We start from the raw sequence: 56,715 nt of genomic DNA, 5'->3' as shown, positions 1-56,715 counted from the left end.
CTGGGTCGCGCCTTCCATCAGCCGCGCAAAGTCGTAGGTGACGCGCTTGGACTGGATCGCCTGCTCCATGGAGCGGATGATGAGGCCCGCCGCTTCAGTCCAGCCCATGTGGCGCAGCATCATCTCGGCCGACAGGATCAGGGAGCCGGGATTGACGTAATCCTTGCCCGCGTACTTGGGCGAGGTACCGTGGGTGGCTTCGAACATGGCCACCGAATCGGACATGTTCGCGCCCGGCGCGATGCCGATGCCGCCGACCTGGGCCGCCAGAGCGTCCGAGATATAGTCGCCATTCAGGTTCAGCGTGGCGATCACGCTGTATTCGGCCGGACGCAGCAGGATCTGCTGCATGAAGGCGTCGGCGATCGAATCCTTGATGACGATGTCGCGGCCCGTCTTGGGATTCTTGAATTTGCACCATGGACCACCGTCGATCAATTCGGCACCGAATTCACTTTGCGCCAGCGCATAGCCCCAATCGCGGAAGCCGCCTTCCGTGTACTTCATGATATTGCCCTTGTGGACCAGGGTCACGGACGGCTTGTCGTGGTCGATCGCATACTGGATCGCCTTGCGCACCAGGCGCTCGCTGCCCTCGCGCGAGACAGGCTTGATGCCGATCGCGGAACTGTCCGGGAAGCGGATCTTGCGGCTGCCCATTTCTTGCGTCAGGAAGGCAATCACCTTCTTCGCTTCCGGCGTGCCGCCGGCCCATTCGATGCCGGCGTAGATGTCCTCGGAGTTCTCGCGGAAGATCACCATGTCGGTCTTGTGCGGCTCGCGCAGCGGCGACGGCACGCCCTGGAAATAGCGTACCGGACGCAGGCAGACGTACAGGTCGAGTTCCTGGCGCAGCGTGACGTTCAGCGAACGGATGCCGCCGCCGACCGGCGTCGTCAGCGGGCCCTTGATCGAGACGACGTGCTCGCGCACGGCGGCCAGCGTCTCCTCGGGCAGCGACACCCCTTCCCCGTACAGGCGGATCGACTTCTCGCCCGCATACACTTCCATCCAGGCGATCTTGCGCTTGCCTTCGTAGGCCTTGGCCACGGCCGCATCCACCACCTTGCGCATCACGGGCGTGATGTCGATGCCCGTCCCGTCGCCTTCGATGAACGGGATGATCGGCTGGTCCGGCACGTTCAGGGTGCCGTCGGCATTGAGGGTGATTTTCTGGCCGTCGCCAGGAACTTGGATATGTTGAGCCATCGTGGTCTCCGGTTGGACGCGAGTCGATCGCGGCAGCGCCGACCGGCGGGACCTGCGATCTCCATTACAATAGAGCCTGTGTTGCGTTCGCTCTGCTGTCAGCGAGTCTTATATAAGATACAAGACGCAATATTTGTCATTATGCACCAGTATACCGGAGCGCGCCAGGCATGCGCGCGGCCACACTGCCGGTGCGCCATTTTGCGCCAGAAGCTATCCCGATGCCCCTCATCCTGTTCAACAAACCCTTCCAGGTCCTGTGCCAGTTCTCGCGCGAGGACGGCCGCGCATCGCTGGCCGACTACCTGGCGATCCCGAACATCTATCCGGCCGGCCGGCTGGATGCCGACAGCGAAGGCCTGATGCTGCTGACCGACGACGGCCGCCTGCAGCACCAGATCGCGCACCCGAACCACAAGGAAGCGAAGACCTACCTGGTGCAGGTCGACGGCCATGCGGACGCTGCCGCGCTGGCGCGCCTGCAGGCGCCGCTCGACCTGGGCGACTTCGTCACCAAGCCCTGCCGGGCCGTGCGGATCGCCGAGCCGGACTGGCTGTGGCCGCGCAACCCGCCGATCCGCGTCCGCCAGGACAAGCCGACCGACTGGCTCGCCATCACGCTGGAAGAAGGCAAGAACCGCCAGGTCCGTCGCATGACGGCCGCCGTCGGCCTGCCGACGCTGCGCCTGGTCCGCGCGAGCATCGGCCCGTTCTCGCTCGCGACCCATCCCCTGATGCCGGGCGAATGGATGGAAGTCCCGACCGCCGAGCTGGGCAAGCGCCCCCGCTAACCCCGAAATTCGGGGTCAGAGCACTTTTCGAAGAACTATCTTTCGAAACAATCTGGCGCGCAATGAGGGGGAATGGCGCGGAAAAGTCCGGAAGACGGCCAGTTTGTTACAAGAAAACAAATGCGAATTAATGTGCTCTGACCCTGAATTTCGGCGGAAATGTGCTCTGACCCCGAATTGTCAACGCAACGAAAAAACCCGCCGGACTTGCGTCGGGCGGGTTTCATCCATCTGCCTGCGCGGACGTGCCGCGCCTGCCGTGCCGGTATCAGGCCGACAGGGCCTTCAGGGCAGCAGCCAGGCGGCTCTTGTGGCGAGCGGCCTTGTTCTTGTGGATGATTTTCTTGTCAGCGATGCTGTCGATGGTCGACACCGACTGCTGGAAGATGGTGGTCGCAGCGGCCTTGTCGCCAGCCTGGATGGCCTTGCGGACTGCCTTGATGGCGGTGCGCAGGGTCGAGCGCTGAGCCGAGTTGTGTGCGTTTTGCTTAACTGCTTGACGAGCGCGCTTGCGTGCTTGTGCGGTATTTGCCATGGAATTTCCTAATCTGGGTCAAGTTGCGTTTGCAAACAACAATTGTCAGTCAAACCGGCCCATTCCAGTGCCTGTCAAACGGTGTGTCTGCTAACAGATTTCAATACAGCCCTCGATTATAGCGAAGGTTTCATCGCAGGGCAATTCGAATGTCTTGTTTTCCCATCCATCCGTGAAAAAAGCCCGCCTGGCGATGCGGCACGGGTCGCCGGGCGCGACATCCGCGCCTCTTGCTCCGTGCGTAACGTTCTGTCATCAATTGCCCCGCTATAATCGCGGGCTATGAACCTACTCCGAACCCTGGCAGCCATCTCGAGCATGACGATGCTGTCCCGCCTCACCGGCCTGCTGCGCGACACGCTGTTCGCGCGCGCCTTCGGCGCCGACGCCTTTTCCGACGCCTTCAACATCGCGTTCCGCCTGCCCAACCTGCTGCGCCGCCTGTTCGGCGAAGGCGCGTTCTCGCAAGCCTTCGTGCCGATCCTGTCCGAGTACAAGACCCAGCACGGCCACGAGGCTTCCCGCACGCTGGTCGACCACGTCACCAACACGCTGGTCTGGGCGACGCTGATCACGAGCCTGGTCGGCATCGTCGCCGCGCCGCTGATCCTGATGGCCATCGCGGGCGGCCTGGACGGGAAGGCCTTCGACGCGTCCGTGTTCATGACGCGCATGATGTTCCCCTACATCGTCTGCATGTCCTTCGTGGCGCTGGCCGGCGGCGTGCTCAATACCTGGCGCGAATTCAAGATCCCGGCCTTCACGCCCGTGCTGTGGAACCTGTCGTCGATCTTCTTCTCGCTGTTCCTCGTGCAGTACTTCGACGTCCCGATCTATTCGATGGCGGTGGCGGTGATGGTGGGCGGCCTGCTGCAGGTGGGCATCCAGATCCCCGCGTTGAAGCGCATCGGCATGCTGCCGCGCCTGTCCCCGAATCCCTTCGCCGGCATGAAGGACCCGGGCGTGCGCCGCATCCTCAAGAAGATGGGGCCCGCCGTGTTCGCCGTCTCCGCGGCCCAGGTGAGCCTCCTGATCAATACGGGCATCGCTTCGCGCCTGGGCGCCGGCAGCGTGTCCGTGCTGCAGTACGCGGACCGCCTGATGGAATTCCCGACCGGGATGCTGGGCGTGGCGCTGGGCACGATCCTGCTGCCCAGCCTGTCCAAGGCAAACGCCGAGGGCGACACGGCCGAATACTCCGCCCTGCTCGACTGGGGCCTGCGCCTGACCTTCCTGCTCGCGCTGCCGGCCGCCGTCGGCCTGGCGGCGCTGGCCGAGCCCCTGATCGCCGCCCTGTTCAACTACGGCGAATTCAAGGCCAGCGCCGTCGCCGCCGCCTCGGCCCCGCTGATGGCGTATGCGGTGGGCCTGCTGGGCATCATCCTCGTCAAGATCCTCGCGCCCGCCTTCTATGCGCGCCAGGACATCCGCACCCCCGTGCGCATCGCCGTCGGCGTACTCGTCGCCACGCAGCTGATGAATATCGTGTTCGTGCCGCTGCTCGGCGTGGCCGGCCTGGCGCTGTCGATCGGCATGGGCGCCTGCATCAATGCGAGCTTCCTGTTCGCGGGACTGCGCCGGCGCCGCATCTACGTGCCGCACGCGGGCTGGCTCCGTTTCTTCCTGAAGGTCGTCGTGGGCGTCGCGCTGATGGGCGCCGTGGCCTGGTTCCTGCAGGCGCAGTTCGACTGGGCCGGCCTGCGCAGCCAGCCGCTGCTGCGCCTGGGCGTGCTGCTGGCGATCATCGCCGCCAGCGCGGCCGTGTATTTCGCCGTACTGTTCGCGCTGGGCTTCCGCCCGCGCGACTTCATGCGCCGCGCCAAATAAGGCGTCCCGTCCGCGCGGCGGGCGTCGAGCGGTGGCCGGCCTAGCGCCGGCCGGTCGCGCGGATGTCCTTGCCGTCCTTTTCTTCGGACTCGTTCGCGCCTTCCCTGCCATCCTCCCTGCCGTCTTCCTTGCTGCCGTCCTTCGCGTCGGCCGGCGCCGGCACCGCGGCATTGTCCTTGCCCTCGGCGGGCGCCCCTTCGTCCACCGGTGCGGCCGGCTCAGGCGCTGCCGGCTGGGCCGGCGCAGGCTGCGGCGCCGGGAACAGCGAACCCTGCCCGGGCGCGGCCTGGCCCGCCGCCGGCGCCGGCGCCGGGAACAGCGAGGGCTGCCCGGGCTGCTGGCCCGCTTGCTGACCTGGCTGCTGCCCCTGCTGCCCCGGCTGCGCGATGGTCTGCCCCAGCGCGGCGAACTTCCACTCCGACAGGTGTTCCTTGCCCTCCAGGTTGGCGAAGCGCGCATCGAAGTTCGCCTGCTTCAGGGGCTGCGCCTGCGACAGGCTGTAGACGGCCAGCACGCCCGTCTCGTTGCCCGGATTGGCCCAGACGATGCCCCACTCGGCCTTGCCCGTGACCGGATCGACGAACATCTTGCGCAGGTGGCGGCGCACGCCGGGAAAGCGCGGGTCCTTCAGTAAGTCCTTCAGCGACGGCGGCTGCGTGGGCTGGCCGCGCGGCGTGGCGTCGGCATAGCTCTTGAGGGCGGCGCTGAAGGCCGCTCCCGTTTCCAGCAATTCCTGTTCGGCGGCGGCGCGGCGCAGCAGCGCCTCGACCTTCAGCGTGGCGGCCCCCACCAGGCCGATGATCGCCAGCGTGACGATCAGGCCCAGGTAGGTGAAGCCGGCCTCGCGGACCACGCGCTTCTTACCACTCCGCATACGGCTTGCCGTTGCGCCCCTTGCCCGGGGCGCCGCTGTGCAGGTCCTGCACGGCGCCGCGCGTCGTGTCCTCGGGCGGCACGATGGTCCAGGCGCTGTCGCTGTCGGCCACGGGGTCGAACGGCAGCGTGGGCAGATATTTTTTCTCGACCAGCTGTTCCAGCGAATCCGGATAGCGTCCCGTGTCGGCGTAGAACTGGTCGATGACGGCGCGGGTATTGCGCAGGTTGTCGGCCAGGATGGTTTCCTTCGCCCCGTCGACGCTGGGGAAGAAGCGCGGCACGGCGAGCGTCAGCAGCAGCGCCACGATGCCCAGCACCACCAGCAGTTCGATCAGCGTGAAGCCACGCGGCCCGTGTGTCGTTCTCATGGGGTCACCATCTGGCGTAGGGAATGCCGTTCAGGCCGACCTTGCCCGACGTCGAGTACACGTCGTAGACGTCGTCGCCTTCGCGCGGCTCGGCCGCCTCGCTGGCGTAGCTGCGCTTGCCCCAGGTCTGGGCCTCGCTCAGCGCGGGATCGTCGTTGAACGGGTCGCGCGGCAGGCGGCGCATGAAGTACATCTTGGTCTTCTTCGGGCTGCGCAGGTCGACCGCCCCTTCCACCAGCAGCTCCAAACGCGGCGGATAGCCGCTGGCGCCCGCCACCTTGGCGATGCGGCCCTCGTCGCCGGCCTTCTTGTAGGCGTCGATGCCGGCGCGGATCTCGCGCAGCGCCGTGCGCAGCTCCTGCTCGTGGCGGCGCTGCGCCACGACCTGCGTCACCGGCACCACCAGCGTGCCCAGCAGCGCCAGGATCGCCAGCGTGACCAGCAGCTCGATCAGGGTGAAGCCGCGGCGCCGCATGGTCATTGCTGCGCCGGCGTGCCCGCGCTGGGAATCGTCGCGCGCACCGGCGCGCTGGGCGCGACCTCGCGCGGCGCCGACACGTCGCGTTCCGGCAGCGGGATCGTCTCGACGGAGGGCGTGGCCGGCAGCGACGTGGCCGGCACGGACGGCGGCGCCTCGGGCAGCGTGCCGCCGGCGCTGACGCTGGTGGCCGGCACCATGCCGCCCTGGTTGCCCTGGGCACCCTGGGCGGCCGGCGCATTCCATCCGGGCGGCCCGCCACGGCCGCCGGCCAGGTCCTGTACCGGCGCGCCGGCCGGCGCGGCCTGGGACTGCACGGCCTGGCCCGGGGTGGCAGGGCCGGCCGGGCTGCGGGCCCCAGGCAGCTGGGCGGCGGCGCGCGGTGCCGGGTCCGGACGGCGGCGGAAGTTGGCCTCGGTACCGGCGCTGAATTCGGCGTTCGCCGCGGGCGGGCGCTGCAGCGTGCGGATCAGGTGCGGCGTGATCGACAGCACCACCTCCGTCTTGTTGCGCTCGTCGCGGCTGCTGCCGAACAAGCGCCCCAGCACGGGCACGTCGCCCACGCCCGGCAGCTTGGTGCCGCTGCTGCGGTCCTCGTTCTTGATCAGGCCCGCCAGCACCTGGTTCTCGCCATCCTTCAGCTGCAGCATGGTCGTGGCCGAGCGCGTGCCGATGCGGTAGGCGGTGGTGCCGCTCTTGGTCTCGATCTGGTCGATCAGGTTGCTGACCTCCAGCGAGATGCGGATGCCGACCTCGTTGTTCAGGTAGATCGTGGGCTCCACGTTCAGCGTCAGGCCCACGTCGACGTAGTTAACGGACTCCGATGCGAAGCCGCCCACGCCCGACGAGATGGTGGTGGTGATGGTCGGCAGCTTGTCGCCGATGACGACCTTGGCCTTTTCCTTGTTGCGCACGCGGATGCGCGGATTCGCCAGCGTCTGCGAATCGCCGTCCGTCTTGGCCGCCGTCGCCGTGGCGGAGATGCCCGTGACGCCGATATTGCTGCTGTTGAACAGGCGCAGCTGGTCGATCGTGAGGGCGCCGCCGGTGCTGTTCAGCAGCGGCGCGAAACCGAGGCTGGTGGGCCAGTCGATGCCCAGGTCGAGCAGGCGGTTGCGCTGCACCTCGAGCACTTCGACGTCGAGCATCACCTCGGCCTCGGGCACGTCCTGCAGCGCGATCAGCTGGGACGCCAGCTTCACCGCTTCCGGCGTGTCGCGCAGGATCACGAGGTTGAGCTTTTCGTCGACGACGACGTCGCGCGACTTCAGGATCGTCTTGAGCGTGTTGGCGATGGTCTTCGCCTCCGCATTGGCCAGGTAGAAGGTCTTGACCGTCATCTCCTGGTATTCCTTCTGCTTGGCCGCCACGTTCGGGTAGATCAGGATCGTGTTGCCGTCCATGACCTGGCGCTCCAGCTGGTTGCTCATCAGGAGGTAGAACACGGCCGCTTCCACCGTGCTGTTCTTCAGGAACACGGAGGCGCGCTGGTCCGTCTTGACGTCCTTGTCGAACAGGAAGTTCAAGCCCGAGTGGCGCGCGATCACCTCGAAGATCTGCTTGATCGGGGCGTCGCGGAATTCCAGGCTGATCGGCTTGCGGAAGGCGGCCGCCAGCGCGGCGTCGGCGCTCGGCTGGGCCGCGGCGACGGCGTCGATCTCGGCCAGCAGCACGCGCGCCGGCTCGGACGACGGCCGCTCGGCCAGCACGGCCCCCACCTTCTGGCGCGCCGGCTCCAGGTCCTTGCGCGCCAGCGCGGCGCGCGCCTCGTCCAGCAGCAGCGCGTGGCGGCGGTCGGCCTCGACCTGGCGCAGGCCCGCGCGGGCGCGGTCGTTGACGGGGTCGACGGCCAGCACGCGGCGGTAGTCCTGCTGCGCCAGCTCCGCCTTGCCCTCGGCCAGCGAGCGGTCGGCCTGGGTCAGCAGGCGGTTGACGGCGCCGTCGCGCGCGCGCAGCCAGGCCGCCTTGTAGACGACGTTCTGGGGGTCGGCGGCCAGCGCTTCCTGGTACTTGGCGAGGCCCGCTTCGATGCGGTCCTGGGCGACCAGTTCGTTGCCTTCGCGGTAGGCCTGCTGGGCCGCGCAGCCGGCCAGCAGCAGCGACAACAGCGCCGGGGCCAGCAGGCGGAACGGGGTCGGGCGGCGCTTGCCGGCCGGATCACGAGCGATCAATCGAATACTCCAATATTGAGCTGCTGAACCTGGTTCAGCGGCAGGTAGGTCAGGGTCATGACGGGCGGCGCGATCGCCTCCACGCGCCAGGTGCCGTCGATGACATCCTTGTCGCGCACGACGTAGGTACGCTCGCCGCGCGCCAGGTAGACTTCCCAGATGCCGTCGCCGACCGACTTGCCGATGAAGGAGAACGGCAGCGCCGGCGCGACCGGCGGCGGTGGGGCCGCGGGCGGCGGCGGCGGGGGTGGCGGCGGCGTCCAGTCCTGGCGCCCGAACGGGCCGGCGCCATTGTCGCCCACGCCGAAGCGCGCGTCGCTGTCGCCGATCAGGGTCTCGCGCGGGACCAGCGCCAGGATCGGCTGGGCCGCGCTGGCGCCATTCGCATTGTTCGCATTGTTCACATTATTCGCGCCATCCGCGCCAGCCCGTGCCTGCGCCGGTGCCGCGGGCGTTGCAGCCGGAACCGGCGCGGAGACTGGCGTGGCGGGCGCCGCCGGACGGGCGGGACGCTCAACGGCCTCGGCCACCTCGCCGTCCGGACTGCGGTCGCCGAAGGCCACCAGCAGCACGGCGCCGACCAGGGCCGCGCCCAGCGCGACGTGGCGCACGCGCGGGCTCACGGCGCCGCTCCCGCAGTGGCCGGGCCGGCCGCGCCGGCAGTGGCGGCGTCGCCGTCGCGCAGGTACAGCGTCAGGCGCAGGCGTGCTTCCACGGCCGTGTCGTTGATCGCCTCGCGGCGGAAGCTGATGTCGTCCAGCGCCGCGAACGGGATGGCGCGCAGCGCCGCCATGGCGAACTGCCAGATCGCCGCATAGCTGCCCTTGACGGGCAGGTTGACCTGGTAGGTCGTCACCCCCGCGTTGCGGTCGCGCGCCGACTTGTATTCGCCCTGGCGCAGCGTCAGGCCGGCTTGCTGCGCCAGCGCGAACAGCGTCCTGACCTGCTGCTCGGCATGGCGGCGCTCGCCCAGCGTGCCGTAGAAGGCGGCCAGGTTGTCCTGCTCCGGCGCCGCCTGCGCATGCCGCGCGGCGGCGGCCGCGTCTTCATCGCGCGCGGCACGCGCGGCGGCGGCGGCCGCCGTGGCGCGTGCGGCGGCCTGCGCCTCGCTGCGCGCCTGGAAGGCCGCGCGTTCGACCTCCAGGTCGGCGCGCGCCATCGTCACCCATTGCAGGGCGCCGGCCAGCACGGCCACCAGCAGCCAGGCGCCGGCGACGAGCGGATGGATGCGCATCAGGGCGAGGCGCAGGCGCAGGCCGGGCGCGGCGCCGCTACGCTGTTGCAGGCTCATGGCGCGGCCCTCCACTGGGCATCGACCTGGAAGCGGATCGGCCGGTTCGGATCCTGTTCGTTGATCTCATGGCGCACCAGGGCGACGGCATCGAACCAGTCGAGCCGCTGCAGCGCCTCGACGTAGGCGATCATGTCGTCGCTGCCCTTGGCTTCGGCCGTGATGCGCAGGCTGCATTTCTTCGCGTCCGGTTCCAGCGCCAGCAGCGCCACGGTCGGCGGCGTGGCCGCCTGGACGGCGTCGTGCAGGCCGCGCCACGGCAGGTTCAGCTGCAGCACGGCGGCATTCACGGCGCCCGCCTGGGCGGCCGGCACGGGCGTGGGCGGTGCCTTCGGCCGCGGCGCCTCGGCGCGGGCGCGCGCCTCGACGCGTTCGACGCGGCTCGCATGTTCGCGCAACTCCTCGCGGTAGTGCAGCACGGACGTCGTCAACGGCACGACGAGGACCAGCGCGGCGACGATGGCGCTCCAGGCATGCGGCGCGCGCAGCAGCGCGCGGCGCAGGCCGGGCGGCGCGAAATCGATGCGGACCTTCTTCACGGCGCCCTCCCCGTCAGCGCCAGGCGCGCGCTGTCCGGCCACAGCGGATCGGTCTCGTCCTCGAACAGCGTACAGGCGAACTTGAGGCGCCCGGCGCTGCTGGCCCAGCCGCGCGGCGCCGGGCCGCAGATCTGCAGGCGCTCGGGCCGGCCCAGACCCACGCGCAGCGCCTCGCGCGCCACGTGGCCTTCGAGCCAGTCGCGGTCGGCGCCCGCCGGGATCGGCGCGGTGCGCACGGCCGCGAGCTGGCGCCCGTCGAAGGCGGCCACGCTCAGCACGCCGCCGTGGACGACGCCGAACCAGGCGTTCGGGCGGCGCAGCTTGCGGTACTGGTTCAGCGCGGCGACGAATTGCGGCACGACCTCGACCAGGACGAAACCGTGGGTGGCGGCCGCCTGCGCCAGCTGGTCCAGCAGCGCCTGCGGCACGGCCGCGGCCAGGAACGGGTGCGCGGCATCCCAGTCGGCGCCGATGCGCCAGCCTGCGGGGCTGGCGCCGAACAGCGCCTGGAAGCGCAGCGCCGCCGCCCCTTCCAGGTCGGCCATGCGGGTCGCGCCCTGCGGCGGCGCCACCTGCCACAGGCGCACCAGGTCGTCCGACAGCACGACCGACATGGTCATGCCGCCGACCTCGTGCTCGCCCAGCAGCACTGACAATGCCACGCCGATGGCGGCGGGATCGGCGCCGCCGGCGCGCACCTGGCCGAGCAGCAGCGCGCGCTCGTGGCGCCAGGCGCTGGTGCGCACGAGGGCCAGGCCGTCGGGCGCGATGCCCAGGCGCAGCGCCCGGCCGCGCAGGGGCTTGAGCAGGGAGGAAAAGGGGCTAGGCATGCAGGGTCACCCGCTTGATTTCCTCGATCGTGGTGGCGCCGCGCTTGACCAGGTCGAGCGCCGCGTGGCGCAGGCTGCGCGTGCCGTTGGCGGCGGCGGCGGCCTTGATGCGGCGGATCGGCTGCTTGTCGACGATCAGCTCGCGGATCTCGTCGTTCAGCGTCAGGATCTCGGCGATCGAGCGGCGCCCCTTGTAGCCGGTGCCGCGGCAGTCGCCGCAGCCCACGCCGCGCATGAACAGGTATTCCGATGCCTCGGTGCGGGTCAGGTGCACCGAGGACAGTTCGGCCGGCTCCGGATCGTAGGGCGCGGCGCAGTGCGGGCAGTTCATGCGGATCAGGCGCTGGGCCCAGATGCCGTTCAGGGCCGACACGAAGGCATACGGGTCGATGCCCATGTGGGTGAAGCGGCCGAACACGTCGAACACGTTGTTGGCGTGCACCGTGGTCAGCACCAGGTGGCCCGTCAGCGCCGACTGCACCGCGATCTCGGCGGTCTCGCGGTCGCGGATCTCGCCGACCATGATCTTGTCCGGGTCGTGGCGCAGGATCGAGCGCAGGCCCTTGGCGAAGGTCAGCCCCTTCTTTTCGTTGACGGGGATCTGCAGGATTCCGGGCAGCTGGTATTCGACGGGGTCCTCGATGGTGATGATCTTCTCGCGCCCGTTGTGGATCTCGGTGAGGGCCGCGTACAGCGTGGTGGTCTTGCCGGAACCGGTCGGCCCCGTCACCAGCAGCATGCCGTAGGCTTCCTGGGCCAGCGCGCGCAGCGTCACCAGCGAGTCCGCGTCGAAGCCCAGCGCCTCCAGCGTCAGCGCGCCGTAGGACTCGATCATGGCGCGCTTGTCGAGCACGCGGATCACGGCATCCTCGCCGTGGATGCTGGGCATGATCGAGACGCGCAAATCGATGTCGCGCCCGCCCGCCTGCACGCGGAAGCTGCCGTCCTGCGGGATGCGGCGCTCGGCGATGTCGAGTTCGGCCAATACCTTCAGGCGCGAGATGATGTGCTCCGCCAGTTCGATGCCGCCCACCGTCGCCGCGTGGTCGAGCACCCCGTCCACGCGGTACTTGACGGCCAGGCCGCCGGCCGTGCTCTCCAGGTGGATGTCCGAGGCGCCGGCCTTGAGGGCGTCGTACAGCGTCGAGTTGACCAGCTTGACAGCGGGACTGGCCGCTTCCGACACGGAGGCGAACGACAGCACCGTCGCACTCTTGCCGTCGCGCTGCTCCTGGCTGCCCGCGCCGCCGTCCCCGCCCAGGTTGTCGACGGCGCGCGCCGATTCCTCGTGCTTGCCGAGGTAGGCCTGGATGTCCGACTGCAGCGCCAGGCGCAGGTGCAGCGGCGCGGCCATGGTGGCGCCAGCGCGCGCGTGCAGCCAGGTCTGCAGGTCGAGGTCGAACGGGTCGGCGATCACGCCGGTCAGGCGCCCCGCCCCGTCGCGCAGCAGCACGCAGTGGCGCGCCAGCGCCTGCGCCAGCGGCAGCAGGTCGAAGGCCGGCTGCTGGCCGAACATCTCGAGCGTCTCCATCACGTCTAGCCCGAACGGCGCGGCCAGCTGGCGCAGTACCTGGCGCGGCTCCTGGCCCGTCAGGGCCTGCAGCTCGTCCACCAGCGAACGGTGCGACAGGCGGCTGCGCTCGCGCGCCTGCACGAGGACCGATGCGTCGAGCGGCGCACTCGCGATATCGTTCACGACATGTCTCCAGCAAGGTCGAAGATCGGCATGTACAGCAGGACCACGATGGCGCCCACCACCAGCCCGATGGCCGCCATCAGGAGGGGTTCGAAGGTGCGCGTGAAGCGGTCGATCCAGCGCCCGATCTCGCCGTCGTAGAAGGCGGCGGAGCGGGTCAGCATGGGCCCCATGTCGCCGGTGCGCTCGCCCACGCGCAGCATGCGCAGCGAGATCGGCGTGGTCAGGCCGTTGGCCTCGAACGCATCCGACAGCGGACGGCCCGACTCGATCGCCGCGCGCGCCGCGCGCAAGCCGGCGGCCAGGCCCGGCGACACCATGCCCTGCACCGTGTCGATGGCGGAGACGATCGTGATGCCGCCTTCGCTCAGCATGCCCAGCGTCAGGTACAGGCGCGACAATTCATAGATGCGCGCGCGTTCGCCGATGCCGGGCAGGCGCGCCAGCAGGCGCGCCGCGCCGCCCTGCCGCAGCGTGCGCCGCACCGACCATGCGACGCCCGCGGCCACGGCGGCAAAGCCCAGCAGCAGCGGTCCCGTGTGGCTGGCGGCGAACTGGCCCCATTCCAGCATCAGGCGCGACATCAGCGGCAGGCTGCGGCCCGCGCCCTGGTAGACCTCGGCGAAGCGCGGCACGACATACGACATCAGGAACAGGCTGACGCCGCCGCCCACGCACAGCAGGATCACAGGATAGATGGAGGCGCTGACGATCTTGGCGCGCACCGTGTCGATGCGCTGCTGGTATTCGATATAGCGTTCGAGCGCGCGCGGCAGGTCGCTGGTGCCTTCGGCGGCGCGCACGATGCCGACGTACAGCGGCGGGAACAGCGCCGGCTGCTCGGCCAGCACGCCGGAAAAGCGCTTGCCTTCGCGCAGGCCGGCGAGCAGGCGTTCCAGCACGCCGCGGGTGGCCGGCGCCGCTTCCTTTTCCAGCAGCGCCTCCAGGCCCTCGACGATGCCCAGGCCCGCCGTCAGCAGGGCCAGCAATTCCTGGCTGAACAGCACCAGCGACAGCTTGCCCTTGCCGCCGGCGCCGCGCAGCAAGGGGGCGCGCGCCGGGGCGATGGCGCTGACGTACAGGCCGCGCGCCTCGACCTGGCGGCGCGCGTCCGCCTCGTCGGCGGCGTCGACCAGCACGCTGGCGATGCTCATGTCGGGTGCGAGGGTACGTACCGCAAACTGCATGGGAAGGAAAACCCGAGGGAGATGGATGAGGGCAAAGGCTGCTTACCGGGAGCGATCGACCGGGGACGGTTACTGGGAGCTGATGTCGGCGTTGTCGCCTTCGCCGCCCGGCTGGCCATCCTTGCCGAGCGAGAGCACTTCGTACTCGGCCTTCGTGCCCGGGGCGCGATACTGATAAGTATGGCCCCAGGGATCGACGGGCACGCCTTTCTTCAGATAGGGGCCATTCCACTTGGCGGCGGCCGTCGGCGGGGCCGTCATCAGCGCGTTCAGGCCTTCCTCGGTCGTGGGATAGCGGCCGACGTCGAGGCGGAAGGTGTCCAGCGACTTCTCGAATGCCTCGATCTGCGCGCGTGCCACGGTGACTTCGGACTTGCCGAGCTGGGAGAAGTACTTCGGTCCGACGTAGGCGGCCAGCAGGCCGATGATCACGATCACCACCAGCAGTTCGAGCAGCGTGAAGCCTGCGTGGTGGGAACGGGCGGCGACGCGCTGATTCTGCATTCGATACATCAAACTGCTCCTTATTGCCCTAATGTAAAGCTCCAGCACAGGCTACCATGCGCGGGAAGATGCCCACAATGTTTTTATGCAATCAGAAAACCATTGTCGCAGAAAACCATTGTCGCATTTCACTCATGCTACTCCGCGTGCTGGCGCAACAGTAGGCGACTGCGCGATGCCCACATGAACATTCTGATAAGCAAGCATCGCGTTTTTAATTGCATTTCGGAAAATATGTAAATTCGCGCATTTTCCGGATCGCTAACACAATCCCGCCTCCAAGCAAGCCTTTTCCCATCAAATTCGGCGAATCCTTCGGGCATGTCGCGACAGCGCCACGGTGTTGCCTCAATACATCAAAAATTTCTTTGAGGATACTTCATCCAACGTCGCGCATTTGTACTCAACTGTATTCAAATGTCTTTCGAAAAGATAACATTTGCACGAAATTAACGAAAAAAAAATTCTCTTAGGAAAAATCGATGCCTACAATAGCTCATCTGTGAACGCCGCCTTTCCCTGAATCATGAAAAACTTCGCTCTTCGCCTTGTCTTCGGTTTCACCTTCGCCGCTTCCCTCGCAGCTTGCGGTTCGGGTGTCGAGGATGCCCAGCAGCTCCAGACCGCCGCTGCCGTGCAGGCCAACGTCGCCGTCGCCGCAGAGAACAGCCCGGCCCCCGATTGCGCCGCCGATGGCTGCAAGGGCCTGCGCATCATCGACGCCAATGCCGAGGTGTACCGCTACGAAGCGATGCGCCGCGCCGCCAACGAGCCGCAAGGCTGATCACCGCGGCGCCCGGCCGACTCCGGTTCGAGGCGCCATGGCTGCACGTTGTCCAGCAGCCGCAATTCCATGCAGCGGGCCAGCGCATGCGCCCGGTTGGTGACCCCCAGGGTCCGGTAGATCCGCTGCAAGTGATTCTTGACGGTCAGCGCGCTGATCCCCAGGATCCGTCCCATCTCTTCATTGCTCTTGCCTTCCCTGAGCCAGCCGACGATTTCCGTCTCGCGCGCGCTCAGGCTGCGCGCGGGCGCGCCCAGGCCGTCCGTGCGCGGCGCCGGCAGGCGCGCCAGCGCCAGGTGCAGGTGCGGCACCAGCAGCTCCAGGAAATAGGCGTGCCGCCCGTCCGGGCGCGTCGGCAGGCCGAACAGCACGAACACGCTGCCGCCTTCGCTCGTCTGCCCCGTGCCATGCACGAGCACGTTGTCGAATCCCAGCACGCCGAGCTCGCCGCTGAACGCGTGCAGCACCCCGCCCCCGTCCGGGCTGGCGAAATCCGCCAGCGCCGGCAGGCGCCCGCCCCCCATGCAATGGCGCGCGATGCGCAGCAGCAGGCCGTCGTGCGGATCGCGCAGCGCCTGCGCCGCGTGCGCGTCGAGCACCGTGCCGTGCAGGCATTCCAGCCGCTGCAAGGCGCCGCCGGGTCCGAAGCGCAGGCAGGCCAGCAGCTGGTGCGGCAGCAGCGCCTGCAGCTGTCCCTGCGACCACAGGAACAGCTGGCGCACGCTCGCCACGCGCAGGCCGGACTCGATCGCGCGCAGCAGGTATTCCTGCTCCAGGCGGCTCGGGATGACGACGGCGTCCGGCGCCGTGCCCCCGTCGGCGCGGGGATGGCTCATGCGGCGCCCATGTTGCCGATGCCGTGCTCGTGCGGCCCCTGCTGCCAGGCGACGAAACGGTAGCCGCTGCCGCGCACGGTCTCGATGTGCTGCTGGTGGCCGCTCGCCTGCAGCGCATTGCGCAGGCGCCCGACGTGGGTGTCGACCGTGCGTTCGTCCAGCACGGCATGGCGGCCCCACACCTTGTCCAGCAACTGCGAGCGCGTGTGCACGCGCTCCGGATGGTGCATCAGGAAGTTCAGCAAGCGGAATTCGACGGGGCCCAGCGCCACCTGGCGCGTCCCCGCCGTGACGCGCTGGGTGCCGGGATCGAGGCGCAGCCCGGCCATCTGCACCACGTCGTGCGCCGGGTGCGACAGCTGCGCCACGAAGGGTATGCGCCGGCGCAGCACGGCCTGCATGCGCGCCAGCAGTTCGCGCGGATTGAACGGCTTGGTGAGGTAGTCGTCGGCGCCGGATTCCAGCGCCAGGATCTTGTCGTGCTCGCCGCCCCGGCTTGCCACCATGATGATCGGCAGCTCGCGCGTGCGCTCGCGGGCGCGCAGGCGCCGGATCAGCGCTTCGCCCGACTCGCCCGGCAAGTCCCACTCCAGCAGCAGCATGTCCGGCAAGCCGTCGTCGATGGCCAGCCGGGCCGCTTCGGCATCGAGGCAGCTGGCGACGTCGTGGCCGGCGCAGTGCAGGTTCAGTTCCAGCAGCTGGCGGACTGCCGGGTCGGGGTCGACCACGAGGATATGTGCTGCCATGGGTGGATCCGGGCTGGTGAATCGGTGCGGCGCTGTTGCCGCCGTGACGGCCTGTCACGGCGAGGAAATTTTAATATGCACGAACGAAAACCAGCTGAACAATATGATTTGCCGTGGGTATTCAGAGCTTTGGCGAATAAATCGCCCGCCTGCCCTTTTTATGCGCCTTGCCTAGGGAGATGCGGGTTTGCGGGGTGCAGGGCGGCGCGATCGCGCCGCCGGGATGGGTTGCATAAACGCTACATGTTACGGGAAACGCCCTGGCCGCGCGGGCGGACAGGGCGTGCGGCCGGCGCCGGGATCAGCGCGCGCGGCGGCGCAGCGTGAAGCCCAGCAGGCCCATGCCGGTGAAGACGCTCAGCAGCGTCGACGGTTCCGGCACGTCGGCGGACGGCGTGACGAGGGCGATGTCGCTGCCCGTGACGACGGGTTGCGCACCCGGCAGCAGCTCGATCTGCGCCGCGCCGGCCAACAGGTAGTCCTGGCCCTGGGTCAGGTTGACGGCGAAGGTCGTGCCGTCGACGCCGGACGACGGACCGTCGAACGCGATGTCGAAGCTGAACAGGCCGCCGAAGGTCACGGCCTGCCACAGCCAGGACTGCGCCGACGACATGGTCAGCGTGCCGTCCACGCCGCCCGTCACGCCGGAAGCGTCCAGCACCTCGCCGAAGGCGCCGCCGAAATTGCTCAGGGTCGCCGTCGACAGATCGGCGCCGGCGCCGGCAAACGTCAGCTCCAGGCCGCCGTCGCCGCTGAAGCTCTTGGTGTTGACGCTGACGTGGTACATCGGTCCGGCGAACACGCTGCCGGAGACCAGCGCCAGGGCCAGCAGCGCACGGGAAAACAGGGTCTTGAAGTTCATCATGTCGCAATCCTCGGGAATCAGAAAGTACCGTTATAGAGTTTGGCGGTGTACGTCACGGCAACCTTGTTCGGATTGCTGAAGCTCAGGCTGACGGTGACCGAAGCGCCCGGGGCGAGCGTGCCCGGCAGGGTCACGTACGGCGCCCCACCCTGCTCGCCGCTCTTGTTGTCGAGCGTGACGCCGGCCGGCAGGTCCTGCAGCACGTACTGCAGCGGACCGGACAGCGCGGCGCTGCCCGTGTTCGTCACCGTGACGGTGCCGGCATACTTGGCGGTGAAGCGGTTGATCGTGTAGCCGGAGCGGACGATCTTCACGCCCCCCGTCACGTCGGCCGCGGCCGGCGCCAGGTTCAGGCTCACGACGACGGGATCGTGGTCGGAGGCGCGGAAGGCATTGTTCACGTACGGGTCGTCGTTCGTGTCGCCCGTGTTGTAGTCGATCGCCGGCGGCTCGTCCGCGTTGTTGTGCCATTCGGTCACGCCCGCGACCTGGCCGTCCAGCGAGGCGCTGGCCAGCGCGTGGTCGAGGTAGCCGCTCATGCCGTCGAACACATAGGAGTACGGGATCGTTATCGGCCGCACGAAGCGCTCGAGCTCGTTGACCATGCCCAGGCTCGTCAGGGTGGCGATCGGGTCTTCGTGGCCGTAGGAATTGAAGTCGCCGACGGCCAGCACGTCCGGGTCGCCCGCGGCCGCGACGACCTTCGGGATGAACACGTTCGCCAGCTGCTGCGCCTGCTGCACGCGGGTGGCGTTCCAGCAGCCCTGGCCGTCGCCGCTGTCGGTATTGCCCGTGCCGCCGCCGCAGCTGCCTTTCGATTTCAGGTGGTTCACGATCAGCGAGAACTTGGCGCCGTTGGCATTGACCTTGAAGGTCTGGGCCATCGGCGGGCGGTTGTTGACGGCATCGGCGTCCGACATCGCGCCGCCCACCAGGCTCAGCACGGCCGGCTTGTAGATCATCGCCACGCGGATCGCGTCGGTACCCGTCGCCGGGGGTTTCGGCACGTAGGCGTAGACCGTGCCGCCGACCGCCTTGTTGAGGGCGTCGACCAGGTAGGACACGGTGGTGTCGCCATTGTTCTCGATTTCCATCAGGCCCACCGCGTCGGCATCCATCGCCTTCAGTTCATTGACGATCTTGTCGCGCTGGCGCTGGAACTCGGCGAGGTTGTCGGCACCACGGCAATTGCTCTTGCTGGTGCTGCCGCCCACGGTGCAGCCGCGGCCGGTATTGCCCCAGGCGTCGGCGCCGTTGGTGAAGGTGGTGAAGAAGTTCAGCACGTTGGCGCTGGCCACCTTCACGTTGCCCGGCGCGACTTGCGGCTTGTCCATGCGCACGTTGCTGCGGCTGAAGACGGGGGTCTCGCTCGGCTGCAGCTTGTACCAGGCGCCGCCGCCGCCCGTGGCGCCGAAGTCGATCACGCCGGTGAGGCCAGTGACGGTGTCGCCGCTGCGCACGGTGCCGCCCTCGCCCAGGTAGGGGATGTGCTCCGGCGTGACGAAGACATTGTCGTCCAGCACGACCATATTGCGCGCATTGTCCGCGGCCAGCGCCAGCGCTTCCGGCGTGCCAGGGCGGTAGCGGTTGGTCGGGGTCTCGCGGCGGCCGTTCGACAGGATCAGCTCGCCGCGGTCGCCCAGGTAGTTGTTGCCATTGACGGTCAGCGGTTTGACGAAGCGCACCAGCATGCCCTCGTAGCGGCCCAGGTCCTCGCTGCCCAGGTCGATATTGGCGGGTACGATCGCCGGGCCCGCGCCCAGGTTCTGCACGGTGGCCTTGGTCAGCTCCGTGTAGGTGCGGGTGGCGCCGCTGGGCTTGTACTCGCTGATGGTGCCCGTCACGCGCACCAGGTCGCCGACGTTGGCGCTGGTGGTGTCGTAGACGTACAGGCCGTCCGACGTGGTCGGGTCGCCGTCGCCGTTCGGGTCCTGGATGAAGAAGCCGGTGCCGCTGAACTTCTTGGTGATCACGCCGGTCGTGGTCTGCACGGTGTTGGCGTAGGGGCTGGCGCTGCCGCTGCCCTGGATCTGCATGATGGAGAGCTGGCCTGAGACGGCCACGCTGACGGTGCAGCTGGCGCTCTGGCCGGCATCGTTGGTGAAGGTCACGACCACCGGATAGGTACCCGCGGCCACGCCCGCGCCCACGGCCAGCGTCGCCGTCGCGCTCGCACCCGTAGCGTTCGCGCGTACGACGTCGATCAGGCTGATGCCGGCGACGGCCCCGCCCGTGATGCTGGCGCCGTCGACGATGCTGTCGTCGTCCTTGGCCGAGAGCGGCGCGCTGAAGGCGCTGCCGGCGGCGCCTGCCACCGTGGCCGGGCAGCTCGGGACGATCGGTTGCGGGCCCGGCGCGCCGCCGCACAGGTGGTAGGCGCTGCCGCTGTTGCGCGGGCTCGGCGTGCCGACGACGAAGTCGGCGGCATTGTCGTCGCTGTCGTCGCAGCCGCCGCCGTTACGCAGGACGGCCGTCGCATTGGTCGGCGCCGCCGTCGGGCCGGTCCCCTCGAACGGCGTCGCCGTGGTGCCGAAGCCGACCAGGTCGACGACGCTCGCCGCGCGCGGATCGGTGATCGTGGTGGCGCTCTTGACCAGCACGACCTTGCCGGCCGTGCCGCTCATATTGATCGTGCCGGTCAGGTCCGGGCTGGGCAGTGCATCGCCGCCGCCGTTGCCGGCCGCGCCCTGGATCAGGTAGTACTGGCCCGGCTGCAGCGTCACGTCGCCGATCACCGTCTTGTTGGTCCAGCTGTTGCCCGCCGCGGACGCGTATTGCACGCTCCAGCCGCTGATGCTGACGGCCTCGGCGCTGCGGTTGAACAGTTCGATGAAATCGTTCTTGTAGGTGGCGCCGGAATTGCCGCCGCCGCCATAGGCCTGGCTGATGACGACGGGGCCGGGAGCGGCGGCCGCCGTGCCGGACAGGCCGGCCAGCAGTGCGGCGAGCACCGTCAGGCGGACGGGAAGATGGGGCGAAGCACAATCGGATACGCGGTGGGTCATGGTGGTCCTGGTCGGAATGGCAAGCGTTGTCAGTGAAATACTTAGCAGAAATGAATAGTAAATGCACAAATTGACAACGTCATGACGACCCGTTGGTCCGGATGGATCAATCCGGACCTTGAACGATCGATAACGCTACGCCGCCGGCGATGGCAGGCTGGGGCGCTCAGCGGCGCCGTGCGTAGGGCGCCGCCAGTGGCTCGCCGATGAACAATCCCTGCGTCGGCCAAGCAACGCTCTTCCAATAGGCTTCGATGGCGCTGTTGCCCTGTACATAGTGCTTGAGCAACACGGCGGGATTCGGGAATTTCTGCCAGTGGTTGCAGGGCTCGCTCACCGTGCCGTAGCTGGCCGTGGCGCCCGCCTCCAGCCAGCGCAGGATGCTCATCTGGGAATTGCCCAGCAAGTCGCCGCCCAGCGAGGTCAGGTGGTCGGCCAGCGCGCCCGGCACGAAGCCGAGCGTGTCGAGTTTCGCCACCTCGGCCATGCCCGTCTCGTAGATGATGACGTCCTTCGCCCCTTCCAGCACGTCGGCCTGCATCGTCTTCGTGGCCAGCTGGCGCGCCGCGATGCGGCCGGGCGGCGGGAAGAAGCCGGCGCGCGAATTGCGCGCCTTTTCCGACGTCTGCAGGAAATAGGCGGTGGCCGGCACCGTCTTGAAGCCGGCGCCGGCGCCGCGGTCGATCAGGGCCTTGGCCTGCTCCACCGATTCCGTCGGCATCAGCATCGACAGGCGCATGTGCAGGTCCGTATAGGGGCGCGCCGTGGTCGCGTTGAAATACGGGCTCGGCCGGCCGGCGGCGCAGGTGCGCGTGCATTGCTCGGGGTCGAAGCCGAGGCTGTAGGCGCCCGTGATGGCATTGCAGGACACCTTGTAGGGCGCCGTCCAGACCATCAGCACGGCCTGCACTTCCGGTTTCAACTGGCCGTCGATCTCTTCCTTGAGGGCCTGGAAGCGCGATTCGCTGATCTCGCGCGGCTTGCCGGGGATGTGCACGTGGACGACGTTGGCGGCCGGGATGCCGCGCCGCTTGCGGTAGTACTCGCCGATCTGGACGCTGTTCGGCTCCGCGTCGTTGATGACGATGGCCAGCTGCTCGGGCTGCAGGCTGGGCGCGCTGGTGAACTGGGCGCGGGCCGGCATGGCGCATGCCAGCAGGAGGCTGACGAGAATGGGCAGGAGGAATCTGGGCATCGATGTCGTCGGGGTGGTCATGGAAAGGAAACGGGAGCGTCATGCTCCCGTTTATCATGCCACGGTGGAAAGACCTGCAACTTATGCGGTGCTTATGCGGTACCGGTGCGGCGGCGCGCACGCTTGCGGCCGATCAGCGCCAGCACGCCCATGCCGGCGATCAGCATCGCCGTCTCCCTGGGTTCGGGCACGGGCGAGATCGAGAACACTTCCATGCCGTCGATATGCAGCGCCATGCCGTTCGTGCTGCGGTCGACGATGCTCTTGCCCTCGTCCAGCGGATCGCCGTAGCTGGTCTGCCAGGACAGGGCCGTGTCCAGGTCGGCGGTCACGACCAGGTCGGGACCGACGCCGAACATGGGGCCGACGCCGGTGGCATTGAAGGTCTGGTACTGGCCCTGGCTGGGCAGCACGTAGGTGGACAGGATCTGGCGGTACACGGCCGGGTCGGTGAAATTGAACAGGAATGCCGTGCGCTGCCAGTCGCGCTCCGTGACGTTCCAGCCGCCGGACGTCGACCAGCTCTGCGGGTTGTAGCCGCCGACGAGGAAGCTGTCGCCGCCCGAATTGGTGACCTCGAGCAGTGTGAAGGTGGCGCCCTTCCCGTCCGCCGCCGCGTGGAAATCGGCCGACGTGTCGCCGTCCTGGAGCGTGTACACATTGTTCAGGTTGAACTCGCCGGCGCCGAGCCAGCGTTCCAGCTGCGCGTGCTTGCCTGCGTCCAGCAGGACAGAGCCGCCGACGATGTCGCCGGCACTGGCCGTGCCGCCGATGCCGGCCAGCGCAAGGGCCAGGCCGCCCGCCGCAATGATCTTCTTCATGGATTCCTCCCAGGGTAATCGTCGAGTCATTGTATGACGGGCGTCAGGACGGCTTCGCACTGTAGACTTAGGGAAACTGCCGAGCCAAAAGAAATCGCCCCTGCCTGCGCAGGGGCGACGGTGGAACGTGCTGCAGTAATTATGCGCGCTGGTAGACGTCCTCGAAGCGCACGATGTCGTCTTCGCCCAGGTAGCTGCCCGACTGCACTTCGATCAGGTGCAGCGGCAGCTTGCCCGGGTTTTCCAGGCGGTGCGTGGTGCCCAGCGGGATGTAGGTGGACTCGTTCTCGGCCAGCAGCACGACCTTGTCGCCGCAGGTGACGCGCGCGGTGCCCGACACGACGATCCAGTGCTCGGCGCGGTGGTGGTGCATCTGCAGCGACAGCTTCTCGCCCGGCTTGACGGTGATGCGCTTGACCTGGAAACGGTCGCCCGCATCGATGCCTTCGTAATAGCCCCACGGACGGTACACCTTGGTGTGGTGCAGGTGCTCGGTGCGCTCCTGCCCTTTCAGGTGCTCGACGATGTTCTTGACGCGCTGGACCTGGTCCTTGTGCGCCACCAGCACGGCATCGTTGGTTTCGACGACCACCAGGTCCTGCACGCCGACCACGGCCACGATGCGGCTCTCGGCGCGCACCAGCGTGTTGCTGGTGTTGTCCAGGTAGACGTCGCCGCGCTGCACGTTGCCGTTGGCGTCGCGCTCCTGCACGTCGGCCAGCGCCGACCAGGAACCGACGTCGCTCCAGCCGATGTCTGCCGACACGACCACGCCGTCGCGGGTGTGTTCCATGACCGCGTAGTCGATCGAGTCGGACGGGCTGGCGGCGAACGCCGCTTCATCCAGGCGGCAGAAGTCGAGGTCGCGGTAGGCCTCCTGCACGGCCGAGGTGGCCGCCTTGGCGATGCCCGGCGCATGCGCCTCGATCTCGGCCAGGAAGCGGTCGGCGCGGAACATGAACATGCCGCTGTTCCAGTAGAAGCCGCCGTCGGCGACGAAGCCGGCGGCCGTGTCGCGGTCCGGCTTCTCGACGAAGCGCTCGATCTTGAAGCAGTCGTCGCAGCCCGGCAGCGGCTCGCCGCGGCGGATGTAGCCGTAGCCCGTTTCCGGTGCGCTCGGGACGATGCCGAAGGTCGCCAGCGAACCGCCTTCGACGAGGCGCGCGGCACGTTCCACGGCGAGGCGGAACGCTTCGTTCTTCTCGATGACGTGGTCGGCCGGCAGCACCAGCATCATCGCGTCCGGATCCTGCGCCTTCAGGAAGGCGGCGGCCGCAGCCACGGCCGGGGCCGTGTTACGGCCGGCCGGTTCCAGCATGATGCCGTGCGGCGTGATGCCCACGTCGCGCAGCTGCTCGGCCACCAGGAAACGGTGCTCGTTACCGCACACCACCAGCGGTGCCATCACTCCCGGCCAGCCGCGCACCCGCAGTGCGGTTTCCTGCAGCATGGTCTTGTCGGTGACCAGCGGCAGCAGCTGCTTGGGCATCACAGCACGCGAAAGCGGCCACAGACGGGTACCGGCACCGCCGGAGAGGATGACTGGATAGATCTTCATGCACTGGCTTTCTCTAATGTGGTTTCTGTCTCTTCGGCACCGTCCTTGCGGCGGCTGCGTCGACGGTCGCGGGCGTTGACCCATTCGTCCGAGGTGTACTCGGACGCATGCTTCATCTCGCCTGCGCGGTTAATGCCGTAATCTTTAAATACGATCATTTCATGCAAGGTAACATCATTCAGCACGCGAGTATATTCGAAAAGCACGCTGCGGACGACTTCGGCACCTTCGCAGATATGGCTGCCGTGGCCGATCCAGGTCGGGCCGATGATCGTCGAGCCGGCCTCGATCTTGACGCCCGAACCGATGTACACGGGACCCTTGATCGTGGTGCCGTTCCAGTCGATGCTGGTGTTCAGGCCGGTCCACAGGCCCGGCTCGATCTGGATGCCCGGCACGTCCATGTGGTTGACCTCGCCGGTCAGCACGTTCTGCAGCACTTCCCAGTAGTCGGCCACGCTGCCGATGTCGAGCCAGTTGAACGGGCGGCCCTGGGCGTAGAACGGCATGCCTTTCTCGGCCAGCAGCGGGAACAGCTGCGAGCCGATGTCGAATTCCACGCCCGACGGGATCAGGTCGATCACTTCCGGCTCGAAGATGTAGATGCCGGTGCTGATGAAGTTCGACAGCGCTTCTTCCTGCTTCGGCTTTTCCTGGAACTGGGTGATGCGGCCGTCCTTGTCGGTGACCACCACGCCGTAGCTGGAGACCTTGTCCCACGGGACTTCCTTGGTGATGACGGTGGCCATCGCGCCCGTGCGGCGGTGCTCGAGCAGCGCGGCCTTCAGGTCGAGGTCGATCAGCGCGTCGCCGCACAGGACGATGGTGGTGTCGTCGAAGAAGCCGCCGAATTCCTGGATCTTCTTCATGCCGCCGGCCGAGCCGATCGGCACCGCCACGACTTCGCCGTCTTCCTTCGTATAGCCTTCGAAGGAATAGCCGATCTGGACGCCGAACTGCTCGCCTTCGCCGAAGTATTCCTCGATCTTCTCGTGCAGGTGGCTCACGTTGACCATGATCTCGGTAATGCCGTGCTTGCGCAGGTGTTCGATCAGGTAGGCCATGACGGGCTTGCCCAGCACGGGGATCATGGGTTTCGGCAGGTCGTAGGTCAGCGGACGTACGCGGGTACCTTTGCCTGCTGCAAGAATCATCGCTTTCATTGGTGTGTCCTTACACTTATTTTGAAGTAGTTTGGTAGCGCCAGGAATCAGCGCACATTTGCGCGATGTCACGCTCGGCCGTCCATCCGAGTTCCTCGCGGGCGCGGGTCGGATCGGCATAGCACTTGGCGATGTCGCCGGGACGGCGGTCGACGATCTGGTAGGCAATCTTTTTGCCGCAAGCCTTCTCGAAGGCGTGCACCATTTCCAGCACGCTGTTGCCGTTGCCGGTACCGAGGTTGTAGGTGACGAGGCCGGCGCCCTGCGCCAGCTTGTCCAGCGTCTTGACGTGGCCGATGGCCAGGTCGACCACGTGGATGTAGTCGCGCATGCCGGTACCGTCCGGGGTCGGATAGTCGCCGCCGAACACGGACAGCTTCTCGCGCTGCCCGTTGGCGACCTGGGCGATGTAAGGCACCAGGTTGTTGGGGATGCCGTTCGGCTCCTCGCCGATCAGGCCGCTTTCATGCGCGCCGACCGGGTTGAAATAGCGCAGCAGTGCGATGCGCCAGTCCGGCTCGGCCTTGATCAGGTCGCGCAGGATATCTTCGATCATCAGCTTGCTGCGGCCATAGGGATTCGTCGCCGACAGCGGGAAGTCTTCCTTGATCGGCACCGAGGCCGGATCGCCGTACACGGTGGCGGAGGACGAGAACACCAGGGTCTTGCAGCCGAACTTGGCCATCGTCTCGAACAGCGCGACGCTGCCGTAGACGTTGTTGTCGTAGTAGCGCAGCGGCTGCGCCACCGATTCGCCGACCGCCTTCAGGCCGGCGAAGTGGATCACCGCATCGATCTCGTGGGCGCCGAACACGGCTTCCATGGCCGCGCGGTCGCGGATGTCGCCTTCCACGAACACGAAGGGTTTGCCGGTGATGCGCTGCACGCGCTCCTGCACCGAGCGGTTGGCGTTGGACAGGTTGTCGAACGCCACCACCTCGTGACCCGCGTTCTGCAGTTCCACCACCGTGTGGGAACCGATATAGCCCATGCCGCCAGTAACCAGAATTTTCATATTGCGTCTTTCTTGTTTGATGATGGTTGCTCGCCATGCCGCGGGGACTGGCGGGTCGTTCGTATTGTCGTCGGCGGCCGCAGCCGCCATCCCTAGTTTGCTGCGTCTACACGGAGCGGCGCTGCCGCTTCGTCAATGCTTCCTTGATGAACAATCCGACGAAGGCCATGTCTTCGATGAAGTAGCGGCGGAACATGCGGCGCGGCTCCTGCAGGAAGCGGTAGAACCACTCCAGCCCGGACTTCTGCATCCACACGGGCGCGCGCTTGACGTGGCCGATCGCCACGTCGAAGGTGCCGCCCACGCCCATCGCGAACGGGATCTTCATGTCGGCCTGGTAGCGGCCGAGGAACTGTTCCTTCTTCGGCGAGCTGATCGCCACGAACAGCAGGTCCGGCTTGGCCGCGCGGATCTGCTCGACCACGGCCGCCTCTTCCGCCTCGCCCTTCCAGTAGCCGTTGCGGTAGCCGGCCAGCACCAGGCGCGGGTACTTGTGCTGGTAGGTGCTCGCCACCTTGCTCACCACTTCTTCCTTCGCGCCGAGCAGGAACACGCGCCAGCCCTTTTCGCCGGCACGCTGCATCAGTGCCTCGAACAGGTCGACGCCGGCCACCCGTTCCTTGAGCGGCTTGCCGAGCAGGCGCGAGGCCCACACGACCGGCATGCCGTCCACATTGACGAGGGCGCAGTCGTTGATGATGCGTCGCAGTTCCGGATCCCGGCTGGCCTTGACCAGCTTGTCGACATTGACCACCACGTGCTGATGGGGCCTACCGCTATGGATGAAGCCCTCGACAGTCTGCAACGTTTCTTCCATCGACAGGTTGTCGATGCTACATCCCATCAGTGTGATGCGTTCGCTCATATCGCCTCTCGTTTATTGACCGTCAAGTCCCCTCGCGAGGATCTCGACGATGCGTTCCGCCGCGCGGCCGTCCCACAGGTGCGGCCGGCGGCCCAGTTTGCCCTCGCCACGCAGGACCTTGCGCGTCTCGAGGAGGATGGCGGCAGGGTCGGTACCTGCCAGTACGTTCGAACCTTCGTCCACGGTCACCGGACGTTCCGTGTTCTCGCGCACGGTAATGCAGGGCACGCCCAGTGCCGTCGTCTCTTCCTGCAGGCCGCCGCTGTCGGTCAGCACCACGGCGGCATCCTTCCACAGGTTGAGGAAGGCCATGTAGGCTTGCGGGCCCGCCAGCGTGATGTTCGGGCCCAGGTCGATGCCGAATTTCTCGATGTTGGCGCGGGTACGCGGGTGCACGGGGAAGATCAGCGGCAGCTCGGCGGCGATCTCCTTGAGCGCGCCGGCGATGCGGGTGAAGGTTGCCGGGTCGTCCACGTTGCTGGGACGGTGCAGCGTCACCACGCCGTAGCGCCGGCCTTCCTGCCGCGCCTTCCAGGCGCTCGTCTCGAAGTCCGAAGTATCCGCGCGCGACAGCTTGTCGGCCTGGTACAGCACGTTATCGACCATCACGTGGCCGACGTAGTGGATCGCCGATTCCGGCTTGCCTTCGCGGCGCAGGTGCTCCACGGCCGACGGTTCCGTGACGAAGAACCAGTCCGAGATGCTGTCGGTGACGAGGCGGTTGATTTCTTCCGGCATCGCCATGTCGCCCGAGCGCAGGCCGGCTTCGACGTGGGCGACGGGGATGTTCAGCTTCTTGGCGACGATCGAGCAGGCCAGTGTCGAATTCACGTCGCCCACCACCAGCACGGCGGCCGGGCGCTCGTTCTGGCACAGTTCCTCGAAGCCCAGCATGATCTTGGCCGTCTGCTGGGCGTGGCTGCCGCCGCCCGCCGCCATGAACACGTCCGGTTGCGGGATGCCCAGTTCTTCGAAGAACACGTCGTTCATCTCGCGGTCGTAGTGCTGGCCCGTATGGATGATCTTGTAGGTCAAGGCATCCTGGGCCTGCAGCGCGCGCACGATGGGCGCGATCTTCATGAAATTCGGACGGGCACCGGCAACCAGATAGATGAGCATAAAAGCAACCTTCTCTAGCAAGAATTATTAAAAAAACGTTATTGTAAACCTGCACTCGACCGGGACGGCGGACGATACGGTGCTGATCTTGAGCACGTCGCACGGCTGGCGCGATTCGTAGCAACGCGAATACCAGCCGAGCGGCGGATTTTCGTGGCCGCGCACCAGTTCCAGCTTGAGGTCGGCGCCATGGGCGTGCATCTGCAGCGCGAAGCGCTTGCCGCGCACGTGCAGGCCGGAACTGTTCAGGCGCGCATCGAGACCGGGCGCGAAATGCCAGAAGAGTTCGACCTGGTGCTGTTTCTTGGCAGACACCTCGTCGCGCACCGTCAGCGTCGAGGTGGCGGCGTCGAAGCGCACGCTGCGCATGTGGCGCACGGGATCGGCCAGGCGCTCGTAGCCGTCGTGGGCGCCGCGGAAATCGAATTCGTGCGGCGACTGCGGCATGCGCTCGATGCTGGCGCGCGCCTTCTTGAGCCACATGAAGCGGCCGCCCGACACCGACTGGTCGAGCCCGTCGATGCGCAGCGTGTTATGGGCCGAGGTGCCGCGGAAGTAGTCGCGCCACTTGTGTTCCTGCCAGTAGGAGTACGTTCCCGGATCGACCAGGCATTCCTCGCCGCCGACCGACAGGGTCAGCGCCAGCGCGTCGGCGTGGCCGTGGGCGGCGATGCCCAGGTAGCCCAGCGGGCCGCAATCGACCATGCCCTTGATCTCGTCCGCTTCGCCGAAATGCGAGCCGAACAGCAGGTAGCCGCCGTCCGGGAACGACCAGCCCGTCTCGGATTCGTGCGGGTCGGCCTCGGGGCGCTTGCCCGGCAGCGCATGCAGCAGCCAGCGCACGCCCGGGTGCGCTGGCTGCTGGCGGTGCAGCACGGCATCGCCCAGCGCCAGCAACTGCGCGGCGCGGTCGCTGCCGGCCTCGTCCAGGCGGAACACGATGCCGTCGTCGGCGTCGCCCACCATCGGCACGTTGCCGCCGACGTCGCGCACGGAACGCAGGAAGCGCAGCGCGCGCGACAGGCTGGTCCAGTAGGCGCGCGAGAACGGCTGGTCGCAGGCCTGGCCCACGAGCCCGGCCACGAACAGGAATTCGCTCGAAAAGATGTGGTACGCAAAGGCCTGCTCGCGGTTCACGCCGTCGCGCGAGAACTGGGCCTGGGCCTCGTGCTCGAGTTCGCGGCGCGCCTGCTCCAGCCAGGCGCCGGACGCCTTCCAGCACGGCCACACGGAGGCGCCCACGTACAGGCCGGCCAGTTCGCCGATCAGGTGGTTGTTGGCCGAGGAATGGCGCGACAGGTGGCGCGCGATCGCGCTGCAGTGGGCGTGGATCGATTCCAGCCAGTCGGCGCGCAGGCGCTGGCCGTCCTCCCCGGCGAACAGGCCGCTCTCCTCCCCACCCACCAGTTGCCAGACGAGGCTCCAGTTGATCAGGCGGATGCCCAGTTCCAGCGAGCTGGTCCAGTTGGGGCCGACCAGCGGCGGGCACTGGTCGAGCCAGCTGCGCAACTGGTGGTGCAACGCGTGCAGCCAGGCCACGTCGCCCGTCGCGGCCCAGGCCTGGGCCAGGCGCACGAGGTGCAGGTGGCGGTTCAGTTCCCACACGTGCTTGATGTCGCCGACCAGTTCGCGGTTGGTGATGGCGATGTCGCCCGCATAGATGGCGGGACCGACGACGCCGCTGTCCGGGTCGCGGTTCCACACGGGCGGCATGCCGACGTCGAAGCGGCGGTTGGCGAACAGGACCACGTGGCCGGCGCAAATGCTGTCCGCATCGGCCAGCAGCGCCTCGCGCTCGCCCGGGCCCAGCTGGGGCGCGCCGCGAACCGCGAAGGTGCGCGCGTGCGGCAGCGGCGGCGCGGTGCGCAGGCGCACCCGCTTCGCCACGCCCTTCACCGCCGCCTGCTGGATGCGGTAGCCGACTTCGGCCACCGACATGCAGCGCAGACGATTGACCAGCCACACCATGCCTGTCGCTTCGCTCATCGTTCCGTCCCTGCCAGTTCACGGTAGATCGCGGACAGTTGTCCGCACACCACCTCGGTTGAGTAATGCTGCTCGATGCTGGCGCGCGCGCGGGCCGCCAGCCGTTCGCGCAGGGCGGCGTCGCCCAGCAGCGTGGCCAGCGCCGCGGCCAGCGCCGCCTCGTCGCGCGGCGGCACCAGCAGGCCGTTCGCGGCCTCGCTGCCGTCGCGCAGCGCTTCCGGAATGCCGCCGACGCAGGTCGCCACGACCGCCTTGCCGGCCGCCATCGCTTCCAGCATCGACATCGGCAAGCCCTCGGCATGCGAGGGCAGGCAGAACACGCTGGCGCGGGCCAGCTCGGCATCGCGCTGCTGCGGGCCGATCCAGCCGGGCAGCTCGATGCGGTCCTCGATGCCCAGTTCGCGCGCGCGGCGGCGCACGCCGTCGATGTCGCCGTTGCCGCCGAACACCAGGCGCAGCTGCGGGAAATCGCGCGCCAGCCGGGCGCCGGCGCCGAGCAGCTCGAACACGCCCTTGGCCACTTCCAGCCGGCCCAGGAACAGGATGCGGCCCGGCTCTTCCAGCGTGCGGTCGACGCGCGCCGGCAGCGGCACCGAATTCGGCACCACGGCCACCTTGGCCATCGGCGCGAACTCGTGCACGAATTGCGCCCACCCTTCCGACAGCGCGATCACGACCGAGCTGTGTTCCAGCGTGTGCCGGATCCAGCGCCGCATCAGGGGCCCGGATTCCTGCGTGGCGAACGTGCGGAAGCCCCCGCCGTGCAGGTGGAAGATGGTCTTGCTGCCGGCCATGCGCGCGACCAGCAGCACGATCGACTTGCGCAGGAAGCTCGCATGCGAGGCGGAATGCACGTGCACGACGGCCGGATGCTGGCCCAGGCAGGCGCGCACCGTCTGCCAGAATCCGGACACGGCGCCCTTGACCTTGGCCAGGCGCGGCCCTTCCGCGTGGGTGGCGACATAGCGCACCGCCTCCCGTTCGAACAGGCCATGGCGGCGCAGCACGGACACGACGGCGGCCACCCCGCCTCGCCCTTCGAGGGCGGTCCCGACCATCAGCACGCGCAGCGCCGGCGTCCTCATGCTGCGGCTCCTGGAGCGGCAAATGGAGCGGACGACGGCGCGGCAAACGGCACGGCAAGCGGTACCCGGCCGGCGGGCACGCCCGTCGTCCGCCACACCGTCGCTGGCATCGTCGTCTGGCACAAGGTAGGCACTCTCAACAAAGGGAAGGATGGATGGATTAATAAACTGGCAATATTTCGATCGTACATCATACTTTCCAGGACCCGCGCACGTTTCAGCGTCCGCCCGCTGCCGCCGGTGCGCCCGCGCGAGCGGCGGCGCCGTCGGCGATGGCGATGAATTCGAATTTTCCGTTCGGCCCGCGCGGGATCGCCGCCACGCGCTCGACCCGGACCTGCACGCCGGGCACGCGCAAGAGGAACTTGTCGACGAGGGCCTGGGCATCGGCATCCGTGAATCCCTCGGCCACGACGACGCGCAGCACGAACTCGGCATTGCCGCGGTACAGCACCTGGCCCTCGACCAGGTGGCGGTCGTGTCCCTGGAAGATGCGGTCCAGGCGCGCGACCATGCGGCCGTCCGGCAGCGTGACGATCTTTTCCTGGCGTCCCACGATCGCCTTGACGGTCGGGAACACGCGGCCGCAGGCGCAGGGTTCGCCCGCGCCATGCATGTCATGCGCGTCGTGCACGAGCACCGTGTCGCCGGTACGGTAGTGCTGCAGCGGCATGGCCGCGTTGTTCAGCGTGGTGCCGACCAGCTCACAGGCGCCGCCGCCGTCCTGGGCGTCGAGCAGCGCCACGCCGCTGTAGTCGGTCAGCACGTGGTAGCTGCCGCGCTCGCAGGTGCCGATGGCGGCGACCCGCTCGGCCTGGCCGTACCAGTCGTAGACGCGGGTGCCGAACGCCTTTTCGACGGCGGCGCGCACGGCCGGTTCCAGCGTTTCCGACGAGGTCATCACGCCCAGCAGCGCGCGGCCGCGGTAGGTCCGTCCGGCCGCGTTCAGCCAGGCGGCCAGCGCCGCGATCGACGAGGGATAGGCGTGGATGACGACGGGATCGAACGCTTCCAGCGCGTCGATGTAGCGGCCGATCGTGTCGTTCGACAGGTGGTAGGACGACATCATGAGCATGTTGCCGACCCAGTCGCGGCACCAGTAGACGCCGTCGCGCGGGTGGTCGGCGCAGACGATGTCGCCGCGGATCCAGGCGCGGCGCTGGCCATGGCGGTAGCCGATCCAGCGCAGCTGGCGGTACACGAAGCCTTCCTCGCGCACGAGGTTGCCGATCGACTGGACGATGGTCAGCGGCGAGCCGGACGTGCCGCTGGTCTTGATGGTGGTGCGGATCCAGGAGCCGGGGCCGCGCGGGCGTACCAGGCGCTCCGGATGCTGGCGCACGTCGGCCTTGGTGAGCAACTCCCTGCCGGGCGCGAGGCGCGCCAGCGTGGTCGGATCCGCATCGAGCGCGACGCCGATCTTGCGCGCGCGGCGCTGCGCATACCGGGCCAGCGCCTCGGGCGAGCGTTCGTTCGCGGCCAGTGCCGGATAGACGAAGGTACGGCCCCAGACATTACGGACCAGTTCGCGGGCGAGCGAGCGCAGCGAGAACTTCAGCGAGTAGGTCCACGTCGACATCTTACCGTCACTCCGTCAGGATTTTCTTATACGTTTTTGCAACATTTCGGCCGAGAATATCATAGGTGCGATGGCTTCTTACGTACGCTGGACCACGTAACGCGAACTCTTCCGCAAGGGCTGGATTATTTAACAATTCGAGCGTCGCGGCGGCGAACGGTTCCGCCTCCATGGGCACGCACAGCCCGGCCCCGCTCTCGTCGACGACGAGTTTCTGGTCAGGAATATCGTTCGCGACGCTGGGGATGCCCAGCGCGAGGTATTCGACCAGCTTGGTCGGCGACGACACGTCGAACAGCGTGCCGCGCGGGATCGGCGACAGGCCGACCTCGGCCCGCACGGCATAGCCGAGCGCCGTGCGCTGGGGCAGCCAGCCGGTCAGCAGCACGTGGTCGGCCAGGCCGCGCTCGGCGATGGCGCGCCGCATCCAGGCCATTTCGTCGTCCGACGGCGCGTCGCCGGCGATGACGAGCAGCACGTCGGGCAGCTGGCGTCGCAGCACGTCGGCCACGTCGAGGAGGAAGTCGGAGCGGCGCGACTGCGCGATGCGGCCCAGGTACAGCACCACGCGGCGCCCGTCCAGGCGCGCGTCCTCGACGGGCGTGATGCGGGCGCGGTCGAACAGTTCCGCATCCACGCCCATCGGCACGGCCGTCATGCGCGCACGGTCGAAGCCCTTGGCGACGAGCCAGTCCGCCATGGCGTCGCTCTGCACGAAGATGTGGCGCGCGCCCGGCAGCACGAGGCGGTAGATGGCGACCCGCGACGCCCAGGCGCGCAGCGCGTGCGCCGCCCACTTGAGCCGGTTGGCCAGGCCGCGGCGGCGCCGGAATTCGTCGCGCCGCACCTCGAAGCCTTCGACGATGGGAAAGGACATCCAGTACAGGAAGGGCACGCCGCGCACGGCGGCGACGAAGCGCCCCAGCACGCCGCTGGCGATCTTGTCGCGCACCTGGATGCAGTCGGCGCGCCGGCCGCGCGAGGCGCGCAGCAGGCCCAGCAGATCCCACAGGGGCGAGCACACGCTGGCGAAGCGGCTGCGCAGCGAACCGACGACGTGCATGCCGCCGGCCGGCCAGGGCGAGGACGCGCCGTCGCTGCCGCCCTGCCCCACCAGCTCGGTCGCGACGCCGTAGCGCGGCATTTCGGTGCCGAACAGGGTCAGCACGTCGGCACGGATCGGCGGGAGCGGGTCGCGGACGACGAACAGGATGGAATGCGGAAGGACGGAACCCGCATCCGGAGACGCGGCGGTGACGGACGATTGGCGCATGGATTCCTTGCAGAATAAACAACGGCTGGCGTCGATTCTAGCGCACTCGCCGCAGCGCACAATTGCGCGTCGGTGGCGTGCCTGCAGGTACACGCCGTTTGTCATTGCAAGTCGCGCCCGATTTTGTATCCTGAATGAAATAATTCTTGAACATTCGGCCCGTACACTGAGGGGTTTCGGGCCTGTTCGCCATCCGTCCATGACCTCTACCGCCCACCAACGGCTGCTGCACCTGTCGCTGCAACTGCAGCAAAGCGCCCTGCCCGTGGCCCAGGCCTACAACGCGCGCCAGGCGGCCCTCGGGCTGGAACAGGCAATGACGGCCGAGCGCCTGTCATCGCTGGACGGCATCGACGCCTCGCTCGCCGCCATCGCCGCGCTGGAGACCCTGGTCGAGGAGCACAAGGATGCGATCCAGTCCTGGCTGCTGGGCGCCACGCGCCAGCTCACCCAGGCGCTGCAAGACCTGGCGCCGGACGAGCGCGCGGCGCAGGCGCGCCAGCTGATGGCCTCGCTGCAACACCAGCTCGACCACCTGCACCGCGGCCTGCAGGCGCGCGCGGCGTGGATCGTGGCCGCGCGCACCATCTTCGTGCTGGCGCGGCGCGGGCGCGAACGGGAACCCGACGCCGCGGGCCCCGTGTTCGCCAGCGAGGACGACCTGCGCGAGGCCCGGCGCCAGGGCGCACGCCTGGATGCGGCCGCGGCCGTGCAACACCGCTTGCTGGATGAAAGCCTGGAACGGATCCGCGCCGGGATGGCGCACCTGCAGCCGCATTGAGGCATCGACGGGCGCGGCCACGTGCCCGCCATGCGCTCCTGCCCCGCATGCACGTTGCGGTGGGCACGTGGTGCCCACCCTACGGACTACGCGGTACGCTCGGCGCCGGCGCGCAGCGCCAGCAGGCGCGGCATCAACCCGGCGCTGGCACGGCTGTCGAGCTTGCGGCAGAAGTGGGCGCGCGAGGCGGCGATGCGTTCGAAATCGCCTTCGTCGAGCACCTTCGGATTGCGCGATCCACTTTCCGGCCACTGCACGTAGCGGAAATTACGGCCGAGCACGCGCTCGCGGAACGGCGAGTTCATGACCAGCGTCTGGACGAACATCTCGTCCGGACAGGCGACCCGCCCGAAGAAACGCACCAGGCCCGGCTCGCGGTCCGCCCGTTCGAGCAGCATGCGCGCGCACGCGCGCGACAGCGCCCACCAGGACGAGCCGCCCCAGGGTTGCAGCCCCTGCGGCATGCGGCGCTTGATGCCGGTCGCGCGCATCGCGCGGTTGGCGAGCGCACAGGCCAGGCGGCGCAGGCGGGCGCCCCCTTGCGGATAGAAATACTGGTAGCGGTAGTCGGCGGCCCACTGCCCCGGCGCGCGGCCGATGGCGACCGTGTCGAGCAGTTCGCGGTCGGCCAGCGCCGCCAGCTCTTCCTTCAGCGCCCCGTTCGACAGCAGCGGGAAATCCTGGGCGCTGAGGAACAGCACCTTGTCGAAGTCCGGCACCTCGGCCAGGATCTGGCGCAGCGAGTTGAGCACGGCCTGCACCTGGCTGAAGGTGCCCCAGTGCACGTCGATGCGCTCGCGCACGAGCCGGGCGGCCGGGTGGACGGCGGCCGGATCGAGGTCGCACTTGCGGTCGAGGTTGACGTAGACGAGGAAGTCGTCGTCGCGCAGGTGCTCGACGAGGGCGTTGAGCTGGCCGATGTCCTTGTGGGCCTGGATCAGGAATACCTGTGTCGTCATCGTCGTCCGCATGAACAAAAAAAATCCTCCACCGGCAGAGCCGGGGGAGGACTTCGCCAGTGCGCCGAGTGTAGCACGGCGCGCCGGATGGCCTGGGGACGATAGCTCGTCAGGAATTACGGCAGCGTGACAGTCTGGCTGCCGACGGTGACGGTGCGGGTCGAGCCCGACGTGGCCACCTTGACGGCCGGCTTCTTGCAGCCGACGTCGACCAGCACGAGGAACTCGCCGACCGACTTGCCGTCGTTCTTCAGGTAGAACGCGCCGTGGTCTTCGGTGACGCCCGACTTCGGCGACGGACCGCTCCACTTGGCGAACGGCGCGTTGCCGTTCAGGTCGCGCAGGCAGACCGACTGGCCGCCGGCGGCGATCTTGACCGCCGCGCTGCTCTCGACCGTGATGGCGGCCGGCGCGTGCATGTTCCACTCGTAGGTGTGCGGCACGGTCGCCTGGACCTTGTCGCGCACCACCATCGCGTTCTCGTTGTGCAGGTACCAGATCTGGCGCTTGGCCATCGTCAGCTGGCCGCCGTAGGCCGGGGTCGCGTCGCCTTCCGCGTAGTCGTAGCTGGCCTGGGCCGAGAAGCCCGTGATGCGGCCGGTACGCTGCAGCTGCTCGCGGTAGCCGTCGACCATCTGGCCCTTGCCGCCATCGAACGTGATCGCGTTCTGCGACTTGGTCTGGTGGTACCAGTCGGTCCACAGGGGCGAGCCGTACCAGTCGTACCAGCCGGCCTTGACCAGCAGCGGCTGGCCGGCGACCGACAGCAGCAGGCCGTTCTGGTCGCCGTGGCTGTGGTTGAACGAGCCGTACGGGCTGGACTTGAAGTAGAACGAGGTACGGTTCTGGTCGCCGATATTGCTGTGCATCGCGACCCAGCCCGTGCTCGGGTAGTAGGCCGAGCTCGACGGCGGAATCTTCAGCGACGTGGCGGCCACCGGCATCGGGTACGGCGCCTGCAGTACCGACATGGAATCTTCCAGGCCGCCCAGGTTGGCCACGTACCAGGCCGCGCGCGGCGACACCATGCGGTTGGCGAAGGCGCGGAACACGCGCTGGTCCGGCTTGGTCTCGGAACCGTCGCCGAAGGCGTGGATCTTCGAGCCCGGCGGGATGAACTGGGTGGCGAAGTCGAGGAAGCCCAGCGTCCACGGCTTGGAGTACAGGTTCAGGCCGGTCGCCTGGACCATCGGATCCCACAGCGCGACCATGTAGCCGGCCGCGTATTCGGCGTAGGCGGTGCCGTTGGCGTAGCCGCCTTCGGCGCCCGACCACGGCGACGGGGTGTTGACGTAGGCGCGGAACGAGAAGTCGAACCACTTCTGCGCATCGGGCACGTCGCCCAGCGCCAGCGTCGAGATCAGCGCCATGAAGATCATGCTGGTGTTGCCGTGCGAATCGAACGGATACTGGTCCAGGCGGCCGTTGTCGCCGGCCAGGTTGCCGTAGATATCGTTGCCGCGCACGCCCACCATGTTCAGCCACTTGGTCTTGCGGGTGGCGTCGATGCCGCCGGCCAGCAGGTCCACGCCCTTGATCAGCGCCAGCGCGATCTGGCGCGTCGCCTGGTCCTGGTTGGCGTAGCTGGTCGGGCCTTTCGGATTCAGCGAAGCCAGCTGGTCGCCGCGCTTGAGCGCTTCGGTCAGGTACAGCTGCTCGCCCTTCAGGCGCCACATCAGGGCGGCCGCTTCGAGCTGGCGCGAGGCTTCGTTGATGCGGTTGCGCACGTCGGTCTGCTGCGAGGCCATCGAGGCGGTCAGCGGCGAGGCGATGGCGATCGGCCAGCGCGCGTCGTTCAGGTCCGGCAATGCCGTGATCTGCAGCTTGACTTCGTTCGCCAGGCGGCTCAGGTAGGGTTCGAGGTCGCCCTTCTTGGCCGTGTTCCAGGTCGAATACGCGGTGAACGACGACGGCAGCGAACGGGGACGCGCCTTGGACGTGATGCGCGAACGCAGCGTGGCGTTGTCGGGCACCTCGAAGGTGACCGACTTGCTCGTGATCGAGAACGAGCGCGCGCTCGACCAGTCGCTCGAGCCGGACGGGCGCACGCGCCAGGTGTAGTTGCCCAGCGCCAGGGCCTTGGTCGGCAGGTACCAGTTGCGGTCCACCGTGGCCTTCACGGGCGAGCCGCCGGACTTGGTGATCTCGATTTCATACGTGGCCGGGCCGGACGGATAGCGCGCCCAGAAGAAGCCGGGCGGATTCTGCGCCTGCACCGCGCCGTTGGCGGGGTTCGGCTGGACGACGAGCGGATCGGTCGACTGCGCCCAGTCGGCGCGCGCATTGAACGAGCAAAGCAGCGCGGACAAGGCAGCCGTGACGACGAGCGCCTTCCGAGGAAATATCATGTTGATGCTCCGAGAAAATGGACAGAACTTGCTGGGATGGTCCGGCGGCGTAGCGTCCGAACGCGGTAACTATCGAGAGCCCCTCCCGGTAACCGGAAAGCACTCTTCATCTCGGATTCATAGTACCGCAAAAAAATTGACGTGCGGAAAAAATCCCTTAGGAATCAACGATTTTTAACACGGATCGCACAAAACCAACATATGTAAGGACAGCTTGTCAAGAGCAGCCTTTACAGGCAAATAAGGGGCGTTTTTTAACTGGAAAGACATTCTTGAAAGTGTCTGGACGAACCGGCAAACATGGCAAATCGGCCATCGCGATGGCCTTGCCGGCAAACTTGTCCGATAGGCACCCTGCCGTGCGCGCACGCTGCCCGCTTCCGCTGACCCACTTCCGGTGCCCCGCTTCCGGCGAACCGACTCCGGCGGCCGGATGGCGACGGCCGGAGATGCCGCGGCCTGCCCGCGCAAGGTGGACGCCCTCAGTGCGCCGCCTCCGCACGCAGCGAGCGCATCCGCTTCATATAGCGCAGGCAATACACGCCGAACGCCAGCGGCGCCTGCGCCATGTAGCGCTTGCGCACCTCGAACTCTTCCTGGCGCGCCTTGATCTTGTTGGCGGAGGACACGCTGCCCGCATGGTCGCGGAAGATCGTCAGCGGGCGGTCGACCGTGGCCGGGCGCGCCACGCGGCCCAGGCGCAGCCACAGGTCGATGTCCATCGCGTACTTCAGCTTCTCGTCGAACATGCCGACGCGGCCGAAGGCGCTGCGGCGGATGAACACGGCCGGATGCGGCACCGAGGCGCGGCCGGCGGCAAACGAGCTGTAGGAAAACGGCAGCATCGGGTAAGGCGGGATCAGTTCGCCGTCCTTGAGCACCTGCACGGTGCCGTAGACCCAGTCGACGCGTTCGCTGGCGAAGCGTTCGGCCACCGTGGCCAGCACGTCGTCGCTGGCGTAGTAGTCATCCGAATGCAAGTGCGCCACGTACTCGCCGGTGGCGGCCTCGATGCCCTGGTTCATGGCGCGGCTGATGCCGCCGCCGACGTCGCGCAGCACGCGCTTCCTGCCCGGGTAGGCGGCGATCATGTCGAGGGTGGCGTCGGTCGAGCCGCCGTCGACGAAGATGTGTTCGACGTCCTGGCAGGTCTGGCGCTGGACCGAGGCGAGCGTGTCGGCCAGCGTCGCGGCGCTGTTCCAGGTGCAGGTGACGATCGAGAATGCAGGTTTGCTCATGGTGTCATTCTTTATAGAAGTCCAATATCCGGGGGATCGCATTGAATACGTCCATGGGGAAGGAATCGGGAAGCGGCACCGTCACTGGTGCCCGTCCCAGCTGCTCGACCATGCGCTCCACCAGGCGCGGCATGGTCTCGGCCAGCTGCAGCTGGCCGTCGTAATACTGGTAGGCCGCCAGTTCCGGCGTGCCCCCGCGCGCCAATGCCAGGCACTGCTTGCCCAGCGCCAGCGCTTCCAGGATCGTGGTGCCGCAGGGCTCTTCCCACACCGACGGGATCACCAGCAGGTGGCTGCGCGCCGACATGCGGATCACCTCGTCGTAGGGCTTCCAGCCCAGGAAGCGCACCTGCGGCCCCGCATGGCGCGCTTCCAGCGTCTGGCGCAGCGGACCGTCGCCGATGATCGACACGCGCGCATGCGGCGGCAGCCAGCCCTGGATCTGGGCCAGGAATTCGCCGAAGCCCTTGCCCGAGTCGATGCGGCCCACCAGCAGGATCTCGCCCGGCGTCACCTCGGCCGCCGCCGCCGCGCGTTCGCGCAGGAAGGGGTAGCGGATGAAGTTGTGGATCACCCGCGCGCGCGACAGGTCCGCGTCCGGCACGGCGCGCAGGAAGGCGCGGCGCAGGAAGTCGGACACGAAGATTGTCTTGTGGCGCGAGAAGGCGTCCGCCGTCTCCGAGCGGTAGCGCCGCACCGCCATGCCCGACACCGAACGGCGCAGCGCATTCGGCGCCGGATGGATGCAGGATGCGCAATCGCGCGCGTCGAGGACCGTGCACACGTGGTCCTGCTTGAAGCGCAGGTGGATCACGCATTCGCTGCCCTGGTCGTGGCGGGTCTGCACGAAGTTCACGTTGGCCGGCACGTAGCGTCCCGTCATCGGCAGGTGACCGTGGTAGTGCACGACGTCGTAGCGGGACGCCTCGCGCATCAGGGCACGCGCGATGGTGCGCGCGAACCAGGGCCGCTTGACGGGATTGAAGATGCCCAGTTGCGACTCCTTCCAGCCGGGGCGGGAGAAATCGAAGCCGGGCAGCAGCCGGCCCTTGAAGCCGATCTCGGCCGCACTACCTGCGTGGAAGCGGTCGCTGCGTCCCATGATGTCGACTTCATGTCCCTGTTCCAGCAAGGCGTTCGACAGGGTCACCACATGCTTGCCCAGGCCGCCGATCTGCGTGCCCGGCAAGTCTTCCGAAACCATCAGGATTTTCAAACCGTTTTCCTTACCGATAACAAACCTTTCACCCGCGTCCAGGCCATATCCTTGTCGCTCTTTTCGATCACGAACAGGCTGCCGTAGCCCAGCAGCAGGCCGCCCGTCAGCAGCACCAGCAGGGCCAGGTCGAGCGGCCCGCCGTCGAACAGGCGGTTGGCCGCATGCGCCAGCACGGCCACCACGACGACGCCCAGGGCGCTCGGCACGTAGGCCTTGCGCACGAGGTCGGCGAGGCGCGTGGGCACCGTGCGGCCGTGCACGGCGACGAGGAAGGCGGCGGTGAGCAGCACCGATGCGATCAGGTGGCCCCAGGCGGCGCCGTCGATGCCCCACCCCGCCACGCCGAGCCAGACCACGAGCAGGCCGAACGCGGCGCGGCCCAGCGCGAACAGGCCGGAAAAGCGCGGGTGGCCCATGCCGTCGTTCACGAGCGACGGCAGGCTCGTCAGCGAGTCGATGAATTGCGACAGCGCCATCACGGCGAGCACCACCTGGCCGGCGCGCGCGAATTGCGGATCCATCCAGTAGTACAGGATCTGGTACGAGAATACCGCCACCAGCACCAGCACCGAGGCGTTGATGAACACGACGTAGCGGCTGGCCTTCAGGTACAGGCGGTTCAGGCGCTCGATCTCGCCGCGCGCGGCCAGCGCGCTGGCGGCCGGGAAGAACACGCCGGACAGGCGGTAGGTGAGGCTCAGGATGCGGTTCGCGAGCGTGGACGCCACCGTGAAATAGGCCAGGCCCGTCACGCCGACCAGCGCGCCGATGATCAGCTTGTCGGCATAGGCATACGACAGCGTGGCGAAGCGGCTCAGGAAGGAATAGGCGGAGAAGCCCAGCAGTTCGCGCCTGAGGGTGGCGCCGGGGCGCTTCCACGCCAGGCCCGGCAGCAGGCGGCGGATCCAGAAGGACAGCACGCAGCAGTGGATCGTGCTGGTGATGACGCGCAGCAGGATCACCTCGAACAGGCCGTAGCCCAGCATCAGCACGCCCACCGTCAGCAGCGGCACCACGGTGCCGAAGAACATCTCGATGCGGCTGGCGATGTCGTAGCGCATCAGCGACTGCGGGATGCTCTGCAGGTAGCTCTGCAATTGCCCGATGAAGAAGCCCAGCGCCGCCAGTTTCAGGGTGGCGACGGCTTCCGGCTCCAGCTTTGCCGGCACGGAGAACACGCTGGTCACGAGGAAGTGGGCGCCGAAGAACAGGCCGAACGCCCCGAGCAGGCCCAGCATCGCGTACACGGAGATGCCGAAGCAGATGGTTTCGTTGATGCGGTCGCGGTTCTGGTGGGCGTTCGATTCGGCGATGAACTTGACGGAACCCGCGGTGACGTTGATGTCGATGACGGCGAAATAGCCGACGATCGCGGTCACCAGCGAGTACACGCCGTAGCTGGCGTCGCCCAGGCCCTTGACGACGAGCGGCACGGTGCCCAGCGCGACCAGCGCGGGAATCGCGGCACCCAGCAGGTTGGAGACGGCGTTGCGAACGAGACTGAGATTCATGCGTTGGTGTTCATGCGGTGATCGGGTGACGGGATGGTGCCGGCGGCATGCCGTAGCGGCGTGCCGCCTTGGCGGGTTCGGCCGCTTTCGCTTCGCGGCACACGGCCATCGCGACATACGGCAAGGCCAGGCAGATGGCCAGCATCTGCGTCGTGCGCACTTGCGGGAACGGCGTGCCGACCAGCAGGTCGGGCAGCATGAACGCGAGTCCGGCGGCACCCGCCGTCGCCAGCCCCAGCAGCTCGGGCGGGAGCGTGCGCAGCGCGCGCCGGGTGAAGACGGTGAAGGCCCAGATGGTGCCGGCCAGCAGGATCAGGCCGGGAATGCCGGTCTTCAAGGCGATGTGCAGCACGCCGCTGTGCAGGAACAGGCCGCCGTCCTGGCCGGACTGCCAGGAAATCTGCTGGTAGCCGGAATAGCGGCCCCAGCTCCCGATGCCCGTCAGCGGATGCGAGAAGAAGTCGCCCAGCGCGAATTTCAGTTCGAGCACGCGCTCGCTCTCGGCGCCGAAGCGCTTCGATTCCATGTCGTAGAACAGGCTCGACAGGCCGCCGCCCGCGCCCTTGGTCTGGCCCAGGCGCTTGACGGCCGCGTACAGCAGGCCGGCGCCCACCACGGGCAGGCCCAGCACCATCAGGTGGATGCGGCGCTGCAGCGGGAAGCGCATCATGATGATCAGGAAGGCCAGCAGGAAGCCGATCCAGGCGCTGCGGCGGTAGGACAGCACGATGCAGGCGACCGTCGTGCACAGCGTGGCCCAGTCGACCATGGTCCAGAACTGCGAGCGCTTGTTCTTGACGACCTGGAACAGGTTGACGGCGGCGATGGCGAACGCGACCGTGCACAACAGGCTGTCGTTGATGTCGAAGAAGGTCAGCTTGATCTTGATCGCGTTCATGTTCGCGTAGACGTTGTTCGGGTCGCCGCCCAGGAAGGCCCAGCGCGCCAGGCCGAACGAGGCGCGCAGGAAGCCGGCCAGCAGGATGAAGCGCGAGAATTCGATCACGTGCTCGCGGGTGCGGAAGGACAGCAGCATCAGCGACACCAGCGGCGCCATCCACACGATGTTGGAGAAGCCGGACGGCGCCACGGCGGCGGCCAGCGTCACGTTGCTGAACAGGGCGATCGCGACGTGGCCGCCGAGCAGCAGGAACCAGGCCAGGAACCAGGGCCGCAGGTTGCACTGGGGCGCCTTGAAGCCCTGGAAGCCGGCCGAGACGCGCGCGCACAGCCAGGCGCCGAACATGCACCAGAACAGCAGCGGGAACAGCAGCATGCCGGAGCCGCGGCTGTAGATGCCGGGACCCGTCGCGGCCAGCGCGCCGTAGCTGGTCGAGTTCTTGAAGAAGAAGACCGCCAGGTAGCCGTAGACCAGGAAGCGGGGCCAGACCAAGCCCACGCCCACCCCGCAGATCGACGCCACCGCGAGGGCGAGGACGGCGATGAAGGGCAGCGAAGTATAGATGTACAGGAGCAAGGTCTGCATGCGGAATCCGTTCTACGAAAAGCGTCGGGGCGTCAACCCCGGTTGGTGGCGAGGCCGACCAGGCGCGCGCGGTCGTGCGGCGACAGCGCGTCGAGCATCTGGTTCACGAAGCGGTCCTGCACCCCGTAGGCGTGGCCCGCGTCGGCCTCGATGGTCGACACCCGCACCAGCATGCCGTCGGGGATCTTGCCCGTCAGCCCGTACACGAAGCGCTGGTATTTCTGGCCCAGACCCGACGACACCGCCTTGTCGCCCACCGTCACCCAGTAGGTGATCGGCTCGTTGCGCGCGTTCTGGCGCGCCACCAGGCGCTTGATCGGCACGGGGCCGTAGTGCGTGGCCAGCTCGCCCTTCTTCTCGTCGACCATGTCGAAGCCCTGGGCCACGTAGCACACCTCGGGCAGGTGCAGCTGCAGCTGCTTGCTCTGGTCGCCGCCGTAGGCGATCGACAGCATCACGCGCTGGCCCGCGTCGTTGACGTAGGTGCGCGCCAGCGTCTGGTCGTACAGCGCCTCGATCAGTTCCTGCTGGGTGGCGTCCGGCGTCAGCGGCACGATGCTCGTGTCGAGGCGCCAGTTGCCGAAGCGTTGCGGGATCATCTGTTCCAGGTTGAACTTGTCCTGGACGGCCGCGACCTTGTTCTTCGGCGTCGCCAGCGCCGTGAGCGCGCCCGTTCCCGCCATGGCGGCGCCGAGCACGATGCTGGCGACCAGCTTGCGGCGTACCGTCCCGTTCGCGTTCCCGCCCGGGGTTCCGCCCATGGTTCCGTCGGTGGTTCCATCCATGTGCGCGCTCATGTCGCCTCCTTCGTACGCAGGGGGGCCGCCTGGCCGCTGCCGGGGCCGCCATGGCCGCTGCCGTCGTCGCCGTGGCGGCGCCGCACATACCATTGCAGCGCCGAGTCGACCGACAGGATCAGCACGAGGGCCGTGACGAACAGCACCATGCCGGCGAAGCCGTGCAGGAAGCCCTGCCCCGCCGCGTCGCCGTAGTAATAGGTGATCAGGGTCAGCACGATCACGCGGATCACGTTGGCCGAGAACGAGATCGGCACGATGAACAGCGCCAGCGCGATGTTGCGGAATGCCGAGGGGTGGCGCATCAGGTTCAGGTAGAACAGGCCCAGCGCTTCCAGCGTCAGCAGCGTCTGCAGGCCGGCGCAGGCGTCGGCCACCAGCAGCTGGTACTGGCCGATCTGCAGGATCACGCCGGAGCGGCTGATCGGGTAGCCGAGGAACCACAGGATGTGCTCGGTGGCCCAGGACACGGCCATCTTCATCGGCATCGTCACGGCGGCCACGAATTCGCTGGGCAGCGGGACCATGAACAGCATGAAGAAGAACGGGAACCACAGCACGCGCAGCGCCTTGCCACCACGCTTGATCAGCAGGACGGCGGCCATCACGAGGATGATGGAGGCGATTTCCATCATGAGGATCTTCTGCGAGCGTCCCAGCAGGTAGGCCAGCAGGCCCAGCACGAGGACGGGCCAGCCGGTCCAGCTCGCGCGTGGCGGCGTGGTGGCGGCCATCATCTCGGGCCACTTGCGGTAGATCAGCCACAAGGCCAGGCCGAAGATGATCGGGCCATGGCCCTGCTCCTCGCCGATCCACGGCCCCGTGAACAGGTAATAAAACGTCGGCACGAACATGACTGCCAGGCCGAGCAGCACCGGCCACCATTCGGGCAGCGCGGCGCGAACTGCGTCAGCGGCTGGCGGAAGGCTGGAGCGGGCTGGGGTTCCCATGTCAGAACTCCATCACCACCGAACCAAGCACTTCGCAGCCGGCGTCGGCCAGCTGTTCGGCCGCGCGGCCGATGTGCGAGATGCGGGTGTAGTTCTTGCGCGTCACGAGCAGCACGCCGCCGGCGCGGCTGGCCACGGCGATCGAATCGACGCCGGCCTGGAACGGCGGCACGTCGTACAGCACGACGTCGTAGCGCGATTCGAGCTGGACGTTGAGGTTGCGGAAGCCTTCGCGTGCCAGCAATTCCTGCGGGTTCGGCGGCAAGGTGCCGGCCGGCATGATCGACAGGTCGACGAAGGCGGGCACGCGCGCGATCACGTCGAGGTCGGCGCGGCCGGCCAGCAGGTCCGACAGGCCCTGGCGCGGCTTGATCGCGAACGCATCCTGCTGGCGCGGGGCGCGCAGGTTGGCATCCACCAGCAGCGTCTGCTCGCCCAGTTGCGAGAACACGATCGCCAGGTTGGCCGCGAACAGCGCGGCGCCGTCTTCCGGATCGACGCCGACGATGGCCAGCGCGCGGCGGCCGCGGGCGAACCAGCGCAGCATCAGCTGGCTGCGGATGGCGCGCAGCGCCTCCACCTGGGGCGAGAACGGCTCGTAGGCGGCGATCAGCTTGGGCGACAGGCCGGCCTGCCCCTTCTGCAGGTAGGGATAGGAAAACTGGCGCGCCAGCACCTGCTGGATATCGTCTTCGCTGACCAGGCCGAGGCGCACGGCCGCCTCGCCGAAGCGGATACCCGTTTCCTTCTGCATGCGCAGCACGCGCTCGGCATCTTCCGGATTCAGCTTGCCCGAATCGAGCAGCAGCGCGCCCATGCTCGATTCGGCGGTACGCTCGGGAATTGCATTGAGGATCGGTGAATTCATGGTAAATCCATTCGGTTAGTTCAGACGGAGCAGGCGACGCGGCGCCATCAGGGCGCGGATGCCGCCGGCCTTGGCGCGCGGCGATTTCCACTCGATGGTGCCGAGCACCGGAATGCCCAGCATGTCCTTGACGTCGCTCGCGGAGCGCACCGGGCGGTTCAGCAGTTCCAGCAGCAGTGCCAGGCCCAGGCCCAGGATGGTGCCGGCCAGGAAGCCGACCAGGGTGTTGAGCAGCACGCGCGGGCCGGACGGCTCGGTCGGTGCGACGGCCGGGTTCAGCAGCGAGATGTCGGACTGTTCGGACTGCGCCTCGATGCGGGTCTGCGAGAAGCGCTGCGAGGCGGCGTCGAAGGCGCGCTGGGCGCTGTCGAGGTCCTTCAGCAGCACGCCCAGTTCATCGCGGGCGCGGTTCAGTTCCAGCACCTTGGCCTTCTGCTCGTCGACGGCCTTGCGCAGGTCGGCCTCGCGCTGGCGGTACACCTGGGCGTTGGCGCCCACGCTGCGCGTCACGGTGCCGGTGGCGGCGTTGAATTCGGCGCGCACCTTGTCCAGTTCGGCCTTGGCGGCCTGGTATTGCGGGTGGTTGCGGCCGAAGCGCTGCGCCGTATCGGCGAACTTGCCCTCGGCCACGGCCAGGTTGGCGCGCATGGTCTGGATCAGGGCGTTGTTGGCCACGTCCGGCGAGGCCAGCGCGGAACCGCTGGCGCCGGCCTGGCGCGAATTCGCTTCCATCGTGGCGCTCTGGGCGGCCACCAGCTGGCTCGACAGTTCGTTCAGGCGCGACAGTTCGACGTCCACCCGGTTGTTGTCCAGGCTGACGATGCCCTTTTCCTGCTGGTACTTCGACAGGCGGGCCTGCGCTGCCTCGACGTTGTCGCGCAGCTGCTTGGTCTGTTCGTTGAAGTAGCTCGACGCCTTCTTGGCCGGCTCCGTCTTGAGCTGGACCGAGATCTTCTGGTACTCGTCGGCGAAGGCATTCGCGACGGCGGCGGCGAACGCCGGGTCGGCGCCCTTGAAGCTGATCTCGACGACGGACGATTCGCGCGACGGCACGATCTCGAGCTTCTTCAGCAGCAGGTCGGCCAGCCAGTCGCGCACGGAACCCTTGCCGCCACCTTCGGCGAACTGCTGCTGCACGGCCGGGCTGTTCGCCAGGCGCAGCGCATCGACGACGCGCAGCGCCACGTTCTTGCTGCTGATGATGTCGATCTGGGTCGCCATATAGCCCGGCAGCAGCTGGCCCGGCATGGTCAGGCCCGTCAACGGATCCACGCCCTTGTAGTTCAACAGAACGGAAGCCGTCGCCTTGTAGGTCTTGTTTTGCACCAGGCTGAAGCCGAGCGCCAGCACGACCGTCACGAAGAGGGTCGCCAGGATGATCTTCTTCCGTGCGAGCAAGATCAGCAGGAATTGTTGGACGTTCATGATGAACCTTTTAAGCGTGGATCAGAAATCAGGAAACCAGGTACTTCAGGAAACCGCAAACGAGCGAGATGAAACTGGATACAGCACAAACGAGCGGGCCCCGGTATCGAGGCCCGCCATCTTTCAGAACCAGGACTCTTTGACGATGACCACGTCGTCCGGCTGCAGGACGTCATCGGTCTTCACATCGATGGTCTTGGCGACGCCGCTGGCATCCTTGCGGGTCACCTTCAGGCCGCGCTGGGTGCCGCGCAGGCTCAGGCCGCCACCGGCCGAGATCGCCTGCTGCACGGTCATGGCGCGTTCGATGCGGAACGGACCCGGACGCTGCACTTCGCCCGTGATGTAGGCACGCGGTGCGCGCTCGACGAAGATGATGTCGCCGCCGGCGACCTCATAGTCACGGTTCAGTTCGCCCTTGCGCACCATGTCGACGACGTCGATGGTTTCACGGGTGGTCTGGCCGTCGCGGGTGCGCACCAGGGTGACCATGTCGCCGCCTTCGTTGCCGATGCCGCCGGCCAGGGCCAGCAGGTCGAGCACCTTGCGCTTGCCGTCCACCGGATAGCGGCCCGGACGGTTCACCTGGCCCAGCACCGACACCTGCTGGCTGGCCAGCGTGGTGATCAGGAGGTTGACCTGGGCCTTCTTGAGGTAGCCGCCCTTCTCGAGCAGGCCGCCGATCTTCTTCTCGGCCTGCTGGGTGGTCAGGCCGCCGACCTGCACTTCGCCCAGCAGCGGGAAGGTCAGCGTGCCGCCTTCCGACACGCGGGTCTCGACCGCCAGGTCCGGGCTGCCGTAGACGGAAGCCTTGACCACGTCGCCCGGGCCGAGCAGGATCTCGGCCGCGCCGGCCAGCCCCGCTGCCAGCATGAGGGTCGCAGCGATCATCCAGTGTACGAGTCGTTTCATGGGTTCTCCTTCTTGTTCGTCAGGTCGTGGGATATCACTTCAGGCCGGCGACGCCGCGGTCGAGTGCGGCCTTGTCGGTATTGCCGTCGGCCGGGGCGGCCGCCGGAGCGGCGGCGGGTGCCGCAGGAGCGGCGTCGTCCGCTGCCGCCGCTGCCGCGGGCGCGCCATCGGCACCGGCCACGGCGCTGGTCGGCGTACCCGGCGGCGTGCCCGGGGCGGCCTTCGGATCCGGCATCATCGACTTGTTCAGGTATTCGATCTTGGCGTCGGCGCGCAGGCGCTGCAGTTCACCCGATGCCTGTTCCTGGTTTTTCTTCTTGACGAGGAACTGCTCGATCTGGGCCTGGGCCACCTGCAGCGAGACCGGCGCATCCTTGACTTCGGCCACCGAGATGAACATCGCGCGCTGGCCTTCCTTGACGACGAACAGCTGGCCTTTCGGCATGCCCAGCAGCTTGGACGACAGTTGCGGCGGCACGTCGGCCGTCGAGCGCGTCACCTGGGTGCGGCCGTAGCGGATCTTGTGCGCATCCAGCCAGACGGCCACTTCCTCGAGCGACTTGGCGCTGTCGGCGGCGGCGCGCAGCTCCGGCGTCAGGTCATTCGCAGCGACGACGAGTTCGTTCATGCTGAACTGCTTGCGGTTGGAAAAGAATTCGGGGTGGGCGTTGTAATAGGTTTCCACTTCCGCCGGCGTCGGCTTGGCCGGGGTGCCGATGCGCTTTTGCAGGTAGGCCTGGGCGATGATCAGCGAACGGGCGCGGTCGATCGCCTGCATCACCTTCGGATCGCGATCCAGGTTTTCCTTCGCGGCCGCTTCCTGCAGCAGTTGGCGGTCGATCAGGACTTGCAGCAATTGCTTGCTGGCGGCATCCTGCTGGGCCGGCTGAACGCCGGCGCGCTGCAATTCTTCATTGAGCTGCAGCACGGTGACTTCCTCGCCGTTCACGCTCGCCAATGCCTGGCCGGGCTTTTTCTCCTTGGCTTTTTCGCCGCACGCACTCAAGGTTGCCGCAACCAGGATCAGTGCGGCGCACAGCACGCGTTTCGGGGTAGTGGGAGAGGAAATCGTCATCATGGCAGCCTGTCGTTGTTGTTCAAGATAGTTTCCTTGGGTTGATGGAAGGCGGCGCTCTCACCTGGCAAGAGGCCGCCACGGAACTCTTTTTATATCGCTCCCCATTCTGGGAGTCGCACGGCTGAGTATCTGTTCGTCAATTAACACTCTTCCATGCAACTCATCCATGGACGGGGTGCACGCGGACCGGTCATGCGGCGACCCGGTTCTCCTCCGCGGCCATCAGTTCGACGAAGGCGTCGTAGGCCATCTGCAGGCCATCGCGCAGCGGCGTCTTCGCCTGCCAGCCCAGGTCCTTGAGCTTGGAGACGTCGAGCAGCTTGCGCGGAGTGCCGTCCGGCTTGCTGGTATCGAAGCCGATGCGGCCGCGATAGCCCACCACCTCGCCCACCAGGCGCGCCAGGTCGGCGATGGTCACGTCTTCGCCCGTGCCGACGTTGATGTGCGAATGCATCGGATCCGTGTATTTGGCATAGGTGGCGTGGTCCAGGTTCATCACGTGCACGCAGGCCTCGGCCATGTCGTCGACGAACAGGAACTCGCGCATCGGCTTGCCGCTGCCCCAGATCACGACTTCCGGCGCATTGGTCAGCTTGGCTTCGTGGAAGCGCCGCAGCAGCGCCGGGATCACGTGGCTGTTTTCCGGGTGGTAGTTGTCGCCCGGGCCGTACAGATTGGTCGGCATCACGCTGCGGTAGTCGGTGCCGTACTGGCGGTTGTAGCTCTCGCACAGCTTGATGCCGGCGATCTTGGCCATCGCATACGGTTCGTTGGTCGGCTCCAGCATGCCGCTCATCAGGTACTCTTCCTTGATCGGCTGCTGGGCCATGCGCGGGTAGATGCAGGACGAGCCGAGGAACAACAGGCGCTGCACGCCGTTGGCACGCGCTTCGTGCACAACATTGGCCTGCACCATCATGTTGTCGTAGATAAAGTCCGCTGGATAGGTATTGTTGGCATGGATGCCGCCCACCTTGGCCGCGGCCAGGTAGACCTGGTCGATGCGCTCGTTGCGGAAGAATTCGCGGACCTGGGCCTGGTCCGTCAGTTCGAGTTCCGCATGGCTGCGCGTAATGATGTTGGTATGGCCCTGCGCGCGCAGGGTGCGCACGATGGCCGAGCCGACCAGGCCGTTATGGCCGGCGACGTAGATGCGAGGTTGCGTATTCAACGTTCACTCCAGTGAAATTGCGACGTTGTAACCATGCGAGGCCAGCAGCTTGTGGCGGCGCGCCGTGTCGAGATCGGACGCCACCATTTCCTGGACCATCGCTTCGAAGCTGGTACGGGGTTCCCAGCCGAGGCGCTCGCGCGCCTTGCCGGGGTCGCCGAGCAGCGTTTCGACTTCCGTCGGACGGAAGTATTGGGGGTCGACCGCGACGATCGGTTGACCCACCACCACCCCAGGCGCCTTGTCTCCGGTAACGGAGGCTATGACGCCCCGCTCGTTGACGCCTTCGCCCTGCCAGGCGATCTCGATGCCCAGTTCGCGCGCGGCAAGCTCGACGAACTGGCGTACCGAATACTGGCGTCCGGTCGCGATGACGAAGTCCTCGGGGGTATCCTGCTGCAGCATCAGCCATTGCATCTCGACGTAGTCGCGGGCATGCCCCCAGTCGCGCAAGGCATCCATATTGCCGAGGAACAGCTGCTGCTCCAGGCCCTGGGCGATGTTCGCGAGGCCGCGCGTGATCTTGCGCGTCACGAAGGTTTCGCCCCGGCGCGGCGACTCATGGTTGAACAGGATGCCGTTGCAGGCATACATCCCATAAGCCTCGCGGTAATTCACGGTGATCCAGTACGCGTACAGCTTGGCCACGGCGTACGGGCTGCGCGGATAGAACGGCGTCGTCTCGCGCTGCGGCACTTCCTGCACCAGGCCGTACAGCTCCGAGGTCGACGCCTGGTAGAAGCGCGTGGTCTTTTCCAGCCCGAGGAAGCGGATCGCCTCCAGCAGGCGCAGCGTGCCGATTCCGTCGACGTCGGCCGTGTATTCGGGCGACTCGAAGGACACGGCCACGTGGCTCATGGCCCCGAGGTTGTAGACCTCGTCGGGCTTGATCTCGCACATGATGCGGTTCAGGTTCGACGTGTCCGACAAATCGCCGTAGTGCAGGAAGAAATGCGGATTGTCGACGTGGGGATCCTGGTAGATGTGGTCGATGCGCCCCGTGTTGAACATGGAGGCGCGCCGCTTGATGCCATGGACTTCATAGCCTTTCTCCAGCAGCAGCTCGGCCAGATAGGAACCATCCTGGCCCGTCACCCCGGTGATCAATGCTTTTTTCATGTGCCTTGCTTTCCAGGGAAAAGACCTTATCTAGTCCAAACCCTTAAAAAATTGCAATCTCATCAATTATTCTACGCAGCCCATCGGATGCCGCAAGCGGCGCTTCGATTGAACGCGCACCTTTAAGTCAGCCCTAAGTACAGTTATTTCCTGTCAGAATGCTTCTAAAAAGCATTTTCTCGGGTGAGTACGACTTTGACCGTCTTGACGACGATCCACAGATCGAGCCACAGCGACCAGTTGCGCAGGTAATCCAGGTCGTACTGGATGCGCGCCTCCATCTTGTCGAGCGTGGCCGTTTCGCCACGCAGGCCGTTGACCTGGGCCCAGCCGGTGATACCCGGTTTGACCTTGTGGCGCAGCATGTATCCCTTGATCAGCTTGCGATACTGCTCGTTATGCGCGACCGCGTGGGGACGCGGCCCGACGATGCTCATGCGGCCCTGCAAGACGTTGATAAACTGGGGCAATTCATCGAGCGACGTGCGGCGCAGGAAGCCGCCGATCTTCGTGACCCGCTGGTCGTTCCTGCTGGCCTGGGTGACGGTGCCGCCGTTTTCCATCACCGTCATCGAACGGAACTTGTAGACGATGATCTCCTCGCCGTACAGGCCGTAGCGGCGCTGGCGGAAGATCACGGGGCCGGGCGAACTCATCTTGACGGCCAGGGCAATCACGAGCAGGAGCGGCGCCAGCAGCACGAGGATGAAGCTCGACAGCACGATGTCGGACGCGCGCTTGATCATGCTGTTGATGCCCATGAACGGCGTCTCGCAGATCGCGATGACGGGCATGCCGCCGACGTTGTCGAAGCGCGCCTGCATGAGGTCGAAGATGTACACGTCCGGCAAGAAATAAACCGAGGCCGTCGTGTCCTGCAGCTCGTCGATCAGCTTGCGGATGCGCGGCTGGGCCGAGATCGGCTGGCTGATGAAGATCATCTTGATGCCGTGCTCGCGCACGTACTGCACCAGCTCGCTCGTCTTGCCCAGCATCGGGTGCTGCATGTCCGGCGGGCGGCGCTCCTCGCCGCGGTCGTCGAAGAAGCCGCGCACCTGCATGAACAGGTTCGGATGACGGTCGCAGATGCCGGCGAACTTCAGGCCCACGTCGTTGGCGCCCACCACCAGCACGGAGCGCACTTCCTTGTCGTGGCCGGGCCGCTTGGCGATGCGCGCCGCGATGTGGCTGGTGAGCAGGATCACGGGCGTGGCGATGAACCAGACCAGGACCACGCGCTCGTCGAAATAATATTTCAGGCCGCTGGACGAGCCCAGGAACCAGAGCACGGCGATCGTCACGCCCCAGCCGAACACGACGTCGCGCGCATACGCCCACATGCGTCCGCTGCGCCAGGTGCGGTACGGGTCGACGTGCTGGTACACGGCCGACGAGATGAAGAAGGCCAGGATCATCAGGACCAGCAGGTAGCCCGAGAACGGCTCGTGGAACAGCAGGGCCGACAGGTACAGCGTCCCCATCACGATCAGGGGATCGAGCACGCGCTGGAAGAATGAAATCAGTGGTATGTCATTGACGGTCATAGCTTGCGATCAGAACTGCGCATTGGCCGACAGCGTCATGCTGTTCGACTTGAAACTGCCTGTGCCCAGGACCGGCGAGCCGCTGCGCTGCTGGTGCGCGACGCCGGCCGATACCTGGATGGTCGGCCGCGGCGTCCAGGTGGCGCGCAGGCTGGCCGTGCGGATCGAGTCGCGCAGGTCGTCGGAACCGGCGAACTCGTTGCGCGCGTTGTAGTTGCGGCGCTCGTAGATGGCGTCCGCATTGACCTTGATCTTGGCCGTCGCGTCGTACTGGGCGCCCACGCTGGCGCCCTTGTTCAGCGTGTAGCTGACCAGCGTGCTTTCGAGCGGGGCGAAGTCGCGCCACACGGACGCGTTGTAGGTCATCTTGCCGCGCGGCTGGTAGGTCGCCTTGACCTTGCCGGCCACGCCCTTGGTCTTGTCCTTGCTGAAGGAAGGCTGGTCGCGCTGCGTGTAACCGACGAGGGCATCGAAGCCGGTCGAGCCGGTCGCCTGCCACTTCACGCGGACCTTGAGTTCGTCCTGGTCGAAGTTATTGCTCAGGAAGGCGCCGTTGATCAGGCGCGCGTACGGGTACTTGCCCTTGACCTTGCGCGCCACCAGGCCGACGGTGTTGTTGCTGCGCGCCAGGTAGTCCAGCTCCAGCTCGGTCGCGTCCTCGGTGCGGTTGTTGAAGCGCTGGCTGAGCAGCTCGTAGTCGTACTTGTCGCGCTGGAAGCCCGTGCGCACGCGCCAATAGGAGTGGAAGCGCCAGGCGCCTTCGGCGTACTGGCTGCGGCTGGTGCGCAGGTTGCGCTCGTCGCTCTGGAAGTCGGTGTACGGCGCCAGCACCTGCTGGTAGGTCGCGCCGACCTTGCCTTCGAGGTGGTTGCCCAGCTGCCAGAACCAGTTCGCCTGCATGTCCTTGCCGTCGTAGTTCAGCTGCTGGAAGTGGTCGAAGTCGGTCTTGGACAACTTGGCGATGATGGAGATGCGCTGGCGGCTATAAGTCTTATCGAAGATCAAGCCACCCTCGCGCGTCCACCAGGAATCCGATAGCTGGCCATCGTAGCCGGGCTGGCCCTCGGGCACGCGCAACAAGTTGTCGTCATGACCGTAGGCAACGCCACCGTAGACGTGCAGCGCATCGCTCGGACCGGCACCGGCCGGGATGGCGAACATTGCACAGATCAGTGGAACGAGGGGACGCACGCGGGGTTTGAACATATTGTTTATCTTCTTAATGAAACGCCGGACGGCTTACCAGAAGGACCAGCTGCCGGTCCGCACCACCCACAGCCCGAGCAGGCCGTTGGTCACGGCATGGGCGAGGATGGGCGACCAAAGATTGCAGTAGCGCATGTACAGCAGGCTGTACGCAACGCCCGCAACGATGCCGGCCAGCCAGAGGTTGTGCTCGAAGCCGAACAGCACGACAGTGATGACGAAACTCTTGAGGCCGGCACGGGACGGCGCGACGGCCTGGAAATCGGGGGCGGCGATCCAGCGCATCAGGAAGGAGCGCCAGAACAATTCTTCCATCACGGGCACGACGAGGGCCGCGCCTGCGATGCGGATGGTGACGAGCAGCCAGTCGATGCTGCCGTCCGTGCGCGGATCGTAGCCGGCCGGGGAACCGACCACCATCCAGCCACTGGACAGCTGGATCCACAGCACCAGCACGACGACGCCGACGGCGATCGCGGCGAGGATGGCGGCGGGGGTCAGGCGGAAGGGGGAAGAGGAAAAACGCAGTCCCTCGCGCAGTTCCTCGTAATTGCGCCAGAACAGCGCCAGCAGGCCGCCCACGACGGCGATCTTGGCCGGGTAAAGCCACACGAGCGCGTCCTGCGACATGCCGATGCGTTCGAGCACGTCGCCGATGACGATGAAGGCCAGGTAGGCCGCGAAGGGCAGGATGCGGATCCAGGCCGCGCGGTTGAACATGGGAGCGTCGGCGGGCAAGGCAGCCGCGCTGGGCACGGCGTAACGATCGTCATGCTCGGTCATGTTCCTCCATCGGCGGGCACCTGGCCCGCATCCCTAGTTCATAGGCTACTCGCCCCTGGTGCGCGCTTCAAGCCGCTCCCAGCGCTCCAGGGCGTCGAGCAACAGATCCTCGATCTCCGCGAAGCGCGCGTTGATTCGGCGCGCGTCGGCGGGATGCGTTTTGTAGAAGTCCGGCGAATTCAGCTGGAGCGTGATCGCCGACTGCTCGTCTTCAAGGCTGGCGATGAGCTGTGGCAACTCCTCCAGCTCGCGCTGCTCCTTGTAGCTCAACTTTACCTTTTTGCTAACCACGTTCTGTGCGCTGGATGACATATCCCCGCTTTTTGTTGAGCTGTTCTTCGCGGCGGGCGCCGGCGCCGGCGCTGGCGCGCTGGCCGGCGTGGCCGATTTCACGCGTTCCCAATCGCTGTAGCCGCCGACATACTCGCGCCACTGGCCCTGCCCTTCCGACACGATGACCTGGGTAACGACGTTGTCCAGGAAGGTACGGTCGTGGCTGACGAGAAACACCGTGCCCGCGTAATCCGTGAGCAGCTCTTCCAGCAATTCGAGCGTGTCGATGTCGAGGTCGTTGGTCGGTTCGTCCAGCACCAGGCAGTTGGCCGGCTTGGCGAACAGGCGCGCCAGCAGCAGGCGGTTGCGCTCGCCACCGGACAGCGATTTCACGGGCGAACGGGCGCGCTCGGGCGCGAACAGGAAGTCGCCCAGGTAGCTCATCACGTGCTTGCGCTGGCCGTTGACCTCGACCCAGTCGCTGCCTGGCGAAATGGTGTCGGCCAGCGTCGCTTCCTCGTTCAGCTGGGCGCGCATCTGGTCGAAGTAGGCGACGTTCAACTTGGTGCCGAGCTTGACGGTGCCGCTGTCCGCCGTTTCCTCGCCCAGGATGATTTTCAGCAAGGTCGTCTTGCCGGCGCCGTTCGGCCCGATCAGGCCGACCTTGTCGCCACGCAGCACCGTGCCCGTGAAGTCGCTGACGATCACCTTGTCGCCGTAGCGCTTGGAGACGTTGTCCAGCTCCGCCACGATCTTGCCGGAACGCTCGCCGGTGCCGATGTCGAGCTTGACCTGGCCCTGCTGCTCGCGGCGCGCGGCACGCACGAGGCGTAGCGCTTCCAGGCGGCGT

50 protein-coding genes (2 of these 50 only partly in view) are annotated in these 56,715 nt (G+C 67.1%); 4 read left to right on the top strand and 46 right to left on the bottom strand.

Annotation, left to right across the window (positions count from 1 at the left end):
- Positions 1–1,209, bottom strand: partial view of an NADP-dependent isocitrate dehydrogenase gene (gene icd / locus ACI1V7_RS12760; RefSeq protein ID WP_404532126.1) — the 5' portion only. 54 nt of this gene lie to the left of the window's left edge; 1,209 of the gene's 1,263 nt are visible here — the first part of the coding sequence; its start codon is at positions 1,207–1,209; its stop codon lies beyond the left edge, outside the window.
- A 221-nt stretch (positions 1,210–1,430) separates the two neighbouring features.
- Here icd and ACI1V7_RS12755 point away from each other — a divergent pair, with 221 nt between their 5' ends.
- Complete coding sequence (locus tag ACI1V7_RS12755; RefSeq protein ID WP_404532125.1) at positions 1,431–2,000, top strand: pseudouridine synthase; 570 nt, start codon at positions 1,431–1,433, stop codon at positions 1,998–2,000.
- Between the two features lie 268 nt (positions 2,001–2,268).
- On the opposite strand, the gene rpsT is transcribed toward ACI1V7_RS12755, so the two are convergent.
- Positions 2,269–2,535, bottom strand: coding sequence for a 30S ribosomal protein S20 (rpsT, locus tag ACI1V7_RS12750; RefSeq protein WP_036216299.1), 267 nt, complete (start codon positions 2,533–2,535; stop codon positions 2,269–2,271).
- A 282-nt stretch (positions 2,536–2,817) separates the two neighbouring features.
- Between rpsT and murJ the strand changes: the two genes are divergently transcribed.
- Entirely contained in the window at positions 2,818–4,362 is a 1,545-nt protein-coding gene (murJ, locus tag ACI1V7_RS12745) for a murein biosynthesis integral membrane protein MurJ (RefSeq protein ID WP_404532124.1), read from the top strand.
- A 40-nt stretch (positions 4,363–4,402) separates the two neighbouring features.
- On the opposite strand, the gene ACI1V7_RS12740 is transcribed toward murJ, so the two are convergent.
- The 11 genes from ACI1V7_RS12740 to gspG form a co-directional block, all read right to left on the bottom strand.
- Positions 4,403–5,236: a type II secretion system protein gene (locus ACI1V7_RS12740; protein WP_404532123.1), complete on the bottom strand. Its 834-nt coding sequence runs from the start codon at positions 5,234–5,236 to the stop codon at positions 4,403–4,405.
- Positions 5,223–5,606, bottom strand: a complete 384-nt coding sequence (locus ACI1V7_RS12735) for a type II secretion system protein (RefSeq protein WP_404532122.1) — start codon at positions 5,604–5,606, stop codon at positions 5,223–5,225. The genes ACI1V7_RS12740 and ACI1V7_RS12735 overlap by 14 nt, the downstream gene beginning before the upstream one ends.
- A gap of 4 nt (positions 5,607–5,610) precedes the next feature.
- On the bottom strand, positions 5,611–6,087 hold the full coding sequence (locus ACI1V7_RS12730) for a type II secretion system protein (protein WP_404532121.1): 477 nt from the start codon (positions 6,085–6,087) through the stop codon (positions 5,611–5,613).
- Positions 6,084–8,255 (bottom strand): secretin N-terminal domain-containing protein, encoded by a 2,172-nt coding sequence (locus ACI1V7_RS12725; protein ID WP_404532120.1) that lies wholly within the window; start codon positions 8,253–8,255, stop codon positions 6,084–6,086. Before ACI1V7_RS12725 ends, ACI1V7_RS12730 begins: the two co-directional genes overlap by 4 nt.
- A complete protein-coding gene (locus ACI1V7_RS12720; protein ID WP_404532119.1) occupies positions 8,252–8,878 on the bottom strand; it encodes a hypothetical protein in 627 nt (208 codons plus the stop codon). Before ACI1V7_RS12720 ends, ACI1V7_RS12725 begins: the two co-directional genes overlap by 4 nt.
- Positions 8,875–9,546 (bottom strand): hypothetical protein, encoded by a 672-nt coding sequence (locus ACI1V7_RS12715; protein ID WP_404532118.1) that lies wholly within the window; start codon positions 9,544–9,546, stop codon positions 8,875–8,877. The genes ACI1V7_RS12720 and ACI1V7_RS12715 overlap by 4 nt, the downstream gene beginning before the upstream one ends.
- Positions 9,543–10,085, bottom strand: a complete 543-nt coding sequence (locus ACI1V7_RS12710) for a PilN domain-containing protein (protein WP_404532117.1) — start codon at positions 10,083–10,085, stop codon at positions 9,543–9,545. Before ACI1V7_RS12710 ends, ACI1V7_RS12715 begins: the two co-directional genes overlap by 4 nt.
- Positions 10,082–10,915, bottom strand: a complete 834-nt coding sequence (locus ACI1V7_RS12705; RefSeq protein WP_404532116.1) for a hypothetical protein — start codon at positions 10,913–10,915, stop codon at positions 10,082–10,084. Before ACI1V7_RS12705 ends, ACI1V7_RS12710 begins: the two co-directional genes overlap by 4 nt.
- On the bottom strand, positions 10,908–12,602 hold the full coding sequence (locus ACI1V7_RS12700; protein WP_404532525.1) for a GspE/PulE family protein: 1,695 nt from the start codon (positions 12,600–12,602) through the stop codon (positions 10,908–10,910). The genes ACI1V7_RS12705 and ACI1V7_RS12700 overlap by 8 nt, the downstream gene beginning before the upstream one ends.
- A 5-nt stretch (positions 12,603–12,607) precedes the next feature.
- Positions 12,608–13,798 carry a type II secretion system F family protein gene (locus ACI1V7_RS12695; protein WP_404532115.1) on the bottom strand — a complete coding sequence of 397 codons (1,191 nt, stop codon included), beginning with the start codon at positions 13,796–13,798 and terminating at the stop codon, positions 12,608–12,610.
- A gap of 69 nt (positions 13,799–13,867) precedes the next feature.
- Positions 13,868–14,311, bottom strand: a complete 444-nt coding sequence (gene gspG, locus ACI1V7_RS12690) for a type II secretion system major pseudopilin GspG (RefSeq protein ID WP_404532114.1) — start codon at positions 14,309–14,311, stop codon at positions 13,868–13,870.
- Between the two features lie 517 nt (positions 14,312–14,828).
- On the opposite strand from gspG, the gene ACI1V7_RS12685 reads away from it, so the two are divergent.
- Complete coding sequence (locus ACI1V7_RS12685) at positions 14,829–15,086, top strand: hypothetical protein (RefSeq protein WP_404532113.1); 258 nt, start codon at positions 14,829–14,831, stop codon at positions 15,084–15,086.
- Here the strand turns inward: ACI1V7_RS12685 and ACI1V7_RS12680 are convergent.
- The 15 genes from ACI1V7_RS12680 to ACI1V7_RS12610 all read right to left on the bottom strand — a co-directional run bounded on the left by ACI1V7_RS12680 (position 15,044) and on the right by ACI1V7_RS12610 (position 34,197).
- Complete coding sequence (locus ACI1V7_RS12680; protein ID WP_404532112.1) at positions 15,044–15,922, bottom strand: LuxR C-terminal-related transcriptional regulator; 879 nt, start codon at positions 15,920–15,922, stop codon at positions 15,044–15,046. The genes ACI1V7_RS12685 and ACI1V7_RS12680 overlap by 43 nt on opposite strands.
- Positions 15,919–16,668 carry a winged helix-turn-helix domain-containing protein gene (locus ACI1V7_RS12675; protein ID WP_404532111.1) on the bottom strand — a complete coding sequence of 250 codons (750 nt, stop codon included), beginning with the start codon at positions 16,666–16,668 and terminating at the stop codon, positions 15,919–15,921. The genes ACI1V7_RS12680 and ACI1V7_RS12675 overlap by 4 nt, the downstream gene beginning before the upstream one ends.
- 301 nt (positions 16,669–16,969) lie before the next feature.
- On the bottom strand, positions 16,970–17,533 hold the full coding sequence (locus ACI1V7_RS12670; protein ID WP_404532110.1) for an NF038129 family PEP-CTERM protein: 564 nt from the start codon (positions 17,531–17,533) through the stop codon (positions 16,970–16,972).
- A gap of 17 nt (positions 17,534–17,550) precedes the next feature.
- Positions 17,551–20,538 (bottom strand): ExeM/NucH family extracellular endonuclease, encoded by a 2,988-nt coding sequence (locus ACI1V7_RS12665; RefSeq protein ID WP_404532109.1) that lies wholly within the window; start codon positions 20,536–20,538, stop codon positions 17,551–17,553.
- 166 nt (positions 20,539–20,704) lie between these two features.
- A complete protein-coding gene (locus ACI1V7_RS12660) occupies positions 20,705–21,733 on the bottom strand; it encodes a TIGR03790 family protein (protein WP_404532108.1) in 1,029 nt (342 codons plus the stop codon).
- A gap of 92 nt (positions 21,734–21,825) precedes the next feature.
- A complete protein-coding gene (locus ACI1V7_RS12655) occupies positions 21,826–22,554 on the bottom strand; it encodes a PEP_CTERM-anchored TLD domain-containing protein (protein WP_404532107.1) in 729 nt (242 codons plus the stop codon).
- A 139-nt stretch (positions 22,555–22,693) separates the two neighbouring features.
- Entirely contained in the window at positions 22,694–24,112 is a 1,419-nt protein-coding gene (locus ACI1V7_RS12650) for a mannose-1-phosphate guanylyltransferase/mannose-6-phosphate isomerase (RefSeq protein ID WP_404532106.1), read from the bottom strand.
- On the bottom strand, positions 24,109–25,275 hold the full coding sequence (locus ACI1V7_RS12645; RefSeq protein WP_404532105.1) for a nucleotidyltransferase family protein: 1,167 nt from the start codon (positions 25,273–25,275) through the stop codon (positions 24,109–24,111). Before ACI1V7_RS12645 ends, ACI1V7_RS12650 begins: the two co-directional genes overlap by 4 nt.
- A 16-nt stretch (positions 25,276–25,291) precedes the next feature.
- Complete coding sequence (gene galE, locus ACI1V7_RS12640; RefSeq protein ID WP_404532104.1) at positions 25,292–26,290, bottom strand: UDP-glucose 4-epimerase GalE; 999 nt, start codon at positions 26,288–26,290, stop codon at positions 25,292–25,294.
- Between the two features lie 106 nt (positions 26,291–26,396).
- The gene (locus ACI1V7_RS12635; RefSeq protein WP_404532103.1) at positions 26,397–27,155 is read right to left on the bottom strand and encodes a WecB/TagA/CpsF family glycosyltransferase; all 759 of its coding nucleotides are present in this window, start codon (positions 27,153–27,155) and stop codon (positions 26,397–26,399) included.
- A 12-nt stretch (positions 27,156–27,167) separates the two neighbouring features.
- A complete protein-coding gene (gene wecB / locus ACI1V7_RS12630; protein ID WP_404532102.1) occupies positions 27,168–28,274 on the bottom strand; it encodes a non-hydrolyzing UDP-N-acetylglucosamine 2-epimerase in 1,107 nt (368 codons plus the stop codon).
- A 27-nt stretch (positions 28,275–28,301) separates the two neighbouring features.
- Complete coding sequence (locus ACI1V7_RS12625; RefSeq protein ID WP_404532101.1) at positions 28,302–30,260, bottom strand: heparinase II/III family protein; 1,959 nt, start codon at positions 30,258–30,260, stop codon at positions 28,302–28,304.
- On the bottom strand, positions 30,257–31,345 hold the full coding sequence (locus tag ACI1V7_RS12620; RefSeq protein WP_404532100.1) for a glycosyltransferase family 4 protein: 1,089 nt from the start codon (positions 31,343–31,345) through the stop codon (positions 30,257–30,259). Before ACI1V7_RS12620 ends, ACI1V7_RS12625 begins: the two co-directional genes overlap by 4 nt.
- A 217-nt stretch (positions 31,346–31,562) precedes the next feature.
- Positions 31,563–32,924: a phenylacetate--CoA ligase family protein gene (locus ACI1V7_RS12615; protein WP_404532099.1), complete on the bottom strand. Its 1,362-nt coding sequence runs from the start codon at positions 32,922–32,924 to the stop codon at positions 31,563–31,565.
- Positions 32,925–32,931: 7 nt separating this feature from the next.
- Positions 32,932–34,197, bottom strand: coding sequence for a glycosyltransferase (locus ACI1V7_RS12610; RefSeq protein ID WP_404532098.1), 1,266 nt, complete (start codon positions 34,195–34,197; stop codon positions 32,932–32,934).
- A gap of 199 nt (positions 34,198–34,396) precedes the next feature.
- Between ACI1V7_RS12610 and ACI1V7_RS12605 the strand changes: the two genes are divergently transcribed.
- On the top strand, positions 34,397–34,978 hold the full coding sequence (locus ACI1V7_RS12605) for a hypothetical protein (RefSeq protein ID WP_404532097.1): 582 nt from the start codon (positions 34,397–34,399) through the stop codon (positions 34,976–34,978).
- An 86-nt stretch (positions 34,979–35,064) separates the two neighbouring features.
- Here the strand turns inward: ACI1V7_RS12605 and ACI1V7_RS12600 are convergent, their stop codons facing one another.
- The 18 genes from ACI1V7_RS12600 to ACI1V7_RS12515 form a co-directional block, all read right to left on the bottom strand.
- Positions 35,065–35,937 (bottom strand): beta-1,6-N-acetylglucosaminyltransferase, encoded by an 873-nt coding sequence (locus tag ACI1V7_RS12600; RefSeq protein WP_404532096.1) that lies wholly within the window; start codon positions 35,935–35,937, stop codon positions 35,065–35,067.
- 116 nt (positions 35,938–36,053) lie between these two features.
- Positions 36,054–38,285 carry a heparinase II/III domain-containing protein gene (locus ACI1V7_RS12595; protein ID WP_404532095.1) on the bottom strand — a complete coding sequence of 744 codons (2,232 nt, stop codon included), beginning with the start codon at positions 38,283–38,285 and terminating at the stop codon, positions 36,054–36,056.
- Between the two features lie 482 nt (positions 38,286–38,767).
- Positions 38,768–39,523, bottom strand: a complete 756-nt coding sequence (locus ACI1V7_RS12590; RefSeq protein WP_404532094.1) for a glycosyltransferase family 2 protein — start codon at positions 39,521–39,523, stop codon at positions 38,768–38,770.
- A 4-nt stretch (positions 39,524–39,527) separates the two neighbouring features.
- Entirely contained in the window at positions 39,528–40,739 is a 1,212-nt protein-coding gene (locus ACI1V7_RS12585) for a glycosyltransferase family 4 protein (protein WP_404532093.1), read from the bottom strand.
- Positions 40,736–42,253: an oligosaccharide flippase family protein gene (locus ACI1V7_RS12580; protein ID WP_404532092.1), complete on the bottom strand. Its 1,518-nt coding sequence runs from the start codon at positions 42,251–42,253 to the stop codon at positions 40,736–40,738. The genes ACI1V7_RS12585 and ACI1V7_RS12580 overlap by 4 nt, the downstream gene beginning before the upstream one ends.
- 10 nt (positions 42,254–42,263) lie before the next feature.
- The gene (locus ACI1V7_RS12575; protein ID WP_404532091.1) at positions 42,264–43,739 is read right to left on the bottom strand and encodes an O-antigen ligase family protein; all 1,476 of its coding nucleotides are present in this window, start codon (positions 43,737–43,739) and stop codon (positions 42,264–42,266) included.
- A gap of 32 nt (positions 43,740–43,771) precedes the next feature.
- On the bottom strand, positions 43,772–44,536 hold the full coding sequence (gene epsI, locus ACI1V7_RS12570) for an exosortase-associated protein EpsI, B-type (protein WP_404532090.1): 765 nt from the start codon (positions 44,534–44,536) through the stop codon (positions 43,772–43,774).
- Positions 44,533–45,486: an exosortase B gene (gene xrtB / locus ACI1V7_RS12565; protein WP_404532089.1), complete on the bottom strand. Its 954-nt coding sequence runs from the start codon at positions 45,484–45,486 to the stop codon at positions 44,533–44,535. The genes epsI and xrtB overlap by 4 nt, the downstream gene beginning before the upstream one ends.
- Before the next feature lies 1 nt (position 45,487).
- Positions 45,488–46,354, bottom strand: coding sequence for a chain length determinant protein tyrosine kinase EpsG (gene epsG, locus ACI1V7_RS12560; protein WP_404532088.1), 867 nt, complete (start codon positions 46,352–46,354; stop codon positions 45,488–45,490).
- A gap of 15 nt (positions 46,355–46,369) precedes the next feature.
- Entirely contained in the window at positions 46,370–47,779 is a 1,410-nt protein-coding gene (gene epsF, locus ACI1V7_RS12555) for a chain length determinant protein EpsF (protein ID WP_404532087.1), read from the bottom strand.
- Positions 47,780–47,902: 123 nt separating this feature from the next.
- The gene (gene epsE, locus ACI1V7_RS12550) at positions 47,903–48,691 is read right to left on the bottom strand and encodes a polysaccharide export protein EpsE (protein WP_404532086.1); all 789 of its coding nucleotides are present in this window, start codon (positions 48,689–48,691) and stop codon (positions 47,903–47,905) included.
- Positions 48,692–48,725: 34 nt separating this feature from the next.
- On the bottom strand, positions 48,726–49,769 hold the full coding sequence (locus tag ACI1V7_RS12545; protein ID WP_404532085.1) for an EpsD family peptidyl-prolyl cis-trans isomerase: 1,044 nt from the start codon (positions 49,767–49,769) through the stop codon (positions 48,726–48,728).
- A 190-nt stretch (positions 49,770–49,959) separates the two neighbouring features.
- Positions 49,960–50,940 carry a GDP-L-fucose synthase gene (gene fcl / locus ACI1V7_RS12540; RefSeq protein WP_404532084.1) on the bottom strand — a complete coding sequence of 327 codons (981 nt, stop codon included), beginning with the start codon at positions 50,938–50,940 and terminating at the stop codon, positions 49,960–49,962.
- A gap of 3 nt (positions 50,941–50,943) precedes the next feature.
- A complete protein-coding gene (gene gmd / locus ACI1V7_RS12535) occupies positions 50,944–52,059 on the bottom strand; it encodes a GDP-mannose 4,6-dehydratase (RefSeq protein ID WP_404532083.1) in 1,116 nt (371 codons plus the stop codon).
- Positions 52,060–52,223: 164 nt separating this feature from the next.
- Positions 52,224–53,603, bottom strand: coding sequence for an undecaprenyl-phosphate glucose phosphotransferase (locus tag ACI1V7_RS12530; protein WP_404532082.1), 1,380 nt, complete (start codon positions 53,601–53,603; stop codon positions 52,224–52,226).
- 9 nt (positions 53,604–53,612) lie between these two features.
- Positions 53,613–54,809: an XrtB/PEP-CTERM-associated polysaccharide biosynthesis outer membrane protein EpsL gene (epsL, locus tag ACI1V7_RS12525; protein WP_404532081.1), complete on the bottom strand. Its 1,197-nt coding sequence runs from the start codon at positions 54,807–54,809 to the stop codon at positions 53,613–53,615.
- Positions 54,810–54,842: 33 nt separating this feature from the next.
- Entirely contained in the window at positions 54,843–55,592 is a 750-nt protein-coding gene (locus ACI1V7_RS12520; RefSeq protein WP_404532080.1) for a CAAX prenyl protease-related protein, read from the bottom strand.
- A 45-nt stretch (positions 55,593–55,637) separates the two neighbouring features.
- A protein-coding gene (locus ACI1V7_RS12515; protein WP_404532079.1) for an ATP-binding cassette domain-containing protein crosses the window boundary here: on the bottom strand, positions 55,638–56,715 show its 3' portion. The gene runs 854 nt beyond the window's last position; only the last 1,078 of its 1,932 coding nucleotides appear in the window; its start codon lies beyond the right edge, outside the window; it ends in the stop codon at positions 55,638–55,640.

The sequence above is a fragment of the Massilia paldalensis genome (assembly GCF_044901715.1).
In the GTDB taxonomy this organism is placed as follows: Bacteria; Pseudomonadota; Gammaproteobacteria; order Burkholderiales; family Burkholderiaceae_D; genus Telluria; species Telluria paldalensis.
The sequence above is the reverse complement of the archived record's forward strand: the minus strand, read 5'-3'. Positions and strand labels throughout refer to the sequence as shown.

Coding starts and splice junctions, on each gene's coding strand:
- ACI1V7_RS12755 (WP_404532125.1), top strand. CDS start 1,431: ATGCCCCTCATCCTGTTCAACAAACCCTTCCAGGTCCTGTGCCAGTTC.
- rpsT (WP_036216299.1), bottom strand. CDS start 2,535: ATGGCAAATACCGCACAAGCACGCAAGCGCGCTCGTCAAGCAGTTAAG.
- murJ (WP_404532124.1), top strand. CDS start 2,818: ATGAACCTACTCCGAACCCTGGCAGCCATCTCGAGCATGACGATGCTG.
- ACI1V7_RS12740 (WP_404532123.1), bottom strand. CDS start 5,236: ATGCGGAGTGGTAAGAAGCGCGTGGTCCGCGAGGCCGGCTTCACCTAC.
- ACI1V7_RS12735 (WP_404532122.1), bottom strand. CDS start 5,606: ATGAGAACGACACACGGGCCGCGTGGCTTCACGCTGATCGAACTGCTG.
- ACI1V7_RS12730 (WP_404532121.1), bottom strand. CDS start 6,087: ATGACCATGCGGCGCCGCGGCTTCACCCTGATCGAGCTGCTGGTCACG.
- ACI1V7_RS12715 (WP_404532118.1), bottom strand. CDS start 9,546: ATGAGCCTGCAACAGCGTAGCGGCGCCGCGCCCGGCCTGCGCCTGCGC.
- ACI1V7_RS12705 (WP_404532116.1), bottom strand. CDS start 10,915: ATGCCTAGCCCCTTTTCCTCCCTGCTCAAGCCCCTGCGCGGCCGGGCG.
- ACI1V7_RS12695 (WP_404532115.1), bottom strand. CDS start 13,798: ATGCAGTTTGCGGTACGTACCCTCGCACCCGACATGAGCATCGCCAGC.
- gspG (WP_404532114.1), bottom strand. CDS start 14,311: ATGTATCGAATGCAGAATCAGCGCGTCGCCGCCCGTTCCCACCACGCA.
- ACI1V7_RS12685 (WP_404532113.1), top strand. CDS start 14,829: ATGAAAAACTTCGCTCTTCGCCTTGTCTTCGGTTTCACCTTCGCCGCT.
- ACI1V7_RS12680 (WP_404532112.1), bottom strand. CDS start 15,922: ATGAGCCATCCCCGCGCCGACGGGGGCACGGCGCCGGACGCCGTCGTC.
- ACI1V7_RS12675 (WP_404532111.1), bottom strand. CDS start 16,668: ATGGCAGCACATATCCTCGTGGTCGACCCCGACCCGGCAGTCCGCCAG.
- ACI1V7_RS12670 (WP_404532110.1), bottom strand. CDS start 17,533: ATGATGAACTTCAAGACCCTGTTTTCCCGTGCGCTGCTGGCCCTGGCG.
- ACI1V7_RS12665 (WP_404532109.1), bottom strand. CDS start 20,538: ATGACCCACCGCGTATCCGATTGTGCTTCGCCCCATCTTCCCGTCCGC.
- ACI1V7_RS12660 (WP_404532108.1), bottom strand. CDS start 21,733: ATGCCCAGATTCCTCCTGCCCATTCTCGTCAGCCTCCTGCTGGCATGC.
- ACI1V7_RS12655 (WP_404532107.1), bottom strand. CDS start 22,554: ATGAAGAAGATCATTGCGGCGGGCGGCCTGGCCCTTGCGCTGGCCGGC.
- ACI1V7_RS12650 (WP_404532106.1), bottom strand. CDS start 24,112: ATGAAGATCTATCCAGTCATCCTCTCCGGCGGTGCCGGTACCCGTCTG.
- ACI1V7_RS12645 (WP_404532105.1), bottom strand. CDS start 25,275: ATGAAAGCGATGATTCTTGCAGCAGGCAAAGGTACCCGCGTACGTCCG.
- galE (WP_404532104.1), bottom strand. CDS start 26,290: ATGAAAATTCTGGTTACTGGCGGCATGGGCTATATCGGTTCCCACACG.
- ACI1V7_RS12635 (WP_404532103.1), bottom strand. CDS start 27,155: ATGAGCGAACGCATCACACTGATGGGATGTAGCATCGACAACCTGTCG.
- wecB (WP_404532102.1), bottom strand. CDS start 28,274: ATGCTCATCTATCTGGTTGCCGGTGCCCGTCCGAATTTCATGAAGATC.
- ACI1V7_RS12625 (WP_404532101.1), bottom strand. CDS start 30,260: ATGAGCGAAGCGACAGGCATGGTGTGGCTGGTCAATCGTCTGCGCTGC.
- ACI1V7_RS12620 (WP_404532100.1), bottom strand. CDS start 31,345: ATGAGGACGCCGGCGCTGCGCGTGCTGATGGTCGGGACCGCCCTCGAA.
- ACI1V7_RS12615 (WP_404532099.1), bottom strand. CDS start 32,924: ATGTCGACGTGGACCTACTCGCTGAAGTTCTCGCTGCGCTCGCTCGCC.
- ACI1V7_RS12610 (WP_404532098.1), bottom strand. CDS start 34,197: ATGCGCCAATCGTCCGTCACCGCCGCGTCTCCGGATGCGGGTTCCGTC.
- ACI1V7_RS12605 (WP_404532097.1), top strand. CDS start 34,397: ATGACCTCTACCGCCCACCAACGGCTGCTGCACCTGTCGCTGCAACTG.
- ACI1V7_RS12600 (WP_404532096.1), bottom strand. CDS start 35,937: ATGACGACACAGGTATTCCTGATCCAGGCCCACAAGGACATCGGCCAG.
- ACI1V7_RS12595 (WP_404532095.1), bottom strand. CDS start 38,285: ATGATATTTCCTCGGAAGGCGCTCGTCGTCACGGCTGCCTTGTCCGCG.
- ACI1V7_RS12590 (WP_404532094.1), bottom strand. CDS start 39,523: ATGAGCAAACCTGCATTCTCGATCGTCACCTGCACCTGGAACAGCGCC.
- ACI1V7_RS12580 (WP_404532092.1), bottom strand. CDS start 42,253: ATGAATCTCAGTCTCGTTCGCAACGCCGTCTCCAACCTGCTGGGTGCC.
- ACI1V7_RS12575 (WP_404532091.1), bottom strand. CDS start 43,739: ATGCAGACCTTGCTCCTGTACATCTATACTTCGCTGCCCTTCATCGCC.
- epsI (WP_404532090.1), bottom strand. CDS start 44,536: ATGAGCGCGCACATGGATGGAACCACCGACGGAACCATGGGCGGAACC.
- xrtB (WP_404532089.1), bottom strand. CDS start 45,486: ATGGGAACCCCAGCCCGCTCCAGCCTTCCGCCAGCCGCTGACGCAGTT.
- epsG (WP_404532088.1), bottom strand. CDS start 46,354: ATGAATTCACCGATCCTCAATGCAATTCCCGAGCGTACCGCCGAATCG.
- epsF (WP_404532087.1), bottom strand. CDS start 47,779: ATGAACGTCCAACAATTCCTGCTGATCTTGCTCGCACGGAAGAAGATC.
- epsE (WP_404532086.1), bottom strand. CDS start 48,691: ATGAAACGACTCGTACACTGGATGATCGCTGCGACCCTCATGCTGGCA.
- ACI1V7_RS12545 (WP_404532085.1), bottom strand. CDS start 49,769: ATGATGACGATTTCCTCTCCCACTACCCCGAAACGCGTGCTGTGCGCC.
- gmd (WP_404532083.1), bottom strand. CDS start 52,059: ATGAAAAAAGCATTGATCACCGGGGTGACGGGCCAGGATGGTTCCTAT.
- ACI1V7_RS12530 (WP_404532082.1), bottom strand. CDS start 53,603: ATGACCGTCAATGACATACCACTGATTTCATTCTTCCAGCGCGTGCTC.
- epsL (WP_404532081.1), bottom strand. CDS start 54,809: ATGTTCAAACCCCGCGTGCGTCCCCTCGTTCCACTGATCTGTGCAATG.
- ACI1V7_RS12520 (WP_404532080.1), bottom strand. CDS start 55,592: ATGACCGAGCATGACGATCGTTACGCCGTGCCCAGCGCGGCTGCCTTG.